This is a genomic window from Lactobacillus sp., assembly GCF_051893255.1.
Lineage (GTDB): Bacteria > Bacillota > Bacilli > Lactobacillales > Lactobacillaceae > Lactobacillus.
On the sequence record NZ_JBJFHB010000022.1, the window covers coordinates 1 to 42038 of the forward strand.

Sequence of the window (42038 nt, forward strand, 5' to 3'; positions counted from 1 at the left end):
CTTTTAATAATTCGAATTATGAGAGACGAAGAACTAGTTGAGTCAATTTTAGGGAAAATTATGAGAAACAGAGGCGCAGTTGAGTAAAGATAGAAGCTCATTATGAGAAAAGCTCCTGCAGTTGAGTAAAGTCGTGTAGCGATTATGAGAAAGGCTTCTGTAGTTGAGTAAAAAGTTGCCGCGATTATTAAAAAGTCTGGTTCAGTTGAGTCAAAGTTGCGGCTGCGCTTGTCCTAGTTACCAAAACCACCAAAATAAAAACCATATTTTTCTAAAAAGAACTAGACATTCTATTTCAAAGAGTATATACTATGGATTGTAAGCGATAACAGATAAAAGCGATTGAGATATTTTTTAGGAGGTAATTAGAATGGCTGAAAAGACAGTAATGCTTTGTTGCTCAGCTGGGATGAGCACTAGCATGCTCGTGAAGAAGATGCAGGAGGCTGCTAAGAAGGACGGTTTGGACTACGAAATCTTTGCTTGTCCAGCCGCTGAAGCCGACACTAACTTGGAAAACAAGAACATCAGCTGCGTCTTGCTGGGGCCACAAGTCCGCTACATGTTGGCCGACTTTGAAAAGAAGGTTGAAGGCAAGAACATTCCAGTCGAAGTTATCGACATGGCGGCGTATGGCATGATGGACGGCGAAAAGGTAGTTCAACAAGCCAAGAAGCTGGTTGGTTAGTGTAAAAGGTTAAAGTAAAAGATTGAGGAAAAAGTGATGAGTACTGATACTAGTAAGAAGGGCGGCTTTAGCGAGTTCGTTAACGCTAAAATCTTGCCGCCAATCATGAAGTTCGTTAACACGAAGGCTGTTAAGGCCCTTCAAGATGGGATGGTTTACTCCCTGCCATTCATCATCATCGGGTCTATCTTCTTGATCATGTCCAACTTCCCAATTCCCGCAGTTTCTACGGCATTGGCGAACAGTGGCTGGTCAGCCTTCTTTAGTCAAGCCTACGCGGCCAGCTTCGGGATGATCTCCATCTGGTCCGTTGTCGGGATTGCCTATGTTTACATCAAGAATGAAAAAGTTGAGCCACTTCCAGGTGCCTTAACTGCCCTGTGTGCCTTCTTCTTGCTCCAATTCATGCAAGTTGACAGTCCAATGAAGGCAGCTTTGTCCAGCGGTATTTCTAACTCAGCTGGCAAGGTTGTGGTAACTGGCTCAGCTGTGACCCAAAACTTGGATAAGCTGCCAAGCGCCATGAAGACCTTTATTCTGTCACCAGTTACTGGCGTTTTGAACACTTCATGGATGGGTGGCCAAGGCATGGTCGCTGCCATCGTCATCGGCCTGTTGGTTGGCTGGACATACAGCGTCATGATGAAGAAGGGTTGGGAAATCAAGCTGCCTGAACAAGTGCCAGCCAGCGTTTCTAAGCAATTCTCAGCCATGATTCCAGCCGGCATCATTTTGACGGTCTGCATGCTGCTCTTCGCAGCCTTCAAGCAATTCGGCAACACTGACATGCTGAACTGGATCTACAAGGTTCTGGAAATGCCAATGCAAGGCTTGTCCGACTCATGGGGCGGTGCGATCGTCATCGGCTTGGCCGTACCATTCTTCTGGTTCTTCGGCGTTCACGGCGGTTTGATTGTTGGTTCTGTAGCCAGCGCCTTCTTGCTGCCAAACACCGCAGCCAACGCTGCTTTGTACCACGCAGGGAAATTGTCCCTGGCTAACGGTGCCCACGTCATCACCAACGAATTCTACAACAACTTCATCAACTTAACTGGTTCAGGGATCACCATTGGTTTGGTTGTCTTCACGGTCTTCTTTGCTAAGTCTCAACAAATGAAGGCCATCGGTAAGATCGAACTGGTACCTGCCATCTTCAACATCAACGAACCATTCCTGTTCGGTCTGCCACTGGTTATGAACCCATTCCTGGCTGTTCCATTCTTCGGCGTACCGCTGATCGTCAGCCTTTCAACTTACGGCTTGATCAGTGCCGGCATCTTGCCACCACTGAACGGGGTTGCTGCACCATGGACCACGCCAGCCGTTCTCTCCGGCTTCTTCATCGGTGGCTGGAAGATCGCTATCTGGCAATTCTGCGTCTTGGTCATCTCCACTCTGGTTTACTTCCCATTTGCCAAGAAGTACGACCAAGAATTGCTGAAGCGGGAACAAGCAAGTGCTGAAGCCTAAGCAGAAGCTTTTTTAAAAAAGACTCTACATATCAAAATCTTATTTCTACGAAACACGACATCTTTCTCAAACATTAGGTATTAAAATGAGTGAAAACACAACTGAAGAACAAGCAATGCAATCAATTATGGGTCTAATCGTGAACGCCGGCAACGCCCGGGCCTTTGCCAAGGAAGCGATTGACGCTGCCCACCAGGGCGACTTTAAAACTGCCAATGAGAAGCTCGACGAAGCCAACAAGGCGCTCGTTGACGCCCACAATTCTCAAACTGCCATGCTGACTAAGGAAGCTAGCGGCGAACACATTCCTGTAACTTTATTATTGGTTCACTCTCAAGACCATTTGATGACGGCAATTACTTACATTGACCTAGCCAAGGAATTGGTTGCCGTTTACGAAAAAATGGCCCAAAAGTAATTAACGAAACGGCCCAGCATCAAGTGACGCTTGGGTCGTTTTTTTTGAAAAAATCGAGGTTAAAAATGGCATTAGCAGCAATTGATATCGGTGGAACGACGATCAAGTTCGCCCTCTGGCAAAAACGCGAATTGACTGACAAGCACGCGGTGGACACGCCGGACAACTTGGCGGACTTCTACCAGGCTTTAAAAGCGGAAGTGGACAAGTTTAAGGAAAAAACCAATGTGACCGGCGTAGCGATCTCCTCACCTGGTGCGGTCAACAAGAAGACCGGCGTGATTGAAGGGGCCAGCGCCCTGCCTTACATCCACAACTTTCCGATCGTACCGGAATTGGAAAAGCTTTTTGGCCTGCCGGTATCCATTGAAAATGACGCCAACTGCGCAGCGCTTGCGGAATTGGCCGAAGGGGCCGGGCAGGGGCACGATTCACTCGCCTTCCTGGTCATCGGGACCGGGGTTGGCGGCGCCTTGATTGTCAACCGGCAGATCTGGCACGGCGCCCACCTTTACGGCGGAGAATTCGGCTACCAGACGACCGGCGATGCCGGGCTAACCTTGAGCGAGGCGGCTTCGCCCGTCCAAATGGCGGCGCGGTACAACGAAGCCACAGGTAAAAACTGCTCTGGCAAGGAGGTCTACGACCTAGCCAAGGCCGGCGATCCCGCCGCTTTGAAAGAGCGCACGCGGTCAATTAGGGCGCTGGCCAACGCCATTTACAACCTCCAGCACGGCTTTGACCCCGAGAAGGTCATCATCGGGGGCGCCATTTCTAATAACCCAGACCTGTTGCTTTTACTAAATGACGAAATCGCTAATATCAGAAAAGAAGTTAAGATCGCAACTGTTAAGCCAGACCTGGCCGTCTGCCAGTACCGCGGTGAAGCCAACTTGCGCGGCTGCGTCTACGATTTTGAACAAGAACATGGAGAAGAATAATGATGAAATTTCCTGAAAACTTTGCCTGGGGCGCAGCTACCTCAGGTCCCCAATCAGAAGGCCGCTTTAACAAGCGCCACCGCAACGTTTTTGACTACTGGTACGACACTGACCCCCAAGCCTTTTACGCTGGGGTCGGGCCAGACACGGCGTCTAATTTTTACAATGACTATCAAAAGGACCTGCCTTTGATGCGGGAGGCTGGGATTAAAAATCTGCGGACCTCCATCCAGTGGTCCCGCCTGATCGACGACTTTGAAACGGCCACGGTGGACCCCGACGGCGCCAAGTTCTACAGCGACATGATCGACTGCATGATTGCAAATGGCATCACGCCTTACATCAACCTCTGCCACTTTGACATGCCTTATGAATTGCAAAAAAAGTACGGCGGCTGGGAGAGTAAGCACGTGACGGACCTTTTTGCCAAGTTCGCTGACAAGGCCTACGAGCTTTACGGCGACCGGGTGAAGCACTGGTTTACTTTTAACGAGCCAAAAGTCATCCTGGACGGGGGCTACCTTTACAAGTTCCACTACCCGCTGAAGGTGGACGGGCCCTTGTCAGTGCAGGTGGCCTACAACATCAACCTGGCTTCGGCTAAGGCCATTCAAAAGTTCCGCGCCCGCTTTAAGGGGGATGACCACACCATCGGGATTATCCTGAACCTGACGCCGGCTTATGCTAGATCTGAATCTGAAGGTGACCAAAAGGCTGCCGAATTTGCCAACCTCTGGTGCGTTGATCTCTGGCTAGATGCGGCCATCAAGGGCGTGTTCCCGGAAAAATTGACCCAAGTTTTGAAAAAAGACGGCGTCTTGTGGGAAGCAACGGATGAAGAATTAGCTCTGATCAAGGAAAACACCATCGACCTGCTGGGCGTCAACTACTACCAGCCAATGCGGGTGCAAGAGCCAGCCATTTCGCCTGAAAGCCTGCAAGACTGGATGCCTGACATTTACTTTGATAATTATGAGATGCCTGGCCGGGTGATGAACGTGGACAAGGGCTGGGAAATCTACCCCAAGGCCATCTACGACATCGCCATCAACATCCGTGATAATTACGGCAATGTGCCATGGTTTGTTTCAGAAAACGGTATGGGCGTTTCCAGAGAAGAACGGTTTATGGATGAAAACGGCGTGGTTCAAGATGACTACCGGATCAACTTCATCCGCAACCACCTAAAGTGGCTCCACCAGGGGATTGAAGAAGGATCTAACTGCAAGGGCTACTTCTTGTGGACGGCGATCGACTGCTGGTCCTGGATGAACGCCTACCGCAACCGCTATGGCTTGATCCGCGACGATATCCATACGCAAAAGAAGACGTTGAAGAAGTCCGGCTACTGGTACCGTAAGCTGAGCGATAGCAATGAGCTAGAATAAAAACTGCAATTTACCTTTAAAGTGGCTACTAAAAAGCTTACAATTAAAAAAAGCATGTTTTTAGGAGGATTTAGAGAAAAATGGCAGAACCACTATTTTTAGAGCCGGTTTTTCATGAAAAAATTTGGGGCGGCACTGGCCTGCGCGATGAATTTGGCTACGACATCCCGAGCGACCACACCGGGGAAGCCTGGGCAATTTCGGCCCACCCGCATGGCCCAGCCACCATCAAGAACGGCCCTTACAAGGGGATGAAGCTGAACGAACTCTGGGATGCTCACCGGGAGCTTTTTGGCAATGCGAAAGGTGACGTCTTCCCGCTGCTAACCAAGATTTTGGACGCTAACCAAGACCTGTCCGTCCAAGTGCACCCCGACAACGAATACGCCCGGATTCACGAAGGCGAACTCGGCAAGACCGAATCCTGGTACGTGATCAAGGCTAAGCCAGGTGCCAAGCTCTACTACGGTCACAACGCCCAAACTCGCGAGGAATTCGCCGACATGGTTCATGGCAAAGAATGGAAAAAGCTCCTCAGAACCGTACCCGTTCACGAAGGCGACTTTTTCTACGTACCGCACGGCATGGTGCACGCTGTCGGCAGCGGCATCATGGTGCTGGAAACCCAGCAATCCAGCGACACCACCTACCGGATGTACGACTTTGACCGGGTGGACAAGAAGACTGGCAAGCTGCGCGAACTCCACTTGCAGCAATCCATCGACACGGTTCAGGTACCATTTAAGAACCCCGTTTTGAACCACGAAGAATGGGACGTGGGCGATGTCCACGTGACCCAGTTCGTCATGGCTGAATACTTCGGCGTCTTCAAGCTGGACGTTAAGGGCAAGGGCGACTTTGAAATCAAGGACAACAAGTACCGCTTGATGTCCGTCATCGACGGCTCTGCCACCTTGACGGTTGATGGCCAAGCATATTCTTTGAAAAAAGGTGACCATTTGATTTTGCCAACCACAATTTCCTGCTATACTTTAGATGGAAGCGCAACAATTATTGCTTCAAAGCCAGGCGACGAAGCATAACTTGATTTTGACAGTATAGGAGATACACAGAATGACACAATTTGTTGGCAGTATTGAGGCTGGTGGTACCAAGTTTGTTTTAGGCGTGCAAAACGTGGAAAGCGGCGAAACGGTCGCAAGCAAGCGGGTGCCAACCACGACCCCAGCGGAAACCTTGGAAGCGTGCCGGGACTTTTTTAAAGAAAATCCAGTAAACGCCTTGGCCATCGGCTCCTTTGGCCCCATCGACATCAACCCGAACTCCAAGACTTTTGGCTACATTACCAAGACGCCAAAGCCAGGTTGGTCCAACACTGAGCTGAAGGGCTACTTTGAAAGAGAACTGGGCGTACCAGCCGTTTTGACGACTGACGTCAACGCCTCTTGCTACGGGGAATACATCGCCCGTGGCCGCGATAACGAAAAGACATACCTGTACATCACTATTGGGACGGGCGTGGGCGCTGGTGCCATCCAGCAAGGCCACTTTATTGGATACACCAACCACTCCGAAATGGGCCACATGCGGATCCCTAAGCGGGCTGATGATAACTACGAAGGCGGCTGCCCATTCCACGGGGATGCCTGCGGGGAAGGCTTGACGGCTGGTCCAACCTTGAAGGGCAGAACTGGCATCCCAGGCGAAGACCTGGACCGGGACAACCCAGTCTTTGATCTGATTTCTTACTACGTGGCAGAAATGCTTTACAACATCTACCTGACCATCCGGCCAGACGTGATGGTGGTCGGCGGCTCCGTTTTGAACGAAGGCGACATGCCAACTGTAAGAAAGTACTTCAAGGAAATGAACAACGACTACGTAGAAGTTGGCAACGTGGATGAATTGATCGTGCGGCCAATCGTGCCAAACAACGGCTCTGCAGTTTTGGGCTGCTACGAAATGGCTAAGGACTTATTAAAGTAATAAAAATCGCTAGCGTATGCTAGCGATTTTTTTGGTTACTTGTACTGCTTCCGGTAAGTCAGCGGGCTGATCCCAGCTAGCTTTTTAAAGGTGGTGGAAAACAGGCTCCCACTGGAGAAGCCGACATCATCGCAGATCTCGCTAAGGGTCCGATTGGTAAAAATCAGCTCGTGCTTGGCCTGGGCCACTTTGACCTGGTTGATGAAGGCGACCAGGGTCATCCCGGTCTCCTTTTTAAACAGGTGCTGGAGGTAGGAGCGGCTGACTGCCAGCCGGTCAGCGATTTCTTGGACACTAGTAATGTCTGCATAGTGGTGGTAGATGTACTCTTCGGCCTTGTAGACCAGGGGCGTCAGGCTCGTCCGGTTGCTGCGAGCGACCCGGTTGACAAAAATTTCCCCAATCGCCCGGGAATACTCGTAAAAGTTGGAGATAACTGTGTCCTTCTCCAGCCTGTTGATGATCTGGTCGCTCAAGGCGTAGGCCTCGCTAGCTGCTAACCCGCCCCGGATGGCAGCCCGGGTGTAGAGGGTGGTGGCGGAAATAGCCAGGTTCTTTTCCTGTCGCAGCTTGCCGGCCCCTAAAAGTCCAATATTCCCTTCTTTAATAAACGAGCGAAAGCGCTGATTATAAAGGTCTAAATTGCCCAGCTGAACAGCCTCCATGAGTTCCTGTTCAGCCAGGTAGCCTTCGTAATCGGCGCTTTTTTGCATGGGCTCAATCGTCAGATTTTCCCCAGTAAAAAAGCCTTGGTCGGTAAGCTCCGTTTGCGGCCAGGTGCGAAAAATTGCAAAATACAGGCTCTTCATTAAACTGGCAAACTGGTCAAAGCCAAGCAAGGGCGCCAGCCGGTCCAGATTGCCCTGACCAGCGATGGTGATATTGGCGTTCCAGCCGACGATAATTTTGTCTGCATAACGGAACTTGCCAAGGGAATTTTTGTTATCGGGCAAGAGCAGGTCCAGGTCGTTGACCTGCTTTAGGCATTTTTTGATAAAAATTTCCGGCAAATGGGGTGCCAGGGGCCGGATAAATTCCTGCTCTACCTGCCCTTGACCTGTTAGGACGTAAAGGTTAAGGGCGGTGCCGTCATGGAAGGTTTGGAGGAGTCGCTCAAGGTCCATTTTTTAAACCGCTTTCTTTTTGTGCACAAAAACTAAATAAATAGCATTTTTACGAAAAAATCCTGCTATGGATATCATACAATATCCACTGTAAGCGCTACAAGCGAAACAGAGGGATTATTAATGCAAATCAGCAAAATTGAAATCAACCACTTGGTCAAGCCGCTGGGCTTTGACCTGGGAAAGAAATTACACATCGCGGCTTTTCTGGACGAAGCCGTCCAGACTAACGAAATCGATAGACGCCTGGCAATCAAGCAGGGCGAAGCAGTTGTCTACGACAGCGGCTGGGAAGCAGCCACTGACTTGATCTTTGAGGACGTCGACTTAGCTTTAGTCCCAAGAAGCCGGTACATGGTGGAAGTGGCCGCCAAGATTAATGGACAAGAGCTTGCCGAAACCAGTTTTTTTGAAACGGGCTACTTGAAAGAAAAAATGGCCGGTGACTGGATTGGGACCAGCAAGTTGGACCTTCACTCCCTTATCTTAGAGAAAAAGTTTACGGCAGAAACGGTTAAAAATGCTCGTCTCTATGTCTCCGGCGTTGGCCTCTTTGAAGCCTACCTGGATGGGGAAAAAGTCGGCGACGAGTACCTGGCGCCAGGCTTTACCGACTACCGCTACTACGTGCAAAGAGCCAGCTACGACCTGACTAGTTTAGTTACGCCAGGCGACCACCTTTTGCGGATCGTTTTAGCAGATGGCTGGTACCGGGGTAAGCTGGGCTTGGCCCAGCACGGCGGGGTGCCAGACAACTATGGCAGCGAGCTCAAGGCGATCGCCGACCTGCGCTTAGCAAGTGCAGACGGTGAAGAAGTCATTGCCACTGATGATAGCTGGGACGTGGTGACGTCGCCAGTAACTCATTCCGGCATCTACTACGGGGAAGACTTTGACGAAACTATTTCCCGGCAAATCTTGGAAAAAGCGGTGGTGAAACAGGCTCCCGGCAAATACCTGTTGGACCGCCGCAGCCTGCCAATTACAGCCCACGAGGAATTTATTCCCCGGGTAATAATGACCCAAAGCGGCGACCAAGTCCTGGACTTTGGCCAAAACTTAGCTGGCTGGGTGGAATTCAAGAACCGCTTGCCTAAGGGCGACAAGGTCACAATCGACTTTGGTGAAATCATGCAAGATGGGGAATTTTACCGGGACAACCTGCGCTCAGCTAGAGCCCAATTTACCTATGTCAGTGGCGGGGAAGAAAAGTGGATCCGGCCACACTTCACCTACTTTGGCTTTAGATATGCCAAGCTGACTGGCTGGTCAGGTGATCTCACAGCCAGCGACTTTAAGGCTGTAGCCCTTTACTCAGACATGGCCGAAACGGGAAAGATTCAAACTGACAATGCCGAGGTCAACCGCCTCTTTGAGAACGTTAAGTGGGGACAAAAGTCCAACTTTGTGGATATCCCAACCGACTGCCCGCAGCGGGATGAGCGCCTTGGCTGGACTGGGGATGCGGCAATTTTTGCCCTAACGGCCAGCTACAACATGGATACTTACCAATTCAATAAAAAGTTTTCCTATGACATTGCCGTAGAGCAAAGCCGTCTAGCTGGCAAGGTGCCACTCTACGTACCATCCGTTGGCAACGATGACGGCGGCAAGGCCGTGTGGAGCGATGCGGCGACGATCATTCCTTGGGTCAGCTACCAAAGAAGCGGTGATAAGGCGATCTTGCGCCAAAATATTGGTGCCATGATGTCCTGGGTGGACTGGGTTCACGACCGGGCACTTGCTAACGGCAATGAGCACCTGTGGCTGGGCGATGACCAGCTGGGCGACTGGCTGGCCCTGGACACGGAAGACATCATGAAGCTGAAGGGGAAGACGCCAGACGACTTGATTGCCAGCGCCTACTACTACTATTCAGCCAAGATCGTTAGCCAGGCAGCGGAAGTCTTAGGGATGAAGCATGAATACCAGTACTACCGGCAGCTGAGCCGCCTGATCAAGGAAGCATTTATCAAGCACTTCTATACGCCAGACGGTTTAGCCATTGCCAACACCCAAACGGGTCTTGCTCTTTGCCTGGAATTTGGCCTGTATCCAGCAGCTGCCAAAAAGGGTCTGGTTAACAGCTTAGTAACCAAGATTGAAGGCAACCGCAACCACCTAGACACCGGCTTTGTTGGCACGCCGCTCTTGCTGCCAGCCTTAACCCACAATGGCCAAGAGCAGCTGGCCTTGCGCCTCTTTTTAAATACCGACTTCCCAAGCTGGCTCTACGAAGTGAAAAAAGGGGCCACCACTATCTGGGAACGGTGGAATTCCGTTGAAGAGGATGGCCACATTGCCAAAAACGGCATGAACTCCCTGAACCACTATTCAAGTGGGGCCGTGATGGCCTGGGCCTACGAAGACCTCGTGGGTTTAACGCAAGCAGGCAAAAATGTCATCTTCAAGCCGCTGATCAGCTCTAAATTTAAGGAAGTGGCCGGACAAGTTATGTTGCCAACGGGTCTGGTTAAAGCTAGCGTCAAGCTGGAAAAAGCCGACCAGGTAACTATTCTGCTTGAGATTCCCCTGGGCAGCCAGGTCAAGCTGGATCTGCCCGCCGGGCAAATGACCGTTAACGGGCAAGCTTTTGATGGTGAACTTTTGAAGAGCGGGAGCTACACGCTTCAGCTGCAGCTAGAAGCGCCAATCGTTGAAGCTTGCGACGTCCACACGCCACTGAAAGAATTTGCGAGCCACGCGGCTTTAACTGAAAAATTAAGCAAGTTGGTGCCATTCTGGGGCTTTTTAACCATTCCAGGCAACCTGGACCACTTCGGGCAATACTCGCTCTTCCAGTTAAGCCGGGAGATGCGGGGGATTGGCTTCAAGCCTTTTGAAGACAAGGATATCGAATCCATTAACCAAGTATTTAAGGAATATGCATTAGGTGAATAAGATGAGTAAAGAGAAAAATATTAACAGCTTTTGGACAAAGCTCTCAATTCTGCTATTGAACATTTTTACGGTTTCCAGCGGCGCTACCGCGGCAACTGTACCGGCCATGATCAAGGCCTTTCCGCAAACCGCGCCAACCTTGGTCGAATTAACCATGACAGTTTCTTCATTGGGGATTATCTTCTTCACCCCTTTGAGTAATGTCATTGCCGAAAAAATTGGCGTTAAGAAGACCATCTTGATCGGTTTGACGGTCTTGCTGATCTCTGGTGTAATCCCAGTTTTCTCCAACAATTTCCCACTGATTTTTGCTTCAAGAATCGGGGTCGGCGTTGGTACGGGGCTTTTGGCTTCATACTCCCAATCTTTGATCATCAGCCTCTACCAGGGCCAAGAACAACAACGCTTGATGGGTCTGTCCAGCGTGATCCAAGGCTTGGGGATGTTCTTGATGACTTTTTCCGCCGGTGTCTTGATGGGTCAAGGCTGGCACGCAGCTTACTGGGTTAACGCCATGGCTTTGCCAGTTCTCTTATTGGTAGCGATTTTTGTACCAAACATCTTGGGTAAGCATGAAGCTGGCCCAGCTGTTCAAGCAGAAAAGCCGGTTAACTCCAAGAAGGTGGACGGCAAGATTTGGCTTTTGGCGGCCTTCATGTTCTTCTTCAACTCTTCCTTTGCTTTCGTAACTATCAAGTTTGCGTCACTCGTTATCTCTAAGGGCTACGGTACTGCTCAAAGCGCCAGCACCTTGCTGGGCATCATGTCCTTTGCCATGGCAGCCGGTGGCTTCATCTTCATGGCCCTGCCACAAGCTGTTAAAAAGTTCTCACTCGCGATTTCTTTAGGTTCAGGCTTCCTGTCCTACCTGATTTTGACCATGTCTAACTCCCTCACTTTGAGTGGCGTCGGCATCGTGTTAAGCGGGATTGCCGTATCCATGACCATGGTTTCCTGCATGACTAACATTGGGATCTTCACTTCCCCAGCCCAAGTGCCATTCTCTACTTCCGTAGTCATGACTACGGCTAACATTGGACAGCTTTTGTCACCATACATTGCACAATTTTTGAGCAAGACTTTTAACAACGAAAGTCCAGAATTCACCTTCTTGTGCGGGACGATCGTCTTTGCTGCCCTCCTGGTAGTCGCAATTCTGATCGGGATCAACTTTGGCAACTTGAAGTTTAAAGAAGTAAAAGAGGCTAAATAATGTTAAGCGAACAAGCAAAGCAAGCAATTGAATTTTCTAGAAAATACATTAAGCCGGGACAGGCAGCACCGCTGACCCCAGAAATCGCCCTGGCTGCCAGAAAAGGCGCTGATGAAGGCAACAAGTACGACTTGCCAGAAGAGGTGACGCTGAAGGCGGTTGATGAAGGCGGCGTGAAGGGGGAATTTTACTTAAGAGCAGATTCACCGAAGGCAGTCTTGATGTTCCTTCACGGCGGTGCCTATGCGACAGGGACGGTTTACTCCCGCCGCAAGTTAGCCATCAAATTGGGCCAGGCCATCGGCAGCGGGATTGACGTCTTCGCGGTCGACTACACCCAGTACCCAGAAGGCCGCCATCCAGCTGCTCAAGAAGACGTGATGCGGGCTTACGACTGCCTCCGCGGGCTCTATGACCAAGTCCTGGTCTTTGGTGAAAGTGCCGGGGCCACCCTGGCCTTGACTCTGACTTTACAGTTAAAGGATGAAGGGAAAAAGCTTCCAGAACGAGTATCTGTTTTTTCACCAGTGATCAACCAGCTGAACGCCTCAGCTTCTGAATACCTGAGAACCGAACGCGATCCGATGCTGGTCGGCGCCACGGCTCCGGTACCATATTTTGACGAGCCGGCTAAGATTGATCCGCTGATTTCACCAATCTATGGCGACTTCACGGGCTTCCCGCCGTTGTTCATCAATTGCGGCAGCGAGGAAGTCAAGTATGACAGCAGTGCCATCTTGAACAACTTGTGCGAAAAGGCTGGCGTGGATGTACAGTGGCACGTTTGGCAAGACCTCTTCCATGTCTTTATCTTGTTCGACATGCCAGAAACGGATTTGGCGGTTAAACAGATCGGTGAATTTTTCAAGGCAGGGGTTAAATTTGACTAAGAAAGAAAAAAGATTCTTGCTGCTAGGGCGGGTAGCCTCGGCCATCTCCGTCTTGATGTATGTGTCCTACATTGCCCAGATCGCCAGCAACCTTAGTGGTCAAAAAGGGAATCCGGTGCAACCCCTAGTCGCCGCCATCAACGCTAGTTTGTGGGTGGCCTATGGCTGGAATGCGCCCAAGCGCGACTGGCCAATCATCGTGGCCAACGCTCCTGGAATTGTCCTGGGCCTAGTCACGGCAGTCACGTGTTTTTAACTTAAAGTTTCCTCTCCAAAAATAGTAATTATATCTCTCCGAAAAACTCAATTTAGGTATGTTAGGAGCCGGATCGGTGGATCCGGCTCCCTTTTTTGTGCGTTTCTGTGCTTTTTTGACAAAAAAGCAAAAAAACATCTTTGTAAGGGTTTACAGACCGAAAAGAAAGTGCTACCATATAGTTGTTCGGAAAACAGAAGAATAATAATCAAGATCAAAAAGTGGATTGTTACTATCCAATTAGGCAAAACCACATCTCTTGAACTATTTATTTAGTTTGAGAGGTGTGGTTTTTCGTTTGTAAGAGGTAAAAAATGGAAGACGAAAACAAGGAAATCACGAAAACCGATATTTCGATGACGGGCTTTGCGATCGTTGCCTACTCTGGGGATGCCCGAACCGCCCTGATCAAGGCGATGAAAGAAGCTAGCGAGGGCCACATTACGAAGGCCCGCGACCTAGTTAAGGAAGCCAACGATTCAATCAACGCTGCTCACAACGAGCAAACCAAGCTGCTGAGCAAGGAAGCTGGCGGCATGGATATGGACGTAACCTTTATTATGGTTCATGGCCAAGATACTTTGATGACGACCATGTTATTGAAGGATCAAATGGAAACTATCATTAATCTTTATGAAAGAATCAACAAGCTCGAAGGCAAAACGGTTGATTGATGTGATTGCTAAACTTGCATACTATTAATCGAAAAATGAAACAATAGCTAAGAATTCATGGCAATATTGATAAAAATACCTAAATATTTTTAAAAATTGCCAAATGATTAACTCAATAAAAATTAACATTTTTATTGTGTAAGTGTTTACAAACTGTTAACGAAGTGCTAGGATAATCCTTGCAGACTTAATGACTTAAATTGCGAATTGTTACTATTGAATTAGGCAAAACCGCACTCTGAAGGCCATGGGGAGACTATAGGCTGGGAAGGGCGGTTATTTTTTTGCCAAAAAAGGCATTTGAGTTAGGTAGGGGAGGAAGAGTCCTTTGAAAATAGCACAAGTTTTGAATAACAACGTAGCAGTTATCCAGGATAGAAGAGGCGTTCCGGCAATTGTCATGGGAAGAGGTATTGCCTTTGGCAAAAGGAAGGGCGATCAAATCGATCGTAAGAAAATTGAGAAGACCTTCAAGATGCATGATGAGCATACGGTTGAAGATCTCTCCGGCTTGCTAAAGGATGTCCCAGACAGCTTTGTTAAAACCAGCTATTCCCTGATTGAAGAGAGTCAGGAGAGATATGGCTTCAAAGTTGAAAGCTACTTATATGTAACTTTGACCATGCACTTGTATTCTGCTTACCAGCGCTTGAAAAAGGGCCGGTATCAGAAGAACTATGTTCTGCCAGACTTAGGCGAGAAGTTTCCGGTTGCTTATGAGATTGCCGATGACTTTTTAGCTGGATTTAAAAAGCAGCTCGGCATCGAATTCCCGGTTAGTGAACGCAGCAGCATTGCCCTGCATTTCATCAATGCTCATGGCGATCAGGTTAACCAAACGAAGACGGTCAACCACCTTGATGAAGAGATTATGGGTACGATCATTCAGGTGCTGAAGGCAGAGGGGATCAATAAGACGGATGAAAACGAGGATGATTTTAACCGCCTAATGACCCATATCAAGTACTATGTCTCGCGCTTGCAACACGAGCACTTTGAAGATCATGCTGATATCTCTATGCAGAGCGTTAAAAGCATTAGCAAGGATTTTCCGAAAGCAACAGAAACCGTCACTAAAATTGGTCAACTGCTTTTTGACAAGTATCAAATCCAGCTTTCTAAGATGGAAGGCTTGTACTTAATCATTCATGTTGAAAGATTAATCGAAGGAGCAAAGGAATAATGGAAGAAACCGAAGAAAAGGTAACCAAAGAAGAAATATCAATGACCGGTTTTGCCATCGTGGCTTATGCCGGGGATGCCCGAACGGCATTGATTAAAGCATCAAAGGAGGCGAGTCAGGGTCATATCAGCAAGGCTAGAGAGTTAGTAAAGGAGGCTAACGACTCAATCAACGCCGCCCATAATGAACAGACCAAGCTGCTGAGCAAGGAAGCCAGCGGCATGGATATGGATGTGACTTTCATTATGGTCCACGGCCAAGATACCTTGATGACGACCATGTTGTTAAAGGATGAGATGGAAACCATTATCGATCAATATGCCCGGCTGAACAAGCTGGAAGGCAAAGAAATCGATTAGGTAAACCGAAAAAATGAGAAGAATGTTGAAACATATCGTTTATTAACTAGAGGGAGAAACACATGCACGCTTTTGAAGCGAAAATGAACAAAATGAAGCCTGCATTCGCGAAGTTTGCGGCTAACAAGTACGTTTCCGCGATTCGTGATGGCTTTATCGCAGCCATGCCAATCATTTTGTTCTCAAGTATTTTTAGTTTGATTGCTTACGTACCTAACGCCTGGGGCTTTTACTGGCCAACTGCCGTAGCCAACGCCTTGACGGTTCCGTACAACTTCTCAATGGGTCTGTTGTCACTGTTCGTGGCTGCGACCTGTGCCAAGAACTTGACTGACAGCTTGAATGTTAAGCTGCCAAAAACTAATCAAATCAACACAGTTTCAGTTATTATGTCAGCTGAAATCTGCTTTGTCATTGTAGCGATTGTCACTAACCCTAAGACTGGCATTGACCTGACTTACATGGGGACTCAAGGCTTGGTTGCTGCTTACCTGGTAGGCTGCATCGTGCCAAATATCTACAAGTTCTGCATTGTTCACAATGTTAGAATTACCATGCCAGACCAAGTTCCACAAAACATTGCTCAAACCTTTACTGACATTTTCCCAATGCTGTTCTCAGTTGTTGTCTTCTGGGTTTTGAACCTGATCTTGCAAGGTGCTTTCCACGCAAACCTGTCACAATGCATCATCAACTTGCTGTCACCAATCTTCCACGCTAGTGATTCTTACCTTGGCTTGGCCTTGATCGCCGGTGCGATGGCCTTCTTCTGGTTCGTAGGGGTTCAGGGTCCATCCATCGTGGCTCCAGCCGTTTCCGCAATTGAAACCACCAACGTTGGCTTGAACACGGCCTTGATGCACGCTGGTCAACACGCTTCACACGTTTTGGCCGTTAACACCCAAGACTACATCATGAACATGGGTGGTACTGGTTCAACTTTAGTTTTGGCTTACATCTTCTTGCTTTTGTCTAAGTCGGCACAAAACAAAGCTGTAGGTAAGGCATCCGTTATCCCAGTAACGTTCTCAGTTAACGAACCAATCCTGTTCGGTGCCCCAATCATCATGAACCCAGTCTTCTTCATCCCATTCGTTGTAACGCCAATGGTCAACGTCATGCTTTTCAAGTTCTTCGTTGACGTTTTGAAGATGAACTCATTCATCGCAACCTTGCCATGGACGGTTCCAGCACCTATTGGTATCGTGGTTGGTACTGGTTTTGCCCCATTATCATTTGTTTTTGTCATCTTGGCCTTGATTTTAGACGTTTTGATCTGGCTTCCATTCTTCCGCGTATACGACAACGACGTTTACGCTCAAGAACAAGCTGCTTTGGCTGAAGAAGAAGCCGAAAAGAAGGCTGTCGCAACTACTGTTGCCGCTCCAGCCGCTGCAAGCTCAGCTGCTGTAACTGCTGCTAAAAACACTGAAACTAAGAAGGATGACTCAGCTGCAAGTGCCGACGCATCCAAGGTATTGAACAAAGACACCAACGTCATGGTTATCTGTGCCGGTGGTGGTACCTCAGGGATTTTGTCTAAGGCTTTGAACAAGCTGGCTGGTGAACGCAACTTGCCGCTACACTCAGTAGCCCGGGCTTATGGCCAGCACATGGACGTAATTGACGACATGGACTTGATCATCCTAGCACCGCAAATGGACTCCATGAAGGATAACCTGCAAGAAGTAGCGAACAAGGTTGGTGCTAAGTTAGTAACGACGACTGGTCGCCAATACATTGAATTAACGCAAAACAAGGACAAGGCCTTTAACTTTGTGGTCAACTCTTTGAAAAAGTAACAAATAACACAAAAAAGTAACTAAACAAAAGAGAAAAAATAGAGAAAGAAAAAATGACTGTATATCACTTACCTGAAGACTTTTACTTCGGTGGGGCTACTGCAGCCTACCAAGTAGAAGGGGCTACCAAAGAAGATGGCAAGGGGGAAGTAATCTGGGACAAGTACCTGCGTGAGCAGGGAACGATTAACCCCGACCCAGCTGCTGATTTTTACCACAGATATCCAACTGACCTGGATCTGTGCAAGAAGTTTCATATTAACGCGATTCGCGTGTCCATTGACTGGGCTAGAATCTTCCCTGAAGGGACGGGCAAGATGGAACCGCGCGGGGTTGCCTACTACCACAAATTGTTTAAAAAATGCCACGAAGACGGCGTAGAGCCTTTCGTGACCCTGCATCACTTTGACACGCCGCAAGCCTTGCAAGATAAAGGCGGCTGGCTATCAGCAGAAATGCTGGATGCCTTTGTCGACTATGCCAAGTTCTGCTTCAAGGAATTTGGCGACGAAGTAAAGTGCTGGATCACCATCAACGAACCAACTTCCATGGCGGGTCAGCAATATGTGTCTGGCACTTTCCCGCCGGCTTACACTAATGAATTTGCCAAGTGCTTCCAGGCTGAATACAATCAAAACCTGGTTCACGCAAGAATCGTCAACGCCTTTAAAGAAGGCGGCTATGAAGGCAAAATCGGCGTAGTTCACGCCTTGCAGACGGTTTACCCAGCTAGTCCAAGCGAAGGCGACAAGCACGCTGCAGCATTGAAGGATGCTCTGGAAAATCGCTTCTACCTGGATGGGACTTTGGCAGGCCATTATTCAGCTGAAACCTTAGCTTTGGTACGAGAAATCATTGAAGCCAATGATCAACAAATGATCGAAATCAAGCCAGAAGACGAAGAAATTCTGACTAAGGCTGCCAAGTCTTTAGACTTTGTTGGGGTCAACTACTACTTCAGCAAGTTTATGAAGGAATACCACGGCGAAAACGTCTTCCACCACAATGGCGGCGGTGAAAAGGGGACTGACGTCAACAAGATGAAGGGCGTCGGGGAAGAAGTTCACCCGGCAGACCTGCCAGCCACCGACTGGGACTGGATCATCTATCCAAAGGGGATGTACGACCAGCTCAAGCGGGTTCACGACAGCTATCCGGATGTTCCTGAAATCTACATCACTGAAAATGGGATGGGCTACAAGGACAAGTTCTTGGGACCAGACAAGGCGATCGATGATGCACCGCGGATTCAATATCTGAAGGCTCATATCTTGGAAGTGGCTAAGGCTATTCAAGATGGAATTCCGGTTAAGGGCTACTTTGTATGGTCCCTGCAAGACCAATTCTCATGGACTAACGGCTACTCCAAGCGCTATGGCTTGTTCTATGTCGACTTTGAAACTCAAGCTCGCTATCCTAAGCAAAGTGCCTACTGGTACCGCGGCTTAGCTGACAGCAAGGAAATTTCAACCGATGAGGAGGTGAAGGGCTGGACTTATTAACGATAAACTAGCATTTCTTTCCGTAACCTATATAATATCTAAAACTCAAAACTTATCGTACACATGATTTAGCAACACTCCATGTTGCAACATACTTACTTTTAAATAATCTCTTTTCTTATAGCTTTTCTAACAAACCTATTGAAAAAAGGTGAGTCGAATGACTCACCTTTTTTGTATGCATTAAAGATATCGAAAAGATAAAACTATTACTTATTTTTGCTTGACACGGTCACCAAAAAAGATGTGAGAAATCTGGAATTTACGCATTAAAGGGATGAGTAAAGCAACTGAAATAACGGTTACCACCAAATAAATCGCAGCTGGCAAATAAACATTGATTTTAGCCCAGTTAGCAGATTGTATGAACCAAATCCAAGCTAGAACAACAAGTAGACAAACAATAGACCACAGAGTTAAGTGACTGCGCTGAATTTTAGCAGCAACCAATTCTTTATAACGAGCGACGATATATCCCATAATCAGGGATAAAGTCAAGATTGTTAACCAGCCAATTTGCTTTGCTTGGTTCAGGTTGCCACTTTCGGTGAGCTCATATACGCCGGCTAATAGGGAAAAGATTCCTAGAAAAGCTAAAGAAGCAACGGTAAAGTATTGCCATTTTTGTGGTTTAACAACCTTTTTAACAGGTTTAAGCAGATCCTCAGCCTTTTCGGTTGGTGACATATGGTATAAGCCCTTAGCAGTCTCGCCTTGATCTTGAGCAGATACGATTTCAGCGAGAAGCTTCTCGCTTTTGCTTTGAGCATCAGCATCGTTTAATCCTTTATCTTCAAGTGCTTTTTGCAAGGTGTTAAAGTAGGCTAAATTCTTTTTAGTTAATTTTGAAATTAATTGAGCAGATGACAAGCGTTGCAGATGTTCGAAATTGTTTTCTTCTTCGCCAGCTCGATGTAATTTTTGCTGTCGTTTGCTTGAAATTTTCTTATTCTTCTCGCGAGCATTCATTTTGCTAATCCTCCTAATTATCAGCTTATTATACCAATTTCTATTATAGCGCTTTGTTTGTGAGGCTAAAAGCTATACACGTATAGAATGAAAGAAGAAAAGTGTAATGCAATGATGTGGAACAAAAAATACCAAAATGACACAAAAACTATTAAAATTCTGTAAGCGGTTAACTATAATAACAAGTGAATCGAACGAAAAGTAACAAAAACAATCAAAAAGCGTTCGACTGCGATGTGAAAGGAGTGCAAAATGTTGACAGAGGCAAAGCCAAGTCTGTTTGCAGAAGATGCGGTATTTATCAATGACAAAACTGATAAGAAAGCCGTTATCAGCGAAGTTTATCAAAAGTTGTTGGATCGAGGGTATGTTAAGGGAGACTTTATTGAACATATTCTTGATCGTGAGCGCCAATACCCAACAGGAATTGATACCTCACCAATTTCAAAAGATTTGCCGAATATCGCTATTCCGCATACGGAGGGTGAATTCGTAAACGCACGGTTGATCGTACCTATCGAATTAACCCATTTGGTAGAGTTTAACAACATGATTGAACCAGATAAGAAGTTATCTGTGAAGTTCTTGTTCATGATTTTGAACAATGATCCTGAAGGTCAAGCAAACATTCTTGCGCAAATTATGGACTTTTTGAACTCAACCCCGGTTGATCAACTGAAGGAATTGTTCAACTCCCAATCCACCGAAGAAATTTATCAATTTATGGTTAAGCATTTTAATAAGTAAGAGAAAAATTAGGAGGTACTTATTATGGCAAGACAAATTAAGCTTTTGGCAGCATGCGGTGCAGGCGTCAACTCATCACACCAAATTAAGGACGCAATTGAAGAAGAAATGAAGAAGCGTGGTCACAACGTTAAGTGTGATGCGGTAATGATCAAGGACGTTAACGAAGATATGTTGAACGAATACGATGCTTACCTGACCATTGCTAAGACCGACTTAGCTTTTAAGCCAAAGATCCCAGTAGTTGAAGCAGGGGCAATTCTTTACAGAATTCCAGCCATGGCTAAGCCTGTTTATGACGAAGTCGATAAGCTTTGCAAGAAGATCGAAGCCGAAGGCTAAGCGTTAGAGGCTTAAGAAAAAAGAAAAATTATTAATAAAAATGTTGGGAGGATGTTGACAAATGCAGGCGATTATTAATTTCGCGAATGCAGTCTTTAAGCCGCTGATCGACATGGGCGCACCAACAATCATGTTGGTTGTCCTGACGGTCATTGCTCTGTGTTTTAAAGTTAAATTTAGTAAGGCCCTCGAAGGGGGTATGAAGTTAGCCATCGCTTTAACGGCGATTAGTGACGTGATGACGATGCTGACCAATGCCTTCCAAGTGCCAATGAAGCAATTCGTTGAGCACACCGGGATTCACATGGATATCCTGGACATGGGCTGGGCGCCACTGGCTACTATTACTTGGGGTTCTCCATATACCCTGTACTTTTTGCTAGTTTTGATCATCTTGAACGCTGTAATGTTGATTTTGAACAAGACTAACACCTTGGACGTCGATATCTTTGATGTTTGGCACTCAGCTTTCGTTGGTTTGTTTAGTATGTACTGTGGTGCGCCACTTTGGTTGGCAACCTTGTTGATCCTCTTCATCGGTACTTTAAAGATCATCAATTCTGACTTGATGAAGCCAACCTTTAACGACTTGCTTGACGCACCAGACAGCAACCCAATGACCACGACTCACATGAACTACATGATGAATCCAATTATCATGGTCTTCAACAAGCTGTTTGACAAGATCTTCCCATGGCTTGACAAGTACGACTTTGACTCAGCTAAGCTGAATGAAAAGATTGGTTTCTGGGGCAGCCGTTTTGCGATTGGTGTTTACCTCGGGATCTTTGTTTCACTGTTAGCTGGTACCAATTTTACTACTGAAGCAGGTTGGAAGAGCATGTTCACTCTGTCCTTTACTGCTGGTACCTGCATTGAATTATTCTCAGTTATCGGTTCATGGTTTATTGCTTCTGTTGAACCACTTTCACAAGGTATTTCTACTTTTGCTACCGAAAAGTTCTCAGGCCGGACTTTCAACATCGGCTTGGACTGGCCATTCATCGCTGGTCGTTCAGAAATTTGGGCTGCATGTAACGTTTTAGCCCCAATCATGATGCTTGAAGCCATGGTTTTGCCAGGCAACAGATTGATGCCTTTAGGTGGGATCATTGGTATGGGTGTTGCACCAGCCCTGTTGGTTGTTACCCGTGGTAAGATCATTCGGATGATCATCATTGGTGCTTTGGAATTGCCTATCTTCTTGTGGGCAGGTACTTTGGTTGCACCATTTGTTACTCACGTTGCTCACCAAGTTGGTGCCGCAATTCCAGCTCACACCTTGGTATCAGACACCACGATGGAAGGGCCTATTGAAAAGTTCCTTGGCTACCTGGTAGGTAACGCTTGGAGCAAGCAAGGCATGTTCATTGTTTACGCATTACTTGCTTTGGCTGCTTACCTGTTGCTCTTTATGTGGTACGCAAAGCAAATGAAGAAGCGTAACGCTGAATACGCAGCTGCTAAGGAAAGCAAGTAGTCACTTTAAATCAATTAATTAATAGTTTTGCTTGGGGAGGTTTTTCTAATGAAAAAATCAAAGAAAGTTGCCACAGATGAGCTAGCAAGAAGAAATCGTGTCTTTCTATGGACGCTCTTCGTTATTGTCATCAATGCAATCAGTATTGCAACCAAGCTTTGGGTGTTTCAAGTAGTGGCGATGATTGGTACTGTCTATGCATTGTACAAGATCGTCGTTTGGGACAACAAGGGTAACCGCTATAGTCGCAAGTATTATGACTGGGCAGGTCATGCATTAGATAAATCTCAAAGCAAAAAGTAGTTAACTTTTTAGAAAAAGGGTGGGTTGAAAATATCCATTCTTTTTTATTTGTTCGATAGGAACATAAATAAACATATTTCGAAATAAAAAGAACAAAAGCCGTTGATTTTTTGAAAGCGTTTGACTATAATAAGAATTGAATCAAACAAAAAGAAACAAAAGTAAACAATGATTAATTTTTAAGTCAGGAGAAAAAATAGATGACTAAAATTACTAAAGAAGTAGCAGAACACTTGGAAAACTTGTCAACCAAAGATGGCGTGATTTCCGCCTTGGCCATTGACCAAAGAGGCTCATTGAAGAGAATGCTGGCTGAAGCAGCCAACAAGCCAGCCGATGAAGAAACCATCGTTGAATACAAGAAGGCTGTTTCAGAAGAATTGACCAAGTACGCTTCAGGTATCTTAACCGACCCAGAATACGGCTTGCCAGCAACCAAGGTTCGAGACAAGAACTGTGGCCTCCTTCTCTCATATGAAAAGACTGGCTATGACACCAGCGAACCAGGCAGAATGTGCGACTTGATCGAAAACCAATCAGGCTTGCGGATCAAGGAAGAAGGAGCTGACGCCATCAAGTTCTTGCTTTACTACGACCCAGATGAAGGCGAAAAGATCAACGATAAGAAGCACGCCTTTGTTGAAAGAGTCGGTGCTGAAGCTAAGGCTGTTGGCCTGCCATTCTTCTTGGAACTCCTTACTTACGATGCCAACATCGCTGACAACCAAAGCCCAGAATTTGCTAAAGTTAAGGCTCACAAGGTCATTGAAGCCGAAAAGGAATTCTCAAAGCCTCGCTACGGCGTAACGGTTTTGAAGGTAGAAATTCCATTTAACGTTAAATACGTTGAAGGCTTCAATGGTGACAATGAGGTTGTTTACACCAAGGAAGAAGCTAAGAAGCTTTTGAAGGAACAATCTGACGCAACCAACTTGCCATACATCTTCTTGTCAGCTGGCGTTACCTCAGAAGAATTTATCGCTGAAATCAAGATGGCTGAAGAAGCCGGCGCTAAGTTCAACGGCGTGCTGTGTGGCCGGGCAACTTGGAAGCCATCAATCAAGATCTTCGCTGCTGAAGGCGAAGAAGCCGGCCGTGAATGGATGCGGACTCAAGGCAAGGAAAACATCGAAAACCTGAACGCAGCCTTGAGCGGTGCTAAGAGCTGGCGCGACAAGCTGGATGTTGAATAAGTAGCATTCGGTACACATCATACATAATTTATCCGTTTCTAAATACTTTAACTTTCTATCTAGCTTTTTAGCTAATAACTCATTTATTGCTTTACACATTTACTAAATGATATTTTTCTCCAAAATTTATTTTTAACAATCGCAGAAACCTACAGCCACCCCCAACGGCTGCAGGTTTTCTTTTGCCTTTATTCTCAATTATGGCAATATTATTAGAAAAACTTTTACACTCTTTGACTATTGTAACGACTTTCGGTAATTTTGCGATTTTCGGTGTAATAATAAGTGGAGGGAAAATACCTCCGACACCAAAATAGAAAGCGAAGGAGGTATAATATGCCTAAAGAAAATCAACCTGGTAAAGACGGCGATATTTTCGGAATTACCGATGACTACATGTTCTTCACGGTAATGCAAGATAATCGTCTTTGTACTAGACTGTTGCAAGAACTATTCCCGCTGTTAAAGATCCAGCAAGTTAATACAGGTGCCCAAGAGCAGATCAAGAACAGCTGGGAATCAAAAGCGGTTCGGCTAGACATTAGGGCAACGGATGAGGCTAAACGCATTTACGACCTTGAGATGCAGAAGTCCTCAAAGTTTAAGCCTAAGCGGGTGCGGTATTACCGCGCCGTAATCGATGCCTACCTGCTCTTGCATGGTAAGTCCTACGATGAACTGCCGCCAGCAACAGCAATCGTTTTTTCCCCTTTTGCCAATGTCGACAGTGAGCAAAAGATTTGTTGCTTTAAGACCTATTGCCCAGAAGAGAAGATTGCACTTGCCGATGAATCGCTAGTTTACATCATTAATTCCAAAGGGACGCAGGGAAAGGTCAGTCCTACCTTGCAGAAGTTCCTAGATTTAATGAATGGCCAGGCTGACCTAAGTGATGATTTTATTAAGGAGGTCTACGAAAAAATGTGTGAATACAGCAAAGACCAAGGCTGGCAAGCAGACCGCTTAGCTTACATTGCGCAAAGAAACCACTTTAGATACGAGGGCAGAGAAGAAGGTCGCAAAGAAGGCATTGCTGAAGGTGAGGAAAGAAAGCTAGTCCAAAACCTGCGCACCGCAATTCGCAAGGGCATGACGCCGGCTGAAGCGATGGATTTCTTGGAAGTGCCAGAGAAAGACCGCCCCAAAATTAGCAAGATGCTTGAGCCTGAAAAGGTGTAAGCAAACGAAAAAGCGATTTAGCCATACAGCTAAATCGCTTTTTAATTTGTATCGAACTAAATAACTTGTTCTTTTTCGTCTTACTTCACTTCCGCCAAGAAGCGGTCCCAGCCCGCATCCCCGGCTTCATCATTCTTAAATACCCCAGCATCGGCCAAAACCTGGTCAAAGACGTCGAGCAAGGCCTGCTGAAGCAGATCATCCACGTTGCCTTCGTTTAGGTCGCTATGGGCCTGTTTCAGCCCTTCAGCCCAGTCACGGTGGATGTCGGCCATTTCATTTGGCTGATCCAGCAAGAACTTCTTCACTTCAGCCATTTCCGCCTTGAGCCGTCCTGGCAAAATCGCCCGGCCCATGACCTCGATCAAGCCAATGTTTTCCTTCTTGATGTGCCACTTGTCAGCGTGCGGGTGGAAGAGCCCTAATGGATACTCTTCACTAGTGTTGTTGTCCCGCAAAACCAGTTCTAGGACGTAATTATCGCCGTCCTTGTGGGCGATTGGCGTAACTGTGTGGTGCAACACGCCATCTTTTTCCGCCGCGATGTGGAGGCTCTCGTCGCTGTACTTTTGCCACTGGTTGATGACTTCCGTGCCCAGGGCAATCAAGGACGTTGGATTCTGGCTGATCAGACGCAGGTCGCTCATCGGCCAGTCGACGATCCCGCCGGTTACGTCTGGGTAGTTGGTAAAAGTCAGCTCCTTCTTGATCTTGGCGTTCATCATTGGGAAGCGGTGGCCGCCGCCTTGGTAGTGCTCATGAGACAGTAGCGATCCGCCAACGATTGGCAAGTCCGCGTTTGACCCAACCATGTAGTGGGGGAAGGTCTTGATGATCTGGAGCAGGTTGGTCAGGGTCTGCTGGTTGATCACCATTGGCTCATGGATTTCGTCCAAAAAGATGCAGTGCTCGTTAAAGTAGGCGTATGGCGAATACTGCATCCCCCATTTTTCCCCGCCAACGTTCATCCGAATGATCCGGAGGTTGCTGCGGGCGTTCTTGCCGTAAGTGCCCAGGTAGCCTTCATTTTCCAGGCAGAGGTCGCACTTTGGGTAAGAGTCATCGCGCTTTTTAGCCGCGGCGGCGATTGCCTTTGGATCCTTTTCTGGCTTAGACAGGTTGATGGTGATTTCCAGCGGGTGACCATAGGAGCTGTCGCCTGAGAAGACAACGTTCTTAGCAATCGCGTCTTTTTTGACGTAGTTGTTGTCGATGCAGAGCTGGTAGAACCAGTCGGTGGCAGTTTTGGCTGAATCGTGGTACTTGTTCCAGAAGAGGTCGTTGACCCTGCTTGGGGCCGGGGTCATCAGATCGGCCAGCTGGTCAGCCAGGATTTCCCGGCTGGTCTGGTCGTCTGGAATCTTCTTCCGGCTAACAGCCAGGTCTACCAATTGGTCAAAAAGATTTCCGTTTTTTTCCGCAACGTCTCCGTCGCCGACCAGAGCCTGGACCTTGTTAAAAAGGTAGACCCGGTCGATTTCTTGGTAGTCGGTATTTTCGATGATTTTTTGGACAAAATTTGCAATTAACATAAAAAGCCTTCTAGTCCCTTTCTACAGCTTGTGGGTGCCGTCAACAATCTTGGCTTCGTAGAAGCTGGCCGCGTAGCCGATCTTTTCTTCGTAAACAGCGCCGACCTTTTCTTCGAATTCCTTAGCCTTGCCTTCCTTGACGATGGCAATGGCGCTGCCGCCAAAGCCGCCCCCGATCATCCGGGCACAGAGGACGCCGTCTTGCTGCCAAGCCGTTTCAGCCAAGGTGTCCAGTTCCTTGCCAGTGACTTCGTAGTCAAAGTGAAGAGACACGTGAGAAGCGTTGATCAGTCGACCCAGCTTTTCCAGGTCCTTGTCCATCATGGCTTCGGTTGCCTTGATGGTGCGCTGGTTTTCACTGACGGCGTGACGGGCGCGCTTAAGCAAGGTCTCATCGTTGATCAGGTAAGAATATTCGTCCAGAGTTTCTTCGTTGATATCGCCAAGGTGTTTGATTTTGAGCTTTTGCTGCAATTTCTTGGTGGCTTCTTGGCATTCTCGCACGCGGTCGTTATAAGCAGAATCAGCCAGGGTGTGCTTTTTGTTGGTGGACATGATGATGATTTCGTAGTCGCCCAGGTCCAGCGGCAGGTACTTGTACTTTAAGCTTGCACAGTCGAGGAAGATGGCGTGATTCTTCTTGCCCATGTTGACAGCGAATTGGTCCATGATGCCAGAAGACAAGCCGATAAACTCGTTCTCGGTCTTTTGACCAAGCTGGGCCATTCTGACTGGGTCAACGCTCAAGTTGAATTCTTCGGTCAAAACCTTGCCGATCAGCATTTCGATGGAGGCTGATGAGGAAAGACCTGCACCGTATGGCAGGTTGCCCCAGACGTAGAGGTTGAAGCCGTGATCTAGCGGCTTTGTTTCTTCTTGAACATAAGCGATCATGCCCTTGAAGTAGTTGATCCACTTGTGGTTAGGGTCTTTTTCTAGGCTGCTGTCGCCGATGGCAAAGGTGACGACGTCATCGTCCATGTTGCCTGAGCAAACGGAAATTAAGTTGTCGCTGCGTGAGCCGTAGGCAGCGTAAGTCCCTAAACTGATGGCACAAGGGAAGACGTGGCCGCCATTGTAGTCGGTGTGTTCACCAATGATGTTGATCCGGCCAGGTGAGAAGAAAGTATCGAAGGCTGGCTGGTTAAATGTCTTTTCAAAGTTGTCTTTTAAAAATTGGGTGTTCATTTTTCGCTCCTGTTTGTTATAATTTGTTTGATAATTATATTTTAAACGCTTCCAGCGTAAAAATAAACATTAAATTAACAAAAAAGGACAAAAAAGAAAAAATGAAGATCCAAATCAAGAAATACGGTTATCTGCAGGGCAAGAACCTGTGCGAATTTACACTCACTAATGACCAAGGGATGCAGGTCAAGCTGCTGAATTATGGGGCAACGGCAGAAGATGTGACGGTGCCGCTGAAAAATGGTGAAGAGCGGCATGTGATTTTGGCACTGAAAAAGCCAGAAGACTACGACAAAGAGCGGAACTTCCTGGGCGGTACGGTGGGCCGGATTGCCGGCCGGGTTTACCGGGGCCAGTGGCAAAATGGCCCGCATATCCTGCAGCTGCCACAAAACGATGGGGAAAACCACATCCACGGTGGCTTTGGGACCGACCAGCGCGTTTGGGATTTCCGGCCAGAGCAAGGCGAAGACCGCGTCAGCGTTCACTTTAGCCTGCTGGACTACGATGGCCATAACGGCTTCCCAGGCAACCTGCAGCTAGAGACGACCTACACCTTGACTAACGACAATGAACTGTCATGCCAGATGACGGCCTACTCTGACAAGCTGACCATTTTTAACCCGACCAACCACACCTACTTCTGCCTAGATGGCCTGGGCAGCCAGGTAGATCAAACCTTGTTGCAGCTGGATGCCGACTACTATCTGCCGGTCAAAGGCGATGGGGTGCCGACGGGCGAAATGAAGAGCGTTGAAGGGAGCGTTTTTGATTTTAGAGAAAGCCGGCCAGTGGGGCAAGCCATCTTGTCAGATGATGAGCAGATTCAGGCCCGGAACGGCTTAGACCATCCCTTTGTTTTGAATGGGGCCAAGCCGGCAGCTGTTTTAACTTCAAGTGATGGCTTAGTCAAGATGGCCCTGACCACCGACGCGCCGGCCTTGGTTCTCTACACGGCCAACCACTTTGGCAAAAACCGTAGCGAGATTAACGCTTTGCCGCACTTTGGCGGGATCACTCTTGAAGCGCAAGTGGCGCCCCTGCCAGGCAGTGACCTTGGCGCGATTACCGTCATGCCAGGCAAGACGTGGGAGCGGCACATTGCCTGGAAGTATGAGTTTTAATTTTTAAAAAGCAAAAAACAATTAAAAGCAAAAGTACAGAAAGAAGCATAAAAATGATTTTAACTGTAACCATGAATCCATCTATTGATATTTCCTACCAGCTTGACCACTTGGTGATCGATGACGTGAACCGCGTCAGCCGGGTTGACAAGGTGGCTGGGGGCAAGGGACTGAACGTCTCCAAGGTCATCAACCTGCTCAACTGTGATGTTTTGGCGACCGGGATTACCGGCGGCTACTTTGGTCAATTTATCGAAAATCAGCTTAAGCAGCTGGAACTGGCTTACAAGTTCTACCATATCGACCAAGAAAGCCGCAGCTGCATCGCCATCTTGCATGACGGCGGCAAGCAGACCGAAGTTTTGGAAGGTGGCCCAGTTTTGTCTGAAAAAGAGGGCCAAGCCTTTTTGGACCACTTCCAAGAATTGCTAAAAGATGCCAACCTGGTTACCATGTCTGGCTCTTTGCCAAAAGGACTGGGCAGCGACTACTACGCCAAGATGATCAACCTGATTCATGCCAGTGGCAAAAAGGCGCTCCTGGACACGTCAGGTGCCAGTTTGGCCGATGCCTTGGCTGCTAAGCCAGATTTAATCAAGCCAAACGAAAGTGAGTTGCAGCAGCTTTTAGGGCAAAAAATTGATTTGGATGATGAGGAAGCCTTAAAAGCCGCCTTGTCTAACGAAATTTTTGCCGGCATTGAATGGATTGTGGTTTCGCTTGGGGCCAAGGGGGCTTTTGCCAAGCATAACGACCAATTCTTTGAAGCCAAAATTCCGAAGATCAAGGTGGTCAGTCCGGTTGGCTCTGGCGACTCCACTTTGGCTGGGATGGCAGTGGCCATGGATAGCGGTCTTGCACCTGAGGAAGTCTTGAAATATGGGATGACGACGGGATTGCTGAACACCATGCAGGCTAAGACCGGCTGGATCGACCCTGAACTCTTTACCGAATACCATGATCAAGTCCAAGTTGTTGAGAAATAGAAATTTTTTTATCAAAAAGAGGCTGAAAATGACTGAAGTACTAACTCTCAAAAATGATCAACTGGAAGTAAGAATTTCAACGTTGGGGGCAGAAGTCCAAAGCGCTAAAAATTTACAGGATAATTTTGAATACGTCTGGCAGGCTGATAAGCGGTATTGGGGCCGGCATGCGCCAATCCTTTTCCCATTTATTGGCCGGTCTAACGACAATAGCTACCTGCTTAATGGGCAAAAATATGCCATGAAGCAACATGGCTTTTTACGCGACTACGACTTTGCTGTTGAAGAAGTGCAAAAAGATTCCGCTGTTTTAGCCTTTGTGTCCAATGCAGAAACGCATGAGGTATATCCATACGACTTTACGGTGCGAATCAGCTACCAGCTGCAAGGCAAGCGATTGCTGATTAATTACGCTATTACCAACAATACGGATCAAGAAATGTATTACTCGCTTGGCTTCCACCCAGCCTTCAATTTGGAAGGGGACTTGCGCGATTATCGCTTGAGCTTTGAGCCGCAGACTGCCAATCTGACGGAACTCTTGATTGATCCAGCACCGTTTAGAAGCGGCAAGGAAGCGGAAGTTGCCTTAAAGGATTCAAGCTTGCCGGTCAGCTATCCAATGCTGGATGCTGGCCTGCGGATTTATGATGCAGGCCAGCTGAGTGAGGTGACCCTTGTTAGCGGCCACCAACACGCTATTCGCTTGGATTTGTCTGACTTCCCATACTTGGCAATTTGGAGTCCGGAAGAAAAGCATGCGCCATTTTTGTGCGTAGAAGGCTTTAGAGGCCTGCCTGACCAGTACGGCAAGGTTGGTGAAATAGCTGATAAGAAGGGGGAGCAGGCAGTTGCCCCTGAGCGCAGTGAGCAGGTATCGACTGCCATCAGCTTTTTCTAGTTAGATGAACATCTTAATGTGAAAAGAAGGGGAATTCTGATCAAAAATGTTAGAAGTATCTCCTCCTTTTCTTTTTGCTGATAGTCTCGAAAAAATACCGAAAAATGTGGTATTCTTTTAGTAAAAAAGTATTGAAAAAAGCGGTTGCAGATGTTATATTATGTTTGTAAGCGAACATAACCTATCATTAGCAACCAAGGAGTGTTAGAAAATGTTAAAAAGAGAACGCCTTGATTTAATAATGAAGATGGTTACCGAGCAAAACTTTATCGCGGTATCTGATCTGGCAAAGACGATGAACGTCTCAGAAATGACCATTCGCCGGGACCTGGATGAATTGTCTAAGGCCGGCAAGGTCATCCGCCTGCATGGCGGCGTTCAAGCCTTGTCTTTGCAGATGAAGACCGAGCAGAATTTCCACGAAAAGCGAGAAATTCATATCTCTGAGAAAAAGGAGATCGCAGAGATTGCTGCCAGTCTGGTTGAAGATAACGAAACGATTTATGTGGGCCCGGGTACTACTTTAGAGTTTATGGTTGCTCGCTTAGATCAAGAGAATTTGCGAATCGTTACCAACTCACTGCCGGTTTTTGAGACTGCTCGGAAAAATCCTCATAACTACCAATTGATCTTGGTTGGCGGCTCTTACCGCCGAATCAGTGGGACTTTTTACGGGGCCTTAGCTAATGATGAGCTGGACTCAATGAACTATGATAAAGCCTTTGTTGGCGTAAACGGGATCAGCGATGCTGAGCTGCTGACAGCTGACATTGAGGAAGGTCAAACTCAAAGTATCGGCTTAAACAATGCTCAAAAGAAAGTGGTTGTTGCCGATATGTACAAGTTTAACCACCGAGATTTTTACCAGTTCTACAGCCTGTATGACATTGATGAATTAGTAACGAACAAGCAAGCTTCTCCTGACGTGTTGGAATATTATCGGCAATATACGTCAATCCGTACTGGCATTGACAGCTAAACGAAAGGAAGCATAACAATGAAAGTTGTTATCGGAAGCGACAAAGACGGTTTTGAACTGAAGGAAGAAGTTAAGGACTACCTGCAAAAGCACGATTATGAAGTTGTAGACGTTACCCCAGAACCTGCTGAAGATTTTATCGAATCAAGCCTGAAGGTGACCCACGAAGTTTTGGACAATGGCATCAAGAAGGCGGTGATGTTTGACCGCTACGGCGTTGGCTCAGCCATGGCTTCAAACAAGGTTAAGGGCATGGTAACGGCTAACGTTAACGAAGAACGGACTGCTCACATGACGGCGATGCACAACGGTGCCAAGGCAATTGCTTTGGGCAGCGGCGTTGTTGGGCCAGACCTGGCAAACACGATCGTTCAAAGATACTTAGACACTGAATACGCAGCTGGCAGACACCAAGTTCGCTTGGACATGCTTGAAAAGATGATTTAGTTTGAGTTAACGGAGGCTTTTTTAAAATGTTAGATAATGATCGTCCACAACCAGAATACGTTGATGCGAAAATTGACAAGCACACTGTCATCGCTTTAGGTAATGACCACATTGTTACGGCAACCAAGATGCTGATTTCTGACCACTTGAAGGATGAAGGCTACCAAGTCTTGGACATGGGGACTTACGACAACACCCGGACCCACTACCCAATGTATGGTAAGAGAGTTGCTGAAGCCGTAGCTGATGGCCGCGCAGACCTTGGGATTGTTCTTTGCGGGACTGGGATCGGGATTTCAACTGCTGCTGACAAGAATGAAGGCATTCGCGCTGCTATGGTTGGTGACCAAACTCAAGCCATTTACGCCCGTGAAGAATTGAACGCTAATGTTTTAGGCTTTGGCGGGATCGTTTTGGGCCGTGACTTTATTTTTGACATTGTTGATGGCTTCTTGAACGCTAAGTACAAGCCAAGCGACGAAAACAAGAAGCTGATCGACAAGATCGACCACATTGCTAAGCCAAATCCAGACCAAAAGGACAATGAACACTTCTTTGACGAAGAAAACAAGAAGTGGGCTGAAGGCGTCTACCACGACTAAGAGGTTTGCCATGAGCAGATTAGAGGAATTTAGAGCAGCCAATCCTGGTCTTGAAATCTTGCCTGTAACGGACTCAAGCTTTGCGGACTTCGGCGTTGTTTATAGCTATGCCCTAGATGAAGTGGAAGACGTGATGAGCCACGTCGCTATGCCAGAGTCTGGCTCAACTTACTTGCAGTCAATTCCTGAACTTGAAAAGACGGAAGCCATTCAAGCCATTGGCCGGGACGTCTTTGCGGGGATGCCAATTGATGCCGGGGCCACGATTGGGCATACGGATGATTTTTCTGCTTTTGAGTACCACCAATGTTCTGAACTCAACATTATGCTGGATGATGTTGTGATGGTTTTTGCCAAAAGACAGATCTTGGACAAGCAAGGAACAATTGACCCGCGCCGGGATGGCAAGATCTACTATGTGCCAAAGGGCACGATCGTGGAACTCTACAATACGACCCTGCACTATGCGCCAATTGAAGTCACTAAGAGCGGCTACAAGGTAATCGTAGTCGTCTTGCACGGTACTAACTTGCCGCTGCCAGCCGGCTTTAAGAGCGACAATCCGCGCGTGGTCAAGCAGGGTAAGTTCCAAGTCGTTCACCCAGTGCGGCAAGACAAGATTGCTCAAGGCTACCAAGTAGCCCTCACTGGAGAGTTGATTGAAACCAAGCCATTAGACTAACTTACATCTGAAGACGCAAAAAAGGAGCTAGACAAAATCTAGCTCCTTTTTCATATAGTCTATTCCCCATGCTTAGCGGCATTAAAGATAAAGGCGTTCTTTTTCTGTTTAGCCAGCCAGCGCATGCGGATGGTGTAAACCGTATTTGCAAAAGTGAAATCGGCCGAGACGGGGTCAGTCTGCCCTTGGCAGCGCCGCATCAGCTTGAGCAAGAAGGCGTTAAAGCCGGATTCCGTATCTACCACTTCTTCCAGCTTCCCCTGGTTGCCGCTTAAGACCATCCGCTTTAAGGCATGGTTGAAGTAGAGGTAGGTGAAGCTGCCGTCAGCCGCCAGCTCCAGCACGGCGATGGGCACGTCAATGTTTTCGCCCAGGCTCTGCTTTTGCTCAGCTTGCTTGTGGATGGGGTTGGTCAAGACGTTGACCTGGTCGATCTGGTTGTAGTAGTCGTTCAGGTCGATGCTTTCCAGTTGGTCTGGATGCTCTGTTAAAAAGTCTTCCAGTGCATCTGCCGTCATGGACTCGCCAAAGAGGTAGCCCTGCTGGAACTGGCAGCCAATTTCCTTTAAAAAGTCCGCCTGCTGCCGGTTCTCGATTCCTTCGCACAAAGTAGCGATGCCCAGCCGCTTGGCCATGTCGACGATTTCGGAAATGATGATCTTGCTTTGGGAGTTTTCGGTAAACTTTTTCAAAAATTCCATATCGATTTTCATCAAATCGAAGTCAAAGTCCTTCAGGCTGTTCAAGCTGGAATAGCCGCTCCCAAAGTCGTCCATCCAGACCTCATAGCCGGCCTGGTGAAAGGCCGCAATGACCGCGTTTAGCTGGCCTGGGGCTTCCTTGATAACTGACTCCAGCACCTCGATCTTGAGGTACTTAGCTGGAACGTCGTACTTTTGCCGGATTTTTTCCACTTCATCCACGATTTCGCGGCTTTGCAGGTCAACGGGGGAGAGGTTGACGGAAATCACGGGGATTGGCAAACCGGCGCGCCGCAAGTGCTTCTGCAGTCTGAGCGTTTTTTCAAAAATGGCCAAATCCAGCATCTGGATGAGCCGGGCCCGCTCCAGCGTGGAGATGAACTGGTCGGGCGGAATCAGGCCGCGCTCTGGGTCTTCCCACCGGGCTAGGGCCTCAAAGCTGTGGACTTGCCCGGTCAGGCTGCGGATGACGGGCTGGAAGTAGGCGGTGATTTCACTCCTGGCCAGGGCCTTTTTAAAGTTGAGCAAGACGAAGTCCTGCCGGTCGTAAATGGCCTGGACCTCGGGGCCGTAGATGGCATAGATCTGCTGGCGGCTCTTGCCGATGGACTGCATGGCGCGCTTAGCTAAGTCGACGGCTGTGATGACGTCGATTTGGCCGTCATTTAGCTCATAAATGCCGGCCTTAAGGCCGACGGACTCAGCTTGGGAGACTTGCCCAGCCGCCTTTTTGATCTGGTCTAAGAGAGAATTTAGGAGGCTGGTCGTAACCAGTAAAAAGTTGTCTTCCGTGTAGCGGAGCAAGACGTCCTCTTCTTCTCTGAAGTTTTCGTGCAAAATCCGCGAAACCTTCCGGAGGAGTTCGTCACCCTTTTTGTAGCCGAACTGGTTGTTAAAGGCGTGCATCCCGGCCACGTTGAAGAGGACGATCGAGGCCTTTTTGCCTTCCTTGCTGAGCTTTTTCAAATATTTGCCGGCAAAATTGTGGAAGTAGTTGGCGTTAGGCAAGCCAGTGATTTCATCGGTGAAAAAGTTGGCCGCCCGGTCGCCGGTCTTCATGGACTGCTTTTCGGCATACATCTTGCTATCAGCCTGCTTTAAAAGCTTTTCGAGGGGCTGCTTTTCCCGGGGCATGTGGATGTAGCCGGCAGCGATCTGTGGCGTTGACTGCAGGTACTCTTCTTGGGCATAATGGGCGATCCGCTCCCGCGTCAGCTGCACCAATTTTGCCGCTTCTTGGTCGCTGGCTACCTTGATGACGGCGATGAACTCGTCCCCGCCGTAGCGGCAGACGATCCCGTCATTGCCAACTTCTAGAACTTCGTCGAGAGCCTTGCCGATGGCCTTGATGGCCTTGTCGCCTTCCACGTGGCCGTAAACGTCGTTGACCGACTTCAGGCCGTTCATGTCGACCATGAAGAGGTAGTACTGGTCGCCGCTTTCGGCCCGCCAGATGCTGTCCAGGTATTCCTTCAAGTTTTCCCGGTTCCGCAGGCCGGTCAAGGAGTCGATCGTCGCATCCTGGATGGTGGAATTGAGCTGGTAAAAGTAGGTAAAAGCAAAATAAAAGGTAACCGAATAAGCGTAGATGGCCACTCTTTGTGAGAGCATAACTTCAATTACGCCGCAAGTCGTCATCAAGAGGGGGTAGACGGTCAAGGCCAGGTAGTAGCGGCTGATCCGCTTGTGCCGGTTGATGAAGGCCTGGGAGAAAGTCAAGATTAAGACGGTGGCTGTGTAGATGGTAGGCATGGCTAAAAAAACTAGGGAGAAAAAGTCGGTAAAGTTTTGGTTCCCGCTGTTAGGAAAAACGATTTGGGGCGCAGCAAGGGCGACCAGCATGTCAAAAAATGACAAAGCGACTGGCGGTAGGGCGATCAGGCGGACTTTTTTCTGATCATGAATCAGCGGCAATTCCATTTTAGACGCGACATACATGAAGGTCACGAAGCTGAGTGCGTTCATGGCCAGCGCCAGGTAGATGCTCATGAAGTTAGTCAGAATGCGGCTGACCGGAATGATCTGGTTCAGAAATAGGGTATTGATACTGTCGCCGGCCAGGTACAGGATTTGGCAGGTCAGGGTGGCATTGAACCATTGCTGCTGCAGGGTGTAGCGCTTGATCTTTTTGGAGCTGTTGAGCAGCAGAGTTAGAAAGGCAATACAGACCAGCTCGGCAATGGAGTAGGCAAGGGCACGATCATTTATCATAATTATTGTTTTCTCCCAAGTATTTCAAAAAGCTTAACCATATCATAACCGATTTTGCCGGATTTGCGGTGGGTAAAGGCTCAAATCACCTCTACAATAATCATAGCGTTATTTTTATATAAGATATTCAAGATGACATAAAAAAGAAGCTAGATTGTCCTAGCTTCTTTTTTCAGCTTATTCCCCCTGTCCCAGGGTAAAGATAAAGGCATCGCGCTCTTTTTTAGCCAGCCAGCGCATGCGGACCTTGTAAATCACGTCTTCATAAGTGAAGTCGGCGGAAACTGGATCCTCTTGCCCCTGGCAGCGATGCATCTGCTCGGTGAGGCAGTGGTTGAACCGCGATTCGGCTGCAACTTCTTGCCCCAGCTTGGCCTTGCTGCCGTCAATCACCAGCCGCTTCAAGGTATGGTTGAAGTAGAGGTAGGTGAACTTGTCGTCTTCCCCTAATTCGACGACTGCCATTGGCACGTCAATATTTTCGCCCAGACTCTGGTTTTGATCTTCCAGTCTGTGGATGGGGTTGGTCAAGACGTTAATGCGGTCGATTTGCCCGTAGTAGTCGCGCAGGTCGATTGCTTCCAGGTCTTCTTGGTGCTTAGCCAAAAAGGCCTGCAAGTCGTCGGCCGTCATCGATTTGCCAAAGAGGTAGCCTTGCTGGAACTGGCAACCGATTTCCTTCAAAAAGTCGCTTTGCCGCCGGTTCTCGATCCCTTCGCACAGAGTGGCGATGCCCAGCCGTTTGGCCATGTCGACAACTTCAGAGATGATGATCTTGCTTTGGGAGTTTTCGGTAAACCCTTTTAAAAATTCCATGTCGATCTTCATCAAGTCGAAGCTGAAGTCCTTCAGGTTGTTCAAGCTGGAGTAGCCGCTGCCGAAATCGTCCATCCAGACCTTGTAGCCGCACTCGTGGAAGGCCTCGATCACGCCTTCTAGTTCTTCGGGCGCCTGGCTAATGATGGATTCCAGCACTTCAATCTTGAGGTACTTGGCAGGGATGCCATACTTTTGCCGGATTTTTTCCACATCGTCCACGATTTGCCGGCTTTGCAGGTCAATTGGCGAGAGGTTGACGGAAACGACGGGGATCGGCAAGCCGGCCTTCTGGGCCCGGGCCTGCTGCTGGCAGACCTGTTCAAAAATTTCCAGGTCCAAAAGCTGGATCAGGCGGGCCTTTTCCAGGGTAGAGATAAATTGGTCGGGCGGAATCAGGCCACGCTCTGGGTTTTCCCATCTGGCCAGGGCTTCAAAACTGGCGATTTGTCCAGTCAAGCTGCGGATGACTGGCTGGAAGTGGGCACTGATTTCGCCATCTTGCAGGGCCTTTTTAAAGTTGAGCAAGACAAAGTCCTGCCGGTCATAGATTTCTTGGACAGCCGGGCCGTAGATGGCATAGATCTGCTGCCGGCTCTTGCCGATGGACTGCATGGCGCGCTTAGCCAGGTCGACGGCAGCAATAACGTCGATTTGCTCCTTGTCCAGCTGGTAAATGCCGGCCTTGAGGCCAACGGACTCAGCTTGCGACACATCCCCAGCCACCTTTTTAATCCGGGCTAAAAGCGGCTCGATTGGACTGGTCGTGACCAGCAAAAAGTTGTCTTCCGTGTAGCGGAGCAAGACGTCCTCTTCTTCTCTGAAGTTTTCGTGCAAGAGGCGGGAGACCTTCCGTAGGAGTTCGTCACCCTTTTTATAGCCGAACTGGTCGTTGAAGGCGTGCATCCCGGCCACGTTGAAGAGGACGATCGAGGCCTGCTTCCCTTCCTTGCTCAGCTTTTTCAAATACTTGCCGGCAAAGTTGTGGAAGTAGTTGGCGTTAGGCAGCCCGGTAATCTCGTCAGTAAAAAAGTTGGCGGCCCGGTCGCCGGTCTTCATGGACTGCTTTTCCGCGTACATCTTGCTGTCGGCCTGCTTGAGCAGGTTGTCCAGCGGCTGCTTTTCCTTGGTCATCCGGATGTAGCCGGCAGCCACTTGCGGGGTCGACTGCAGGTGCTCTTGCTGGCTGTAGTAGGCGATGCGCTCACGGGTGAGCTGGATCAGTTTAGCGGCCTCTTGGTCGCTGTCCACCTTGATGATGGCGATAAATTCGTCCCCGCCGTAGCGGCAGACGATCCCGTCGTTGCCGACTTCCAGAACGTCGTCCATGGCCTTGCCGATCGCCTTAATGGCGTTGTCGCCTTCTACGTGGCCGTAGACGTCGTTGACGGACTTTAGCCCGTTCATGTCGATCATGAACAGGTAGTACTGGTCACCGGCATCAGCCCGCCAGATGCTGTCCAGGTAGTCTTTCAGATTTTCCCGGTTCCGCAGGCCCGTCAGGGAGTCGATGGTGGCGTCCTCAATGGTGGAATTCAGCTGGTAGAGGTAGATGAAAGCAAAATAAAAAGTAACAGAGTATGCAAAAATCGGGGCGCGCTGCGAAATAAAGAGCTCAATGGCCCCGCAGGAGGTCATGAGCAGGGGGTAGGCAGTCAGGGTCAGGTAGTAGTGACTGATCCGGTTGTGCCGGTTGATGTAGGCCTGGGAAAAGGTCAGGATCAGGGCGGTTCCTGAGTAAAGGGCAGGCATCGAAATGAAGACTATAGAGTAAAAGCTGGTTAAATTCTGGGCCCCAGTCGTGGTAAAGATGATTTGCGGGGCAAAGAGGGCAGCCAGCACGTCAAAAATAGACAAGGCAACTGCTGGCAGGCTGACTAAGCGAACCGTCTTTTTATTATTAACGAGGGGGAGTTCCATTTTAGCTGCGATAAACATGAAGGTCGTAAAGCTAAGGGCGTTCATGCTGACCGACAGATAGCTGTTCATCAGTCTAGGCAAAAAGCTGCTGGTCCAGCTGATTCTGTGAAAGAAAAGAATATTGATGCTGTCGCCAGCCAGATAGATGATCTGGCTTAGCAGACTGGCATTGAACCAGCGCTGCTGGGAACTGTAGTGCTTAATTTTGGTGGAGCTGGCTAAGAGCAGGGCCAAGAAGGCGATGCTGACCAGTTCCCCAATACCATAAGCAAGTTCACTATCGGTTATCATAGTTTTCCCCCTAAGTCATTTCAAAATACTTAAGTATATCATAACCGATTTTATCTAATTTGCGTTGATGAAAAGCTTGAAAATAATGAAGTAGAGGGTAGTCTGATTACAAGTGATGCGGAAAAATGATAAATAACAAAATTCGATTTAGTTAATGATAACGCTTTTATTAACTGGAAGAAAGTGGTATAGTTAAAAATTGTGAGATCAATCACGTATATTGGAATATAGAGAATAGAAAAATGGAAGAAATAGAGTTTATCTTAGATAAATGGCTTGCTAATACTATTTTTTCGGAGCCACTGTATACGCAATTAAAAGAAAAGGAAATTTCTATTGCTTGTTTAATATTTAACAAGTACCGTCTAACGGTAATCAGTGACGAGAATAAACAGTTGATTAAAGCAGGGATGGAAGTTTTAGAAGAGAAGTTTAAACCAGCAAGGAAATCTTTTTTAGAAAAAAGATTCCAGCTAAAAAGTGAAGCCGAGGAAGCCGCTTATCTATTATTAGATCTATTTTTACATAGAACTAAAAAACTACAGAGTTTATCTGCTAAGGAGCTGCAATTATTAGCTTTGCCGGAAATGAAGGATTATATACTTCTTGGACAAAGGAAGGCTTTTATTCGGAATAATTTGTTTGGGAAGAATATTATCTCCAAAGTTGATATGGTAACCCTAGATGAGATAATCGATTGTCCACACCCAACATCGTTAGATTTCATGCTGGCCGGTAAGATAACTAAGGATACGGAACTTGAGCAGCACTTGGAGCTCTTTGGGCCAATTTATGAGGTTGAAAAATTTGGAGACAAATTAGAAGAAAACATGGAATGGGGTGGCTTTCGGCACGCCAGTCATGTGAATGATCAGCGGGTGTATTATCTGATCAAGTTTTTAGAGCCAGCCAGACAAGGGCAACCCAAATTTGATAGCATCCGGAATGGAATGCTCCATTATCTAAATTGCTATAATCCCAAATATTAGGTGAAATATGAATTACGTATATGACAAAGAATGGTGTCAAGAAGCCTACCAAGCTGGTACTTTGCTAGCTGAACCAGCAGCCAATTATCGAATTAGTAACAGCTTCATTCTAGCTTTTGGTTTTGAAAAAAAGCGACTAGGCGATTACCGAACTTTAGTGGTAGATTCTAAGCGAGGCGGATTGCTGTTAAAGAAAAGTACGAATTCGCTAATTACCCACTTGATTAATGAGGATGTCTTTGGTGGCAAGCCATTGCAAAAAATGATCAGTAATCTCTTAGAGATTAAGGAACAACATGTTGTTTCAGCTGGTGGGGGAGCAATTTTTTCCTTAAATTCTGTCCACGCATCAGGAACAGATTTGGTAGCACTACAAAAGATGGATAAAGTTGAGTGTGATGACCAGCGACTCAGGTTTACCGAACTTGATAGTGAGAACTGCTACTTGCTAGATCCTCCGCGATCTTATGCGCAAAGCTATAAACAGATCAAAGAGTCTGTAATTCATAACGCTATGTACCTAGCGCTTTTTCACCGGGTTAATGGCAGCTTAAGCCCTGAGGTGTGGGATAGAAAGGCTAGCAACCTTCTTTACAACTCGCAGTGCCAAGAGATGGTGGATAAGTACGTTGCCGGTCAAGGGATCACGCTGAAGAATCTGATGGATAAAATTGAATGCGCAAAGTGGATTGATTTTAAAAAGATACTTTTAAAAGACATGAAGATGCCAATTCAGTCACTGGACTTGGATTATGCGCTAGAGCAATCGGGGAGAAAGCAAAAAATTAAGATGTAAAAAGCGTCAAACCATTTAGGTTTGACGCTTATTTCTTATTCCAGTTGTTGCCGCAATTTTTCTAGGGCCTGCTTTTTGATTCGGCTGGTTGTCCGGTAGGGCAGGTTCAAGAGGTTGGCTGTTTCCTTCAGGCTATAGCCCTGGAGTAGGTTTTGGCCGAGGACGATTTTTTCCAAATCGGGCAGCTGTCGCCAGGCGATTTTGAGTGCGATCGGCCACTCGGCGGGCTTGGCTGGTAACAAGAAGGCCGCCTCCAGGCTTTGCTGGTGGTCGGAGCGGCGCTGATTCTTTTTTAACAAATCGAGCATGCGCCAGAGCACCTTTTTAAAAGCGAGGCGATCGACCTCCTCGTCAGACAGGTGGGGATCGCGGCTGGCCAGGCATTCGGCGTAGACCAGGATGCCCTCCTGGAAGAGGTCCTCGTAATCGGTGTAGCTGCGGTAAACGTGGGCGGACTTTAGCGCGCCGGCGACAAGCTTTTGCTTGGACCAGGCTTCGGCAATTTTGTAACGACTAATCATGTGTGACTCCTTGGTATGTGGTGTCACAAGGCCTTGTGCAAGTATTAGATTAGTCGTTTGGCGAGAGTGGCGCTGACCGAGGTGGGGCGGGGCTGCGCCTTCCGAACTAGTGTCTTTACACTTTTTGGAAAAAGTAAGAGTGGCGACGCGGCGCGGTTTTGGCGGGATGCGGTTGGGTAAAAAATTTTGTTGGTCGTGGGCGGTGGCTGCGGTTGTGGGTTTGCCCCCAAATTTAGTTAGCCGAGGTGTTTTTGGTCGCTGTCTGCCCCCGAATCTAGTTAGCCGAGGTGTTTTTTGGCTGTTGTTGCCCCCGAATGTTGCTAGCCATGGCAGATTTTTGATATTGACTCCCTCAAACGTTGCTAGCCACGGCAGATTTTTGA

At 47.8% G+C, this 42038-nt stretch carries 38 protein-coding genes; 31 read left to right on the top strand and 7 right to left on the bottom strand.

The window, feature by feature from the left end:
- The first annotated feature begins 370 nt into the window (after positions 1-370).
- From ACI4WN_RS01640 to ACI4WN_RS01670, 7 genes are all read left to right on the top strand, one after another.
- The gene (locus ACI4WN_RS01640; RefSeq protein WP_439776692.1) at positions 371-688 is read left to right on the top strand and encodes a PTS sugar transporter subunit IIB; all 318 of its coding nucleotides are present in this window, start codon (positions 371-373) and stop codon (positions 686-688) included.
- 36 nt (positions 689-724) lie between these two features.
- Entirely contained in the window at positions 725-2158 is a 1434-nt protein-coding gene (locus ACI4WN_RS01645) for a PTS sugar transporter subunit IIC (RefSeq protein WP_439776693.1), read from the top strand.
- A gap of 85 nt (positions 2159-2243) precedes the next feature.
- Positions 2244-2576 (top strand): PTS lactose/cellobiose transporter subunit IIA, encoded by a 333-nt coding sequence (locus ACI4WN_RS01650; protein ID WP_439776694.1) that lies wholly within the window; start codon positions 2244-2246, stop codon positions 2574-2576.
- A 65-nt stretch (positions 2577-2641) separates the two neighbouring features.
- Positions 2642-3517: an ROK family protein gene (locus ACI4WN_RS01655; RefSeq protein ID WP_439776695.1), complete on the top strand. Its 876-nt coding sequence runs from the start codon at positions 2642-2644 to the stop codon at positions 3515-3517.
- Positions 3517-4905 carry a glycoside hydrolase family 1 protein gene (locus ACI4WN_RS01660; protein WP_439776696.1) on the top strand — a complete coding sequence of 463 codons (1389 nt, stop codon included), beginning with the start codon at positions 3517-3519 and terminating at the stop codon, positions 4903-4905. Before ACI4WN_RS01655 ends, ACI4WN_RS01660 begins: the two co-directional genes overlap by 1 nt.
- An 80-nt stretch (positions 4906-4985) precedes the next feature.
- Positions 4986-5948, top strand: coding sequence for a mannose-6-phosphate isomerase, class I (gene manA / locus ACI4WN_RS01665; protein WP_439776697.1), 963 nt, complete (start codon positions 4986-4988; stop codon positions 5946-5948).
- Between the two features lie 31 nt (positions 5949-5979).
- On the top strand, positions 5980-6852 hold the full coding sequence (locus ACI4WN_RS01670; protein ID WP_439776698.1) for an ROK family protein: 873 nt from the start codon (positions 5980-5982) through the stop codon (positions 6850-6852).
- 35 nt (positions 6853-6887) lie between these two features.
- Here the strand turns inward: ACI4WN_RS01670 and ACI4WN_RS01675 are convergent, their stop codons facing one another.
- The gene (locus ACI4WN_RS01675; protein ID WP_439776699.1) at positions 6888-7976 is read right to left on the bottom strand and encodes a helix-turn-helix domain-containing protein; all 1089 of its coding nucleotides are present in this window, start codon (positions 7974-7976) and stop codon (positions 6888-6890) included.
- A 123-nt stretch (positions 7977-8099) separates the two neighbouring features.
- Here ACI4WN_RS01675 and ACI4WN_RS01680 point away from each other — a divergent pair, with 123 nt between their 5' ends.
- The 9 genes from ACI4WN_RS01680 to lacG all read left to right on the top strand — a co-directional run bounded on the left by ACI4WN_RS01680 (position 8100) and on the right by lacG (position 18756).
- Positions 8100-10877 carry a family 78 glycoside hydrolase catalytic domain gene (locus tag ACI4WN_RS01680; protein WP_439776700.1) on the top strand — a complete coding sequence of 926 codons (2778 nt, stop codon included), beginning with the start codon at positions 8100-8102 and terminating at the stop codon, positions 10875-10877.
- A gap of 1 nt (position 10878) precedes the next feature.
- A complete protein-coding gene (locus ACI4WN_RS01685; RefSeq protein ID WP_439776701.1) occupies positions 10879-12090 on the top strand; it encodes an MFS transporter in 1212 nt (403 codons plus the stop codon).
- A complete protein-coding gene (locus ACI4WN_RS01690) occupies positions 12090-12980 on the top strand; it encodes an alpha/beta hydrolase (protein WP_439776702.1) in 891 nt (296 codons plus the stop codon). The genes ACI4WN_RS01685 and ACI4WN_RS01690 overlap by 1 nt, the downstream gene beginning before the upstream one ends.
- Before the next feature lie 16 nt (positions 12981-12996).
- Positions 12997-13236 carry a SemiSWEET family transporter gene (locus ACI4WN_RS01695; protein WP_439776732.1) on the top strand — a complete coding sequence of 80 codons (240 nt, stop codon included), beginning with the start codon at positions 12997-12999 and terminating at the stop codon, positions 13234-13236.
- Between the two features lie 314 nt (positions 13237-13550).
- On the top strand, positions 13551-13910 hold the full coding sequence (locus tag ACI4WN_RS01700; protein WP_439776703.1) for a PTS lactose/cellobiose transporter subunit IIA: 360 nt from the start codon (positions 13551-13553) through the stop codon (positions 13908-13910).
- A gap of 328 nt (positions 13911-14238) precedes the next feature.
- Positions 14239-15093: a PRD domain-containing protein gene (locus tag ACI4WN_RS01705; RefSeq protein ID WP_439776704.1), complete on the top strand. Its 855-nt coding sequence runs from the start codon at positions 14239-14241 to the stop codon at positions 15091-15093.
- A complete protein-coding gene (locus tag ACI4WN_RS01710; protein ID WP_008460623.1) occupies positions 15093-15452 on the top strand; it encodes a PTS lactose/cellobiose transporter subunit IIA in 360 nt (119 codons plus the stop codon). The genes ACI4WN_RS01705 and ACI4WN_RS01710 overlap by 1 nt, the downstream gene beginning before the upstream one ends.
- A 62-nt stretch (positions 15453-15514) precedes the next feature.
- The gene (locus ACI4WN_RS01715) at positions 15515-17254 is read left to right on the top strand and encodes a lactose/cellobiose PTS transporter subunit IIB (RefSeq protein WP_439776705.1); all 1740 of its coding nucleotides are present in this window, start codon (positions 15515-15517) and stop codon (positions 17252-17254) included.
- Positions 17255-17307: 53 nt separating this feature from the next.
- A complete protein-coding gene (gene lacG / locus ACI4WN_RS01720; RefSeq protein WP_439776706.1) occupies positions 17308-18756 on the top strand; it encodes a 6-phospho-beta-galactosidase in 1449 nt (482 codons plus the stop codon).
- Positions 18757-18969: 213 nt separating this feature from the next.
- Here lacG and ACI4WN_RS01725 read toward each other — a convergent pair whose 3' ends face one another.
- On the bottom strand, positions 18970-19725 hold the full coding sequence (locus ACI4WN_RS01725; RefSeq protein WP_439776707.1) for a DUF1129 family protein: 756 nt from the start codon (positions 19723-19725) through the stop codon (positions 18970-18972).
- A gap of 252 nt (positions 19726-19977) precedes the next feature.
- Here ACI4WN_RS01725 and ACI4WN_RS01730 point away from each other — a divergent pair, with 252 nt between their 5' ends.
- From ACI4WN_RS01730 to ACI4WN_RS01755, 6 genes are all read left to right on the top strand, one after another.
- Positions 19978-20472, top strand: coding sequence for a PTS sugar transporter subunit IIA (locus ACI4WN_RS01730; RefSeq protein ID WP_439776708.1), 495 nt, complete (start codon positions 19978-19980; stop codon positions 20470-20472).
- A gap of 24 nt (positions 20473-20496) precedes the next feature.
- Entirely contained in the window at positions 20497-20814 is a 318-nt protein-coding gene (locus ACI4WN_RS01735) for a PTS fructose transporter subunit IIB (RefSeq protein ID WP_439776709.1), read from the top strand.
- A 61-nt stretch (positions 20815-20875) separates the two neighbouring features.
- Entirely contained in the window at positions 20876-22294 is a 1419-nt protein-coding gene (locus ACI4WN_RS01740; protein ID WP_439776710.1) for a PTS galactitol transporter subunit IIC, read from the top strand.
- Positions 22295-22342: 48 nt separating this feature from the next.
- Complete coding sequence (locus ACI4WN_RS01745; protein WP_439776711.1) at positions 22343-22597, top strand: hypothetical protein; 255 nt, start codon at positions 22343-22345, stop codon at positions 22595-22597.
- A 200-nt stretch (positions 22598-22797) separates the two neighbouring features.
- The gene (locus tag ACI4WN_RS01750) at positions 22798-23790 is read left to right on the top strand and encodes a tagatose 1,6-diphosphate aldolase (RefSeq protein WP_439776712.1); all 993 of its coding nucleotides are present in this window, start codon (positions 22798-22800) and stop codon (positions 23788-23790) included.
- 336 nt (positions 23791-24126) lie between these two features.
- On the top strand, positions 24127-24969 hold the full coding sequence (locus ACI4WN_RS01755) for an Rpn family recombination-promoting nuclease/putative transposase (RefSeq protein WP_439776713.1): 843 nt from the start codon (positions 24127-24129) through the stop codon (positions 24967-24969).
- Positions 24970-25049: 80 nt separating this feature from the next.
- Here the strand turns inward: ACI4WN_RS01755 and ACI4WN_RS01760 are convergent, their stop codons facing one another.
- Together ACI4WN_RS01760 and ACI4WN_RS01765 are read right to left on the bottom strand one after the other, a co-directional pair.
- Positions 25050-26501 carry a UDP-glucose--hexose-1-phosphate uridylyltransferase gene (locus ACI4WN_RS01760; protein ID WP_439776714.1) on the bottom strand — a complete coding sequence of 484 codons (1452 nt, stop codon included), beginning with the start codon at positions 26499-26501 and terminating at the stop codon, positions 25050-25052.
- Between the two features lie 21 nt (positions 26502-26522).
- A complete protein-coding gene (locus ACI4WN_RS01765) occupies positions 26523-27689 on the bottom strand; it encodes a galactokinase (RefSeq protein ID WP_439776715.1) in 1167 nt (388 codons plus the stop codon).
- Positions 27690-27790: 101 nt separating this feature from the next.
- Here ACI4WN_RS01765 and ACI4WN_RS01770 point away from each other — a divergent pair, with 101 nt between their 5' ends.
- The 7 genes from ACI4WN_RS01770 to ACI4WN_RS01800 all read left to right on the top strand — a co-directional run bounded on the left by ACI4WN_RS01770 (position 27791) and on the right by ACI4WN_RS01800 (position 33410).
- On the top strand, positions 27791-28813 hold the full coding sequence (locus ACI4WN_RS01770) for an aldose epimerase family protein (RefSeq protein WP_439776716.1): 1023 nt from the start codon (positions 27791-27793) through the stop codon (positions 28811-28813).
- A 53-nt stretch (positions 28814-28866) separates the two neighbouring features.
- A complete protein-coding gene (locus ACI4WN_RS01775; protein WP_439776717.1) occupies positions 28867-29799 on the top strand; it encodes a hexose kinase in 933 nt (310 codons plus the stop codon).
- Between the two features lie 28 nt (positions 29800-29827).
- A complete protein-coding gene (locus ACI4WN_RS01780) occupies positions 29828-30700 on the top strand; it encodes an aldose 1-epimerase family protein (RefSeq protein WP_439776718.1) in 873 nt (290 codons plus the stop codon).
- A 211-nt stretch (positions 30701-30911) separates the two neighbouring features.
- Positions 30912-31679 (top strand): DeoR/GlpR family DNA-binding transcription regulator, encoded by a 768-nt coding sequence (locus ACI4WN_RS01785; RefSeq protein WP_439776719.1) that lies wholly within the window; start codon positions 30912-30914, stop codon positions 31677-31679.
- An 18-nt stretch (positions 31680-31697) separates the two neighbouring features.
- The gene (gene lacA / locus ACI4WN_RS01790; protein WP_439776720.1) at positions 31698-32126 is read left to right on the top strand and encodes a galactose-6-phosphate isomerase subunit LacA; all 429 of its coding nucleotides are present in this window, start codon (positions 31698-31700) and stop codon (positions 32124-32126) included.
- 26 nt (positions 32127-32152) lie between these two features.
- Complete coding sequence (lacB, locus tag ACI4WN_RS01795; RefSeq protein ID WP_439776721.1) at positions 32153-32728, top strand: galactose-6-phosphate isomerase subunit LacB; 576 nt, start codon at positions 32153-32155, stop codon at positions 32726-32728.
- Between the two features lie 10 nt (positions 32729-32738).
- Positions 32739-33410, top strand: coding sequence for a DUF4867 family protein (locus tag ACI4WN_RS01800; protein ID WP_439776722.1), 672 nt, complete (start codon positions 32739-32741; stop codon positions 33408-33410).
- A gap of 59 nt (positions 33411-33469) precedes the next feature.
- Here the strand turns inward: ACI4WN_RS01800 and ACI4WN_RS01805 are convergent, their stop codons facing one another.
- Complete coding sequence (locus tag ACI4WN_RS01805) at positions 33470-36322, bottom strand: EAL domain-containing protein (protein WP_439776723.1); 2853 nt, start codon at positions 36320-36322, stop codon at positions 33470-33472.
- A 177-nt stretch (positions 36323-36499) separates the two neighbouring features.
- On the bottom strand, positions 36500-39349 hold the full coding sequence (locus tag ACI4WN_RS01810; RefSeq protein ID WP_439776724.1) for a bifunctional diguanylate cyclase/phosphodiesterase: 2850 nt from the start codon (positions 39347-39349) through the stop codon (positions 36500-36502).
- 242 nt (positions 39350-39591) lie between these two features.
- On the opposite strand from ACI4WN_RS01810, the gene ACI4WN_RS01815 reads away from it, so the two are divergent.
- A complete protein-coding gene (locus ACI4WN_RS01815; RefSeq protein ID WP_439776725.1) occupies positions 39592-40338 on the top strand; it encodes a hypothetical protein in 747 nt (248 codons plus the stop codon).
- Between the two features lie 7 nt (positions 40339-40345).
- Positions 40346-41134, top strand: a complete 789-nt coding sequence (locus tag ACI4WN_RS01820) for a hypothetical protein (RefSeq protein ID WP_439776726.1) — start codon at positions 40346-40348, stop codon at positions 41132-41134.
- A gap of 35 nt (positions 41135-41169) precedes the next feature.
- Here the strand turns inward: ACI4WN_RS01820 and ACI4WN_RS01825 are convergent, their stop codons facing one another.
- Positions 41170-41655, bottom strand: a complete 486-nt coding sequence (locus ACI4WN_RS01825) for a sigma-70 family RNA polymerase sigma factor (protein WP_439776727.1) — start codon at positions 41653-41655, stop codon at positions 41170-41172.
- Positions 41656-42038: the final 383 nt, after the last annotated feature.

Excerpts from the sequence above, each read along its gene's own strand:
- ACI4WN_RS01640 (WP_439776692.1), top strand. The coding sequence starts at position 371 with ATGGCTGAAAAGACAGTAATGCTTTGTTGCTCAGCTGGGATGAGCACT.
- ACI4WN_RS01645 (WP_439776693.1), top strand. The coding sequence starts at position 725 with ATGAGTACTGATACTAGTAAGAAGGGCGGCTTTAGCGAGTTCGTTAAC.
- ACI4WN_RS01650 (WP_439776694.1), top strand. The coding sequence starts at position 2,244 with ATGAGTGAAAACACAACTGAAGAACAAGCAATGCAATCAATTATGGGT.
- ACI4WN_RS01655 (WP_439776695.1), top strand. The coding sequence starts at position 2,642 with ATGGCATTAGCAGCAATTGATATCGGTGGAACGACGATCAAGTTCGCC.
- ACI4WN_RS01660 (WP_439776696.1), top strand. The coding sequence starts at position 3,517 with ATGATGAAATTTCCTGAAAACTTTGCCTGGGGCGCAGCTACCTCAGGT.
- manA (WP_439776697.1), top strand. The coding sequence starts at position 4,986 with ATGGCAGAACCACTATTTTTAGAGCCGGTTTTTCATGAAAAAATTTGG.
- ACI4WN_RS01670 (WP_439776698.1), top strand. The coding sequence starts at position 5,980 with ATGACACAATTTGTTGGCAGTATTGAGGCTGGTGGTACCAAGTTTGTT.
- ACI4WN_RS01675 (WP_439776699.1), bottom strand. The coding sequence starts at position 7,976 with ATGGACCTTGAGCGACTCCTCCAAACCTTCCATGACGGCACCGCCCTT.
- ACI4WN_RS01680 (WP_439776700.1), top strand. The coding sequence starts at position 8,100 with ATGCAAATCAGCAAAATTGAAATCAACCACTTGGTCAAGCCGCTGGGC.
- ACI4WN_RS01685 (WP_439776701.1), top strand. The coding sequence starts at position 10,879 with ATGAGTAAAGAGAAAAATATTAACAGCTTTTGGACAAAGCTCTCAATT.
- ACI4WN_RS01690 (WP_439776702.1), top strand. The coding sequence starts at position 12,090 with ATGTTAAGCGAACAAGCAAAGCAAGCAATTGAATTTTCTAGAAAATAC.
- ACI4WN_RS01700 (WP_439776703.1), top strand. The coding sequence starts at position 13,551 with ATGGAAGACGAAAACAAGGAAATCACGAAAACCGATATTTCGATGACG.
- ACI4WN_RS01710 (WP_008460623.1), top strand. The coding sequence starts at position 15,093 with ATGGAAGAAACCGAAGAAAAGGTAACCAAAGAAGAAATATCAATGACC.
- ACI4WN_RS01715 (WP_439776705.1), top strand. The coding sequence starts at position 15,515 with ATGCACGCTTTTGAAGCGAAAATGAACAAAATGAAGCCTGCATTCGCG.
- lacG (WP_439776706.1), top strand. The coding sequence starts at position 17,308 with ATGACTGTATATCACTTACCTGAAGACTTTTACTTCGGTGGGGCTACT.
- ACI4WN_RS01725 (WP_439776707.1), bottom strand. The coding sequence starts at position 19,725 with ATGAATGCTCGCGAGAAGAATAAGAAAATTTCAAGCAAACGACAGCAA.
- ACI4WN_RS01730 (WP_439776708.1), top strand. The coding sequence starts at position 19,978 with ATGTTGACAGAGGCAAAGCCAAGTCTGTTTGCAGAAGATGCGGTATTT.
- ACI4WN_RS01735 (WP_439776709.1), top strand. The coding sequence starts at position 20,497 with ATGGCAAGACAAATTAAGCTTTTGGCAGCATGCGGTGCAGGCGTCAAC.
- ACI4WN_RS01740 (WP_439776710.1), top strand. The coding sequence starts at position 20,876 with ATGCAGGCGATTATTAATTTCGCGAATGCAGTCTTTAAGCCGCTGATC.
- ACI4WN_RS01745 (WP_439776711.1), top strand. The coding sequence starts at position 22,343 with ATGAAAAAATCAAAGAAAGTTGCCACAGATGAGCTAGCAAGAAGAAAT.
- ACI4WN_RS01750 (WP_439776712.1), top strand. The coding sequence starts at position 22,798 with ATGACTAAAATTACTAAAGAAGTAGCAGAACACTTGGAAAACTTGTCA.
- ACI4WN_RS01755 (WP_439776713.1), top strand. The coding sequence starts at position 24,127 with ATGCCTAAAGAAAATCAACCTGGTAAAGACGGCGATATTTTCGGAATT.
- ACI4WN_RS01760 (WP_439776714.1), bottom strand. The coding sequence starts at position 26,501 with ATGTTAATTGCAAATTTTGTCCAAAAAATCATCGAAAATACCGACTAC.
- ACI4WN_RS01765 (WP_439776715.1), bottom strand. The coding sequence starts at position 27,689 with ATGAACACCCAATTTTTAAAAGACAACTTTGAAAAGACATTTAACCAG.
- ACI4WN_RS01770 (WP_439776716.1), top strand. The coding sequence starts at position 27,791 with ATGAAGATCCAAATCAAGAAATACGGTTATCTGCAGGGCAAGAACCTG.
- ACI4WN_RS01775 (WP_439776717.1), top strand. The coding sequence starts at position 28,867 with ATGATTTTAACTGTAACCATGAATCCATCTATTGATATTTCCTACCAG.
- ACI4WN_RS01780 (WP_439776718.1), top strand. The coding sequence starts at position 29,828 with ATGACTGAAGTACTAACTCTCAAAAATGATCAACTGGAAGTAAGAATT.
- ACI4WN_RS01785 (WP_439776719.1), top strand. The coding sequence starts at position 30,912 with ATGTTAAAAAGAGAACGCCTTGATTTAATAATGAAGATGGTTACCGAG.
- lacA (WP_439776720.1), top strand. The coding sequence starts at position 31,698 with ATGAAAGTTGTTATCGGAAGCGACAAAGACGGTTTTGAACTGAAGGAA.
- lacB (WP_439776721.1), top strand. The coding sequence starts at position 32,153 with ATGTTAGATAATGATCGTCCACAACCAGAATACGTTGATGCGAAAATT.
- ACI4WN_RS01800 (WP_439776722.1), top strand. The coding sequence starts at position 32,739 with ATGAGCAGATTAGAGGAATTTAGAGCAGCCAATCCTGGTCTTGAAATC.
- ACI4WN_RS01805 (WP_439776723.1), bottom strand. The coding sequence starts at position 36,322 with ATGATAAATGATCGTGCCCTTGCCTACTCCATTGCCGAGCTGGTCTGT.
- ACI4WN_RS01810 (WP_439776724.1), bottom strand. The coding sequence starts at position 39,349 with ATGATAACCGATAGTGAACTTGCTTATGGTATTGGGGAACTGGTCAGC.
- ACI4WN_RS01815 (WP_439776725.1), top strand. The coding sequence starts at position 39,592 with ATGGAAGAAATAGAGTTTATCTTAGATAAATGGCTTGCTAATACTATT.
- ACI4WN_RS01820 (WP_439776726.1), top strand. The coding sequence starts at position 40,346 with ATGAATTACGTATATGACAAAGAATGGTGTCAAGAAGCCTACCAAGCT.
- ACI4WN_RS01825 (WP_439776727.1), bottom strand. The coding sequence starts at position 41,655 with ATGATTAGTCGTTACAAAATTGCCGAAGCCTGGTCCAAGCAAAAGCTT.